A 57,671-nucleotide genomic window follows, 5' to 3' on the forward strand; every position below is an offset into this window, starting at 1 on the left:
GGCGTCCCCGGTGCGGATTGCTTCGTGAAGAAGTGCAAGTTCGGCCTGAACGTTTTCCAGGCTCTCAAGGAGCGCCCGTCGGTTGGCCAGACAAATATCGCGCCACATTACGGGACTGGAAGCCGCAATGCGCGTGAAGTCTCTGAAGCCAGCGCCCACAAAACGGAATTTTTCATCAGCTTCCGGGGTTTTGGCCATCGCGTCCACGAGCGCATAGGCCAGCACGTGCGGCAGGTGACTTACCGCCGCAAAAATCCGGTCGTGCGTTTCAGGCGTCATCCGGAATAGTTTCGCCCCCACGGCTTCCCAGGCTTTTTCCCAGAATGCCACGGCCTCTAGATTCATGTCATCCGTGGGCGTTGAAATCACCTTGGTCCCCGAAAAGAGCGCGCTGTCGGCGTATTCAACACCGGGCATTTCGCCCCCAGCAATCGGATGCACCGGCGCGTAGCGCGAGAACCGTTCTCCCAAGGCTTTCCGGGCCGCGGCAATCACACCGCACCGGGTGGAGCCGACATCGGTCACCCAGGCCTCCTGCCGCATGGCTTCGGTAATCTCAGCAAACACCCCTTCCATCGCGAGAACCGGAACGGCAACCAAAATGCAGTCGGCATCAGACACAGCGTCGGCCACTTTTGCCGTTGCTCGGTCAGCAATTCCGAGGCTCACCGCTTTTTCTGCGGCACCCATGGAAATATCACAGGCCGTGACGGCGTCAACGACACCGGCCTTTTGAAAAGCCCAGGCGGCCGATCCCCCGATTAGGCCCGTTCCGATTAACGCAAGACGCATCGCCCGTCTCCGCCTTAACTAAGCCCGAGCGCTTTGCGCGCGGCCTGAAAGGCTTCAATAAAGCGCGCGTTTTCCCGGGCGGTTCCCACGGACACCCTGAGCCAGTCAGGAAGCCCATAGCTTTTCACCGGCCGCACGATCACACCGCGCTTTAAAAGTTCGGTATTAAGTTCCGCGGTTTTGGGACCGGTCTGCGCAAGCACAAAGTTGGCGGTTGTCGGCAGGTAACGGATCTCCTGCTCCTTAAAGAAGGTTTCAAGCGTTGCGACGCCCGCGCGGTTTTCCTTGTAGACGCGCTCCAAAAACGCGGCGTCGTCAATGCAGGCCGCGGCCGCAGCCTGCGCGGCCGTATTCATGTTAAAGGGCGGCCGGATGCGGTTAAGCATTTCAATGAGCGCGGGCTGCGCAAGTGCAAAGCCGGATCTCAGGCCGGCAAGCCCATAGGCCTTTGAGAACGTCCGCGTCACAACGACGTTTGCATACTCTTTCACCCATTTCAGAGAATCAGTTCTCTCTTCAGGCGCGAGGTAATGGCAGTAGGCTTCGTCCAAAACCACAATGCAGTCGCGCGGGATCTTTGCCAAAAACGCATCAATCGCGCTTTCGGTTAAGGCAAGCCCCGTGGGATTGTTGGGATTGGTGATAAACACGAGCCGCGTTGTCGCGTCAACGGCTGCGGCAATGGCGTCTAAATCCACTGCAAAGTCTTTGGCAGGCACGCACACGCAGCGTGCACCGTTTTCCTGTGCGGAAAGCTCATAAACGGAAAAAGAGTACTGCGAGTAGACGCAGCTTGTTTCAGGCGTGAGCACCAGACGGGCAATGAGGCCCAGGATCTCGTCTGATCCGTTACCGCCGATCACCCAGTCGGGCGTGAGGCCAAAGTGCTTTGCCACCGCCTCACGAAACACACGGGCGTTCCCATCGGGGTAGCGGGAGACTGACGTCATCACCGCTTCCACGGCTTTTCGCGCGCTCTCGGGCATCCCCAGGGGATTTTCGTTACTCGCAAGCTTCACAATTTCGTTGAGTTTGAGACCGTATTCCTTGGCGGTCTCTTCGATGGGTTTGCCCGCCACATACGGGGAAATCGCGGCAATGTGGGGCTTTACTTTCAATGCGTCATTCATGTTCTTTCTCCCTGATTTTTTTCCTGTTGCCGGACTTAATAATCTTTGGCCTGCGGGTAGGAGCCGAGCACCTTAAAGAAACTCGAAACTTCCTTCATTTCCGCCAGAGCCTGCGCGACCTTGGCGTCTGTAGCGTGTCCTTCCACATCCACAAAGAAGTTGTAGTCCCAGGCGCCGTTTCTTGCCGGGCGGCTCTCAAGCCGCATCATCGATACGCCGTTTTTCTCCAGGGGCTCGAGCGCATGAAAGAGTTGCCCCGCGCGGTTGGGAACCGAAAAGACGACACTCGTTTTGTCGCTCCCGGCACTTCCCTTAGCCGCCACCGCGTGCCCGAGCACCAGAAACCGCGTGCGGTTGCGGGGATCGTCCTGAATACCGGCCGAAACAATCTGTAGCCCATAGAGTTCCGCGGCGCGCGTTGCGGCAATCGCCGCCATCTTCGGATTTTTGGAGGCCTCAAGCGCGGCCTCCGCATTACTTGCAGCCGGAATGGTTTTAACGCCCGGCAGGTGCGTGCCGAGCCACGCGCGGCACTGCGCCAAAGCCTGCGGGTGCGCCGAGACCACTTCAATGTCTTCTTTTTTCCCTGTGAAATTCATGAGGTTGTGCGCAATCGGAATGTGCACTTCCCCGATAATGGATAAGGGTGAGGAAAACAGAAGGTCCATCGTGCGCGTCACGGTCCCCTGGGAGCTGTTTTCCACGGGGACGACGGCGTAAAGCGTACGGCCGGATTCGGCCGAATGAAAGACTTCGTCAATACTTTCGCAGGGGCGCGCCTCGATGTTGCTTCCGAACTGCTTTAACACCGCCATTTCGGTGAAGGTCCCCTGGGGGCCCAGATAAGCAACCGACGGCCGGGCTTCGAGCGCCCGGCACGCCGACACAATCTCAAGGTAAAGCGTTGAGAGAACGGAGTCCGGCAAAAGGCCGCCCAGCCGGCGGTTTTCCGCGAGAGCCCGCTCCACCACCTCACGCTCACGTTCGGGGCGGTAGACGGGGGCCGTTCCCTTGGCTTTACCGACGGATTGCGCCAACTGCGAGCGCCGCACGATGCAGCCGACGATTTCGCGGTCCACGGCGTCGATTTCTTTTCTCAGGCGCTCAATTTCCTGTGTGTTTTCTGCTGTCATCGGCTGCTGTCCCTTGGTCTTGGATTATCCGTGCCGCGCGGCAAAGACGGTCATGAAATTGGCAAGAGCCTGCGCTGCCTCCTTGGGCTGCGCGTTGTAGAGCGACGCGCGGATGCCGCCCGCAAGGCGGTGGCCCTTAAGGTTGGTGAGCCCGGCGTCCGCTGCCTCTTTCACAAAAAGCTCCGTGAGCGCTTCTTCCGCGAGCGTAAAGACCACATTCATGCGGCTTCTTGCCTGCGGGGCAATGGTGTTGATATAAAAGCCGTCACTCTTGTCGATCACGTCATAAATGAGGCCTGAGCGCTCTTTGGCGCGGCGGTCCATTTCGGCAATGCCGCCTTCTTTTTTGAGCCACCGCGTCACAAGACACGCCATGTAAACCGCAAAGACGGGCGGCGTGTTGTAGAGGGAATCGGCCTTGGCGTGCACGGCGTAGTTGAGCATCGTGGGGCAGGATTCCGGGGCGAGGCCCAGAAGGTTTTTGCGGACAATGACAACGGTAAGGCCCGCCGGACCGAAGTTTTTCTGGGCGCCCGCAAAGACCAGAGCGTGCTTGGCAAAATCAATCGGGCGCGACAGGAAATTGGAACTCACGTCGCTTACCAGAGGCACACAGTCCGGCACCGGCGGAATGTAGTTAAATTCCAGGCCGTTTACGGTCTCGTTCTGGCAGTAGTAGAGGTAGGCCGCGTCGTTGGGGACCTTCACGACGTCCGCGGGCGGCACGCCGTGACCGTAGTCACTCGTGATCACATCCACGTGGCAGAACTTGGCAGCTTCGGTGGCGGCCTTCTTGGACCAGACGCCGTTAACGATATAAGTGGCTTCCGCAGCGGCTCCGAGAAGATTCAGAGGAACCATTGCAAACTGCAGGTGACCGCCCCCCTGCAGAAACAAAATATCGTGCGTTTCAGGGATTGCGAGGAGCTCTCTGAGGTTCGTCCGGGCTTCTTCATGAATCGCCGAATAGGTGGCCCCGCGGTGACTCATTTCGAGAATACTCATCCCCTGCCCGTGAAAGTTCGGCAGTTCACGCGAGGCTTCTTCCAGAACCTCCAGCGGCAGCACCGCCGGGCCCGCTGAGAAGTTATACACACGGTTCATAGAAATTCCGCGAGGAAACCCGCGTCTTCAGACGCGGGAGGAATCGCGGCCCTCCTTTCTCAGTTCAGTTAAAAACATCTTTCGCTTCTCAAGAAGCGAAAGTTTCTTGTAGGAAATACCGGCAGAAATCTTTGTACCGTTCAGACGGCGCACATCGAATGCACCCGAGGAGCGTCTGCCAAAAATAAAGCCGACTTCCCCTTTGCACAGCACCTTGTCAAAGAGCCTGAAGCCGTGCACTAGGTACGGAGCCTGATGGCGCTTGCGCACACCGCCTTTGAGAATCGTCAGCTTGTGGATCTGGCGATTGTGGCGGCGCGTCTGTTTCTGAAACAGGTATTCGCCCCGACGTTTTGCGTCGAGGACGCCAGCAATGCAGAAAGCGTCCGCGCAATGCGTCTTCGGCAAGCCCGCGACGATGCGCTTGTGTTTGGTCAGATACCCGTAGGCATTCGTGACAGGCAATTCGGGATGGCGCTCGCGCAGGCGGTTGAGCACCGTCCAACGCATGATGCCCATGAAAGTCTCTGCCCTGAAAGAAGCGCCGCGCCGGGGACTGAACTGCTTCAACTTGCCTGCGTGATACGCCTTGTGGCACGCCTCGCACAGCGTGATGAGGTTGCCCGGCGCGTCGCCTCCCGTTTTCCGACTCTCAATGTGATGCACGTTGAGAATCAGATCTTTCGATCTGCCTTTGCAGGCTTGGCAAACGTGACCGTCGCGGAACAGCACATATTCGCGCACGTTCCAAAAGCCAAGCTGCTCGCCCTGCTGATAGCCTTCGCCTTCAATCTCCGGGTTTTTGATCTTCTGCATATCGAACGCCGCCGTTTCTACGGTAACGGAGGTGACGGGCAGAAGACGCAAAACAGCCTCGATGCGCGAAAGATGGGCACGGATGCGGTTTTCAACGGACGGCGCAAGCCAACCCTTGTGCTTTGATCGAACGCGATTGTCAAAACGCGGCGCACGGCAGCGGGTCTTGCGGTTGCGTCGGGCGCGGCGAAGTGCCAAGCGATCCGAGAGCAAGCCCGTCACGTCCTGCCGCAGTTCGACCTCGGAAGCCAACAACTCTTCCTTGGCGGTCGTTGCGCTCAGGCCGACGTGCTTGTAGCCCGCATCCACACCCAAGGTGATCGGCTGCTTGGNAGGCTCCGTCTGCTCGACCTTGCGGTCGGTGGTGATCCTTCGCCAATGTTGGAAGGGGTTTGTTGTCTGAAGCACCGCTCCTACCTCTCAGAGCTTTTAACCGCAGACCGCAGAGCGCGGGACTAGGATCGACATCCCGCGGTGCCTGTTTGCGTCCCGTCTTGCGACTGAACGGATTCCCAACCAACGGAGTCCGTCCGAAAACGGACTGAGGCTAGTCAACCAAGACTTGTTGCCAAGCCTCTGACTTCAGTCAGGGGTAGTTGACGAGGTTTCTCCCTTCACGTTTACTCTGACTGCCGCGGGTTAAAGCGTGACGTCCGCCCTGCAGTCGGCAAGCCGGCCTTTCGCCATGAAAGACCGGCTTTGGGGTTTACTTAGTTGTTGTCGGTAGTGTCTGACGGTGTGTCAGGTGCGGTCGTTTCGTTCTCCGCCGTTTCCTGATCCTCAGCACCCGTCTGAGCGGCTCCCGCTTCACCGTCACCCTCGCCGCCTTCGCCCTCGTTATCGAGGTCGTCTTCGGCCACGCGCACGATGTGAATGAGCCGGTCATCGCCCCTCACATCCATGAGCGTCACGCCCTGTGCGGCGCGCCCGGTGACACGCACGTCGGAGACGGGGCTCCTCACGATGTTGCCCGACTCCGACAAGAACATCACGGAGTCATTTTCGTGCACGAGCACTGCCCCGATCACGCGGCCGTTACGTTCCGTCGTGGCAATCGCGATCATGCCCTTGGTGTTTCTGGCGTGACGCGTGTATTCGCTGATCGGCGTGCACTTACCGTAGCCGTTTTCGCAGGCTGTGAGAACCATCTGCGTGTCGTCTTCAGCCACCAAAAGGGCAATCACACGGTCTTCGCCCTCAAGCCTCATGCCGCCCATACCGCGGGCCGTACGGCCGAGGCTTCTCACGCAGGCTTCATCAAAGCGCACGGCTTTGCCGGCGTCCGAAAAGAGCATCACATCGTGCTTACCGTCGGTGATGGCAACCCCAATCAGGCTGTCACCTTCATCGAGACTGATCGCAGCCTTGCCGGCGCGCTTCACCTGCTCGAACTCGGTAAGCGGTGTCTTCTTCACAACGCCCTTGGCGGTTGCCATAAAGACGAAGTGATCAGCCTCAAAGGCGGTCACAGGAAGCGCAATCGTGATCTTTTCTTCGGGCATCAACTGCAGAAGGTTCACGATCGCCTTGCCTTTACTCGCGCGGGCGCCTTCCGGAATGAGGTAGACGTCAAGCGAATAAACGCGGCCGAGGTTACTGAAGCAGAGCACCTTACCGTGGGTGTTGGCGACAAACACCTGTTCAATGACATCGCCTTCCTTCATCTTCGCAGCGCGCTTACCCGTGCCGCCGCGCTTTTGTTCACGGTATTCGGCGAGCGCCAAGCGCTTGATGTAGCCCTCACGCGAGAGCGTCACAACGACGTTTTCGTTGGCGACAAAATCGAGGGGATTGAAGTTCGGGTCGCTTGAATTATCGATTTCAGAGCGGCGCGCGTCGCCCCACTTCGTCTTCAACTCTTCAAGTTCCGCGTCCATGATCGCCATCACGCGCTCGGGGCGCGCGAGGATATCCAGAAGATCCGCAATCTGAGCGTGGCATTCGCGGTATTCGTCGTTTAATTTGTCCTGCTCAAGGCCCGTCAATTTCTGCAGCGCCATCTGCAGAATCTTGTCGGTCTGAACGCCGCTTAAGTGGTAGCGCCCGTCCTTATCAAGCCCGCAACCGGCTTCGGCGTCCTCGGGCATGTAGGCCGACGGGTCACCGACACCGGTGAGAAGCGACGTGACGAGCGCCGATTCCCAGGCGCGCGCCATCAGCTGCTGCTTGGCAATTGCAGGGGTCGGCGCCGTCTTAATGACGTTTAAGAACTCATCGATGTTGGACAAAGCCACCGCCTGGCCTTCCAAAATGTGGCCCCTCATACGGTTTTTGTTGAGCCTGAAGATCGTGCGGCGGTTCACAACCTCGCGGCGGTGTCTCAAAAACGACTCAATGATCTGACGGAGGTTTAATAGGCGCGGCTGGCCGTCCACGAGCGCCACCATGTTCATGCCGAACGAGGTCTGCAGCATCGTGAGCTTATAGAGCTGGTTGAGGATCACCTCGCCAAAAGCGCCCTGCTTAAGTTCCATCACGATGCGCACGTTCTGCGACGACTCGTCACGAAGTTCCGAAATCCCTTCGATCTTCTTGTCGTGCATCAGGCGGGCGATGGTTTCAACGAGCACCTTCTTATTGACCTGATACGGGATGTCGTCAACGACCAGAACCTGGCGCCCTGTCTTCGTTTCTTCGTAGTGCGTGTGCGAGCGGATCACAACGCGCCCGCGCCCGGTGCGGTAGCCCTCGTGCACGCCCTTGAGGCCAAAGATGATGCCCCCCGTGGGAAAGTCTGGAGCGGGCATCTTGGCAATCAGTTCGTCAACACTGGCGTCCGGGTGGTGCAGAAGATGGCGGCACGCGTCCACGGTTTCTCCGAGGTTGTGCGGCGGGATGTTCGTTGCCATACCGACCGCAATACCCGCAGAACCGTTCACCAGCAGGTTCGGAAGTTTCGCAGGGAGCACCACCGGTTCTTTTTCGGAGTTATCAAAGTTCGGGACAAAGTCGACGGTGTCTTCCTCAAGGTCGTCCAGCATGGAGTCCGCAATCTGCGCAAGACGGCACTCCGTGTAACGCATGGCCGCCGCCCCGTCGCCGTCAATGGAACCGAAGTTACCCTGGCCGGAAACGAGCGGATAGCGCATCGAAAAGTCCTGCGCGAGGCGCACCAAGGTCTGGTACGCGGCCTGGTCGCCGTGCGGGTGGTACTTACCGATCACGTCACCCACAACACGCGCGCACTTTTTGGTGGGGTTATTGAAGGTGTTGTTGAGCTGGTGCATCGCGTACAGAACGCGCCGGTGCACGGGCTTAAAGCCGTCACGCACATCAGGAAGAGCACGGCCCACGATCACACTCATGGCGTAATCGAGGTAAGCCTGCTTCATTTCCGTTTCCAGCGTCACGGGAAGCGTTTCAAGGGAATAGGAAATCGGCATGCCGTTGGCTTCGCCGTCGTTGATCGATCCGCTTTCGTCGTGATTCTGATTGTCGTTGGTGTCCTGATCCATACTGAGCTCTGTTTGTGTCTGACAACCCTAAAAATGCCGGAAAAGATTCTTTGCCGGCGGAAAACGATTTATTTTACCGTTTTAGCCCGCGTTTCTCCTCACCCGTTTCCGCGTCCGTAAGGCCCTCAAACAGGGCTTCACCGTTGAAAAGTGAGACACGCAGACTGTGCCGACACACAAATCAGGCCGATTTCTACCACATTGGCCGTTTTTTAGGGCACAATGGCATAAGTCAGAACTATATCTGCCGCAGGCGTAGCACTGCGCCCGCGGCTCATCTTCCCGTTTTTCGGGTCCGGCGGCCGTATTTCCCGCCGGTGTGTGGACGCTGCAAACAGTGCCTATTTTTTGAAGGAAAAGGAAATGAAAACTTCTGTCAAGATCGGCGGTCTGATTGCCGCGACTTTGATTGCGACGACCGGTGTTAGCACGGCTGCTCCCGTGAACCCCTACGTTGTCAATTCCACCAACGCCACCGTCATGAATCCGTTCGGCCTTTGCTGGCGTACCGGTTTCTGGACTCCGGCTCTGGCTGAACAGGCCGGTCCCGAAGGCGCCGGCTGCACCTGCGACAAGGACATCCTCTCGGCGGAAGCCTGCGGCAAGACCGCTGCGGCTCCGGTGACCGCTCCCACAACCGCCAAGGTGACGCTTTCCGCCGATATGCTCTTTGGCTTTGACAGCGTGAACCTCTCCGCTGCCGGTCAGGTTCTTCTTGACCAGCTCGTGAGCCGTATGGCCGGCATGGACCTCGAAGTCGTGCTTGCCACCGGTTACGCTGACCGCCTGGGCTCCGAAGCCTACAACCAGAAGATCTCCCTCGCACGCGCCGAATCCGTGCGTGACTACCTCGGCATGAAGGGCGTTGACACGACCCGCATCCAGACCGAAGGCCGCGGCACCGCTGATCCGGTTGTTGACTGCCCGAATCCCAGCAAGGCCGGCGACATCAAGACGAAGGCTGATCTCATTGACTGCCTCGCCCCGAACCGCCGCGCTGTGATCGAAGTGATCGGTACGCGTACTGTTGAATAAAGATTCAACAGTCTCGGTTGTTTTATTCCGTAAAGCGGCAAGGGTTTTACCTTGCCGCTTTTTTTATGCAATCTCAACAACTGATCGCTTAACAAATTTCAATTATTGGCTTTAACTTTAAAAGATAAAATGTTCTCTTGGTTCAAAAAAAATCTTTGCCTGTATCGGGATACGAATACCTAGCTGAACATGCAGGAACCTATGATCAGCTTTTCACACCTATCGCAGCTGAGCACTGCATAACCAATATCAATCAAAAAATTGTGTGGCAAATGTGGTGGCAAGGGATGCATACACTGCCTCCGATTGCCAGAGTTTGCATAGAAAGCTGCTCCAAAAACTGTCCTCCTGGATACAGACACGTAATCATAACAAAGGATAATATTTCAGATTTTATTGTTATTCCGGACACAATCAAAGAAAAGCTTTCTCGTGGTTATATCTCAATCACACATTTTTCGGATTATGTAAGAGTTTGTCTCTTAAACAAATTTGGAGGAATTTGGGCTGACTCTACAGTCTTTTTCAGGGCACCCCCACCAGAGTTTGTCACATCATCAAACTTATTTTATTTTCAATCACCATCTTGGTTTATTTACAACCAATCCATACCTCAAAACTTAGCCAAAGGTTATTTAAATCTTCCCTCGTCTGTAGGCACAATCCACTCAGGGTCTTCTTGGTTCATTGCAGCTGCCCCGCAAACATACACACTATCCTATACAAAAAAAATACTAGAAAAATATTGGGAGGAACAGAATAAATTGATCGATTACTTTCTTTTTCATGCGGCAATTTCTTGGGCCATCACAAGCAAGAGTGAATGTCGTGCTGAATTTGATTCGATGCCAAAATTATCCAATATCGCTCCGCATCTACTTCAGTTCTCACTACTTGAAAATGAAGAGCTTATTCTTGATATTTTTAAACAAAGTTTTTGCCACAAGCTGACATGGAAACGCAAGATTAGCTCTTGTCAAGAAAAGAAAATACTCGCCTCTCTACAATCACTGGGGAAAATCCTTCAGAGGTAAAAAAAATGAAAAATCCGTTATCCTTCATCTTCAATCTTCTACAAATCAACAAAGAGAAAATTGTATTTTCAAACTTTGATGGCAGAGGATACGGGTGCAACCCAAAATATATAACCGAAGAACTACTAAGGCGAGGAGTTCATTGCAAAATTATTTGGCTAAGCGATGACCCTGCCGAAACATTTCCGGACAACGTATGGGTAAAAAAATGGAATAAAATTTTAAGAATATTCGAATGGAGCACTGCAAAAATAATTGTCAATAATGTCAGAATGGGAAAATATTTCGACAAAGGCTTCCATAAAAAAAATGGCCAAATATATATTCAAACCTGGCACGGATCAATGGGAATTAAGAAAATGGAAGCCGATTGCAAACATCTGACATCAAAATACATAAAAAGATCTCAGTTAGATTCCTCCAAAATTGACTACTTGCTATCAAATTCAACCTGGCTGTCTGAAAAGTACAGAAGCTCTTTTTTCTATTCAGGGGAAATTATAGAGGAAGGAAGTCCGAGAAATGATTTATTTTTTTCTGCTAATCGAAAAGAAACTGCCAACAAGATAAAGCAACTTCTTGGAATTAGCTCCGCATCGAAAGTAGCGCTATATGCGCCAACATTTAGAGATGGCAATGGCAATAGACAGATCACAGTAAATCTCCAAAATCTAAAACATGCTCTAGAAAATAAATTCGGGGGCGATTGGAAGATAGCTTTACGTCCACCCCCGAATCAGCCGCTTAATATAAATGAAGAAAATGAAGCAATAAACGTTGCTCACTATCCAGACCCACAAGAACTTTTATTAATAGCAGATTGCCTAATAACGGATTATTCAAGTGCTGCCTATGATTTTATGTTATTAAGGAGACCCGTTTTTCTCTTCGTCCCCGACTACGACCATTATCTGTGCACAAGAGGGCTCTACTACCCACTAGCAGAAACTCCTTTTTCAATTTCAAAAAATAACGCAGAACTATCCAAAAACATAGAATCATTTAACCAGGCAGATTACACATTAAAAGTCAATAGTTTTCTAAAAGAAAAGGGATCCCGTGACTGTGGTCACGCATCCAAAGCTATTGTAGACATCATAATAAGAAATATCGGGAAATAATAAAATGAAAAACGTAGCAATTATTTTAGCTGGCGGCTCAGGAAAACGGACGGGGCTAAGCAAACCAAAACAATTTATCAAAATTGCCGGCAAAATGGTGATTGAGCACACCATACAAGCCTTTGAGCAACATAAAAACATCGATGAAATTGCAGTTGTGGTTTCTACATCATGCTACGCCGAAATGGAAGACATTATCTGTCGCAATAATTGGCATAAGGTCAAAAAGATTTTAAATGGCGGCTCAGAAAGATTTGAATCCAGTCTTTCGGCCATAAAAGCTTATGAAAAAGAAAAAGATATAAATCTAATTTTTCACGATGCCGTTAGGCCTCTCGTTTCTTCGAGAGTAATCAGTGATGTATGTGACGCGCTAACACAATATTCAGCAGTAGATGTTGTAATCCCTGCTGTTGATACTATTGTTAACGTTAGTAGCGATAAAGATTTTATAAAAAACATCCCTGATCGAGCCTTTCTGTATCGAGGACAAACGCCTCAAGGGTTCTACCTCCCTACAATTAAGAGCGCCTATGATCTCGCTTTGAAAGATAAAAACTTCCAAGCCACAGATGACTGTGGCGTAGTAGTGAAGTACCTACCTAAAACAAAAGTAAAACTGGTCTTAGGCGAGGAGACAAATCTTAAGTTGACTCACCAGGAAGATATTTTCCTTTTAGACAAACTTTTCCAGCTTAAAACCAATACTCCAGAAGAAAGAGATCTCTGCAGTCTCAAAGATCAAGTCATTGTGATTTTTGGCGGCAGTTCTGGCATTGGCAAGGACATTGCTGATATCGCAAAACGTTATTCTGCCAAAGTCTATGTATTTTCAAGATCCTTTGGCAATGTAGATGTTGCAAAGCGAAATGATGTCCGTGATGCTTTAGAAAAGGTTTTCTTACAAGAGGGATGCATTAACTTTGTAGTTAATACTGCTGCAATTCTTCGGAAGGGATGTCTTGTCGGAACGAATTCTCAAGAGATTAAAGACCTGATTGATATCAATTATTTTGGCGCAGTTAATGTCTCGGCAGAAGCTTATAAATACTTAGCCATGTCTCAAGGACAACTTTTGCAATTTACTTCAAGCTCTTACACAAGGGGAAGATCCGGCTACGCCCTATATTCGTCAACAAAAGCTGCTGTCGTTAACCTTGTGCAAGCCCTTGCAGAAGAATGGGCAAGTAAAAACATCCGAGTGAATTGCATTAATCCCCAACGCACCAACACTCCAATGCGACTGGCTAATTTTGGAATTGAAGACCCAAAAACATTGCTGAATTCCAAAGATGTTGCCAAAGCCTCTTTGCAGACTCTTCTGTGCAATACCACAGGCGAAGTTATAGACGTAAAACTGCCAAGTTAATGTAATACAGCCATTGTTATGTAACCTTTACACCAATGGCTGTAAACACTACAAGCAACCGCTATACTGCCGCCTCACCGGTTTCTCCGGTGCGGATACGGATCACCTGCTCCACATCAAACACAAAGATCTTGCCGTCACCGATCTTGCCGGTACGTGCACTCTTTTGGATGGCTTCAAGGCACCGCTCGACGAGGTCATCGGCGACAGCGGCTTCAATCTTTACCTTGGGCAGAAAATCCACCACGTATTCGGCGCCGCGGTAAAGCTCCGTGTGCCCCTTCTGACGGCCAAAGCCCTTCACTTCCGTCACGGTAAGTCCGTTCACACCGATGTCAGCGAGTGCCTCACGCACTTCATCGAGCTTAAAAGGTTTGACGATAGCGACAACGAGTTTCATTTTTTATGTCCTCAAGGAAAATTAAATCTTTGCTGTAATCGGAAAGCGCCAGTCGCGGCCGAAGGCAAGCGCTGAAACTTTGGGGCCCAGCGGGCTCTGGCGCCGTTTGTATTCATTTCTGTGAATCAATGTCACGATGCGGTGCACGAGACTCTCGGGTAACCCTGTTTCTCGGGCAATGGTCTTTTCATCCTCGCGCTTTTCCATGTAGCGCGCAAGAATGGCATCGAGTTCTGCGTAATCCGGAAGCGAATCCTGATCGGTCTGCCCTTCGCGGAGCTCAGCGCTCGGCGCACGCGTAATGATTGTTTCAGGGATGAGTTCAAAACCCGCTTCCCTGTTGATCTCTCGGGCCAGGGCCCAGACGCGGGTTTTAAAGACATCCTTAATGGGCGCAAAGGCCCCCGCCGTGTCGCCGTAAAGCGTGGAATACCCCACGGCCGTTTCGGACTTGTTTCCTGTTGTGAGCACCAGTTGCCCGAACTTGTTGGAATAGGCCATGAGCAAAACGCCGCGGATTCTGGCCTGCAGGTTTTCTTCGGTCACATCGGACTTTCGATCCTTGAAGTCCGCGGAGAGCTCTGAGACAAAGGCAGCAAAAAGCGGTTCAATGGGCCGCACGACGTAGTGGATGCCGAGGTTGGCGGCAAGCTTCTCTGCTTCCGTGACACTTAAATCCGCCGTAAACCGTGTGGGCATCATGACGGCATGAACGTGCTCTCTTCCGAGGGCCTTCACGGCAATTGCGGCCACCACGGCACTGTCGATGCCGCCTGAGAGCCCGAGCACCACGTCGGTAAACCCGCTCTTTCTCACATAGTCTCTGACCGCGAGTGTGAGCGCCTTATAAAGCTCTCCCTCCGGTTCTTCCGCCGAAACAGGGACCGCCTCATAGCTTTCGTCCGTCTCAAAAACCGCAAAGTCCTCATCAAATGCTTTCAGACGAAGACCGATGGTGCCGCGAGCATCCGACGCAAAACTTGCCCCGTCAAAAATGAGTTCGTCCTGGCCGCCGGTGCAATTCACATAAATAAGACCGAGCCCTGCGGCTGCGGCATGTCCTACGACAGTGCGCTCCCTCTGACGTGCCTTACCTGCTTCGTAGGGGCTTGCATTACAGGCAACAAGGATCTCGGCGCCCATGGCTTTGGCTTTTTGAGCGACGTCCGGGTACCAAAGGTCTTCACAGATGCAAAGACCGACTTGCACTCCCCCAACCGTTGCGATCGTTGTGTTGTTGCCTGGCGTAAAGATGCGGGTCTCGTCAAACACACCGTATTCGGGATGATGCTGCTTGCGGCAAAGGGCCTCGATGCGGCCTGCTTTGAGGACCGCAATACTGTTAAAGCGATGACCCTCTGCGACTTCCGGCACGCCGACCAGGACGGCCAGATCCGGGAAGTCTGCGAGTTTTTCCGCCAGCCGCTGAAGTTCCGCCCGGGCCTTCGCGCAGAAGTCGTCTCTTAAAAGCCAGTCCTCCGCGGGGTAGCCCACAAGGCTCATTTCGGGCGTCACAAGAAGCGAGCAACCCACATCGGCCGCCTTTCGGGCCGCCGACAAAATTTTCTCAGCGTTTCCCCTAAAGTCACCGACTTTTGGGTTCATCTGATAGAGCGCGCACCTTATCGGTTCTTTGGTCTGCATGGCGTTTTGTGAAAGAAGTCTCAAAGCAAACAACGGCACAGATGACACAATAGCGAAAAGCCCGCCACAAACAAAGAAAACGAGAATTCTCTGTTCGCCGCGGGCTTTACCGGGAGCTCAAAACCGAAAATTAAGCGGTCTTGGGCTTCACGTCCATTTCTTCGTAGGCTTTGGCACCGGCCATGATGAGTTCTTCGGCATCCTTGGCAGTCTTCCAACCCTTCACCTTCACCCACTTACCCGGTTCGAGATCCTTGTAGTGCTCGAAGAAGTGACGGATCTGATCGAGTTCGTCTGCGGGAACGTCGTCAGCGGACTTCCAGGTGGAATAACGCATACAGACCTTGTTGACGGGCACTGCAAGGATCTTCCAGTCAATACCGCCTTCGTCTTCCATCACGAGAACGGCGATCGGACGACAGCGGATCACGGTGCCGGCGGTAAGCGCAAAAGGCGTCAGAACACACACGTCAACCGGGTCACCGTCATCGGCAATCGTCTGCGGAATGTAGCCGTAGTTGCAGGGATAGCGCATTGCGGTACCGACGAAGCGGTCCACGAAAAGGGCGCCGGACTCCTTGTCCACTTCATACTTGATGGGATCGGAATTCGCCGGAATTTCAACGATCACGTTAAAGTCATGCGGCACATCACGGCCGGCAGTCACTCGGGCAAGACCCATTTTTATGACACTCTGCTAAAAAATTCTGTGAAAGAAACGCATCCGGCCCGTCAAACAAGGCCCCATAAAAGATGATGCATTCCGAAAGGGGGCGTATTTTAGTGCAAAAGGCGCCGCAACGGAAAAAAGGAACCTGTAATTACAGGCAATTTTGCAAATTTCCGTTGCACCGCCTTACGCGTAAAGGTTTGCGCAGATGTGGCCTCTCACGCGCTCATCGTCCGTCCCGGTGATTTCGATGTGCTCGAACCCAGCTTCTTTTAAGCGCTCAGCACAGCGGGGATGAATCGTGACCGCGGCGCCCTTTAAGAACCACTCGCGCGCGCCGGGCACAACCTTTACGGCATGAAGCATCGTTGCAACTGAGTCGGAACTCGTGAGGTACACAATGGGAGAGGGGCCGTTGACGGCCTTCTCCAGATCCCGGATCTGCCGGGGATTCAATTCAATCGGCACACGCACGTAGCAGGCGAGCTTTTCAACGTCTGCGCCCAAAGCAATCAGCTGGTCGCTTAACCACTCACGCCCGGTCTGCCCGCGCGCAATCAAAACGCGCATCGGAACGCCCGTCTTTTTAACGAGCGCAAAAAGTGCTTCGCTGCCGGAGTGCTCAGCGTCACCCTTGGGGAAGAGAACCTTGACGTCATCCCCCCAGGCTGCCTTAATGACTTTAGCCGTACCTTCACCGACTGTGGCAAGCGTAATGTGCTCGGGCCAGCGGCGCACCCAATGAGCGACCGCAGCGACTGCGGCAGGAGAGGCCATCACCACCATCTGGACGTCATCGAGATGCGCAAAGCGGTCCGAAACGATGTCCTGATCCTCGGGCAGCGTGATCGTGAAAGCGGGCCAGCGCCAGACTTTCTCAACGCCGTCGGATTCCAAAAGATCGGCCAGCCGGTCGTTTGCCGCGCCGGGGCGCGTCAGAATCACCGGCCGCTGCTTGTTTTCAACAGAACTCCCTGACATTCTTCTCTGTGTTTGGATTGTTAACGAGCTTCTGACTCAGGCGGCCGTTTCTCTGAGAACTTTCTCAAGAAGCGCACGCGCACCCTGCTTTTCGAGTAATGCCACAACTGTGGCGGCAAGGCCCTCGGGATCGGCAAAAGCGCCTCGGGCCTCGGTCCGGATGCATTCCCCGGTGCGGTGGTCGCCCACGTGCGCTCTGAGCCACAACTCGCCCTTATCAACAATGCAGTAAGCCGCCAAAGGCACCTGGCAGGAGCCGCCCAGCGCGCGAGAGACAGCGCGCTCGGCCATCGTACAGGCACGGGTTTCGGTGTCGTTTAAAAACTGAAGGGCTTCAAGGATTGCCTTGTTGTCAGCCCTCACTTCAATACCCAGGGCGCCCTGCCCCGGCGAAGGAAGACTCTCAGCCGGTTCAATGAAATGGCGGATACGATCCGATAAGCCCAGACGCTTTAAGCCGGCACCTGCCATCACGAGCGCATCAAAATCACCCCGATCGAGCTTCGAGAGGCGCGTACCGACGTTACCGCGGATCGAAGCCACGTTTAACTTCGGAAAGCGCGAACGGATCATGAGTTCACGGCGAAGGCTCGCGGTTCCGACCTTGGCGCCGTCCGGCAGGTCTTCAAGACGCTCGTACCTAGGGCTTACAAAGGCGTCACGCGGATCTTCGCGCGTACAGACTGCGGCAAGCACGAAGCCTTCGGGGAGCTCCATCGGCACGTCCTTTAAGGAATGCACGGCAAGGTCTGCTTCACCCGCAAGCATCGCGGCTTCGAGTTCCTTCACAAAAAGGCCCTTGCCGCCCACCTTGGAGAGGGTCTTGTCAAGGATCTGATCGCCGCGGGTGGTCATACCGAGAATATCCACCTGCGCCTTCGGATAGTGCTTTCTGAGCCTGTCCTGAATATGAAGTGCCTGCCACATCGCCAGCGGACTTTCACGCGTGGCGATAACGCAATGCTGCAGATCAGCCATGAACCTTTTCTCCTTTGCTCTTTCTTTTTGCGCCGGACCTTTCTGTACTCCGGACGCAGACAATTTAGGAATTGTATCAAGCCGTCATTGCGCAAACCTTACTGCCCGCGGCCCTGCGGAAAAGCACCCGCAGAATCTTCCCGTGATACGGTCAGAAGCACAAAATTCCACAGCTGATCAGGCAATTACACCTAGTTTTGATCGGGTGCTTTTTGCTAGAATGCGCGTTTTTCCACGGATTTTGACCGGATTACCCCGGCCGCACAATCCCTTACCGCGGCAATTAGCCGCACACTGCCGGACTCTCCGCTATGACTCAAGAGCACAACAACTCCGCCGATCCCCTGCACGCCAAGAAAGAAGCTTGGTCAGGCCGCTTCTCTGAACCCGTTTCCGAGTTCGTGCTCCGATACACGCAGTCGGTGAGTTTCGATAAGCGCATGGCGATGGCCGACATTCAGGGGTCGCTCGCGCACGCGGCAATGCTCGCAAAGTGCGGCGTCATCAGCGAACAGGATCTTGCCGACATCCGCCGCGGCATGGCCACGATCACCGATGAAATCAAGACCGGCAAGTTTCTCTGGCAGCTTGAGCTCGAAGACGTGCACCTCAACATTGAAGCGCGCCTTACGGCCCTGATCGGTGACGCCGGCAAACGCCTTCACACGGGCCGCAGCCGCAACGACCAGGTGGCTACCGACATTCGTCTCTATCTGAGGGGCGAAATCGATGAGATCATTCGGCTGCTCGATCACCTTCAGGAAGTACTCGTTGCGCAGGCCCACAAGGAATACAACACGATCATGCCGGGCTTTACGCACATGCAGGTGGCGCAGCCCGTCACGTTCGGGCACCACATGCTTGCCTACGTCGAAATGTTTGAACGCGACCGCGAGCGTATGTCTGACCTCCGTCACCGTGTGAACCGCTCGCCCTTAGGCGCCGCGGCTTTAGCCGGCACCACCTACCCCATTGACCGCGAGTACAGTGCAAAGCTCCTCGGGTTTGAAGCTGTTGCGCAGAATTCGCTGGACGCCGTAAGCGACCGCGACTTCGGCATTGAATTTACTTCGGCCGCGAGCCTCATCATGGTGCACATCTCGCGCCTGTCCGAAGAGCTCGTCTACTGGATCAGCCAGCCCTTCTCCTTTGTGAAGCTCCCCGACCGCTTTACGACGGGGTCTTCGATCATGCCGCAGAAGAAAAATCCGGACGTCCCCGAAACCGCACGCGGCAAGTGCGCGCGTGTGGTGGGCGACCTCATCTCCATGGCCATGCTCATGAAGGGGCTGCCTCTTGCCTACAACAAGGATCTGCAGGAAGACAAGGAACCGGTCTTTGACGCAATTGACACCGTCAAAGACACGCTGCGCGCCTTCATCGAAATGATGGCGGGCGTTGTCCCCAACCGCGAACAGATGCGTAAGGCTGCTGCGGCCGGTTACCCCACCGCCACAGACCTTGCCGACTACCTCACCCGCCGCGGCGTACCGTTCCGTACCGCGCACGACATCGTGGGGCGCGTCGTGCGTCACGCCTCCGAAGCGGGCTGCGACATTGCGGAACTCTCGCTTGACGATCTCAGAAGCTACAGCGACGTGATCACCGATGACGTCTATAAGGTTCTCACGCTTGAAGGGTCTGTTGCCGCACGCAACCACGTGGGCGGCACGGCCCCCAACCAGGTCTTAAAGCAGGTGGAGCGCTGGGAAGCGATCTTTAAGGACCGCCACGCCAAAGACGAAGCGTAAGAAACGTTTCGGCTGAAAACGCGAAAGCCCGGTTTTGACGCCGGGCTTTTTCATGGCTCCAACCTCTAGCGTCCGCCCTTTAAAATACCCCGTTAATTCGAACTCTGACTGCCGCCTGCGGCCGATACCGATGCCCCGCCCCTTCAATGCGCCGACGCTCTTTTCCTTTTTCATAAAACCTGTCGTCTTTTTCCTCGGTTTTCTTCTGATCCTGACAGGGATCCGCTGCTTTTTTTTCACGGAATTCGGTTCAGGCACCCTGACGTGGGATGATTTTTCGCCTGCCTTCTGGATGGGACTGAGAATTGACGCACGATGGCTTTCCATGCTGATGCTTCCGGCCTGGGTACTGTGGCTTTTCAGTGCACGCTTTAAAGCCTGCCGTACGGCATCCGTTCTTTTGGGGCTCTTGGGCGGCGGTGTAATGCTCCTTTTGGGATTCGTCAACGTTGAGTTTTTCCGCTTTTACGGCACCCCCATCTCCACCGTCATCTTCGGACTTTTTCAGGACGACACCAACGCCATTATTGCTACCCTGGTTTCCGATTGGCCCATCCTGCAGTACAGCCTCTTCTTTTTAATCTGCACGCTGCTGCCGCTTGTCTTGGCGTGGTACCCCGGCGTCCGGTACACCCCCGGCGGATGGATCCGCTTTTTTTCCGCAGCTGCTTTACTTTCCGTAATTCTTGGGGTGATGCTCAGAGGAAGTCTCAGTACCTTTCCGCTTCGCTATGAAAATCTCGCTGTCTCAACGCACCCTTTCATCAATCAATGTGTTCCCAACGGTGCCATCGGGCTATATGAAGCATGGAAAGGGCAAAAGGCACTGTCGTTTAATGACGGCCCGGAAGGAGGCCTGAAAAAACTGGGCTTCCCCGACATCAATGCCGTCAATAAGGTACTCGGCACCCCTGAGTCCCGGTCGGTTTCTCCTGCTCCGGCGGTCAAGCCCCACGTTGTGCTCGCTGTAATGGAATCCATGGGCCGAGACGAATTTGAAGCGCATGTCCCCGGAAAAAACAACTTGCTCGGAAGGCTGAGCGGTGAACTCGATGACGCCTGGGTTTTCCGAAACGGACTCACAATCGGCAGCGGAACATTTCCGGCACTGGAAGGCATCTTGTTTGATACGCCCTATACACCGCTTTCGCAGAGCCGTTACGGACACAAACCTTTCCCGTTTGCCAAAGTCATGGCCTTTAAAAATGCCGGTTACAAAGTCGTTTTCCTGAGTGCGGGCTTTGCCAACTGGCGCGGCCTTAATGAAACACTGCCGCTGCACGGCTTTGACAAGGTGTTCGGCGCCTCCGACATCATGGCGGCGTTTCCTGAAGCCCAAACCGGTACTTGGGGTGTCGGTGACGAATGGATGTTTAAGTACGCCCGGAAACTGCTCGCTCAGTCAGACGCAGTAAAACAACCTTTACTTTTGGTTTTATTGTCCACGACCAATCACCCGCCGCACAAAGTACCGGACGGGCGTGCGTCACTGCCCGTGGATCCGGATCTGCTCCCTGCGGTTATTGTCCGGGACAAAACCAAAGACGAGTTTGTTCAGGAACTCAGAACCTATCAATATGCAACCGACTGGCTGGGCTGGTTTATCGGTGATACCCGCAAATCAGGGCTTCTTTCAAAAACGATCATTGCTGCAACGGGCGACCATAATGCCCGCTTTACCTATCCTGCAGCCGGGGCGTGGCATCATCACCTCGGGGTCCCTGTGCTTTTTTGGGTTCCCGAAGCGGTCAGAACCCCCTTAGGAGATGTTGACCAAAACCGCTGGGTCACACAACGGGACATCTTTCCGACTTTGATCGGATTATCACTCGGGCAAACTCCGGCCGCTGAAGACGGCCAGAACCTCGCCCGGCCGACAAGAAAATTCACCTACGGCTTTTTCGGTATCGGCAAATACGGCTTTTCCATCGGACCAGCCGGCATTGCCACCGTTGAAGAAGCAGGAAAAACAAATTGCTTCCGGTTCAGCAGCGACGTACTCAAACCCGCCGTGTGCACAGATACACTCCGGGCGCAGGCAAGATTCAGTGCTGCTCAGCGCGCCAAAGTGGATTGGAATATCCGGTCGGCCCTGCTGAAATAAAAAGGAATCTTTCAGAACGAGCTCTGTTGTCTCAACACCAGAGCTCTTCCTGCCAGTCTGTACTCAGAAATCGGCAAGTCCTGCAGCACACAGCGCAAGAACCACGATACCGAAGACAATACGGTACCAGCCGAACACGCGGAAGTCGTTCGTACTCACAAAGCGCAGCAGCCACCGCACCACAAGGATGGCGGAGAAAAAGCTCACCACAAAGCCTATGGCAACGGACGGCAGCACATCAACAGAGAGCACCTCACGGCTTTTATAGAGGTCGTAGACCGTTGCGCCGAAAATCGTCGGGATCGCAAGAAAAAACGAGAATTCCGTTGCAGCCTTGCGCGAGAGACCCAATACAAGTCCCCCGATAATCGTTGCGCCCGAGCGGCTGGTGCCGGGAATAAGGGCAAAACACTGCATCAGCCCCACGCCCACCGCGTCCTTCCAGGTCATGTCGTCCATGGAAGCCACGCGCGGCGCCTTGCCGCTTTTTTCATGAGCACGTTCAATCCAGAGAATCAGAATGCCGCCTACGATAAGGGCCGCTGCTACCGCCGCAGGATTAAAGAGGTAGGCTTTAATCGTTGAGGAAAGGAGTACCCCGAGGAAAGCCGCCGGAATAAAGGCGATCACGGTGTTCACGGCGAGCCGCTGTTCTTTCCCGGGCACAAAGAGGTTTCTTAAAATCGCGAAAATCCTCTCCCGGTAGTGCCAGCACACGGCAACAATGGCGCCCGCCTGAATTGCAATGTAAAAGGTGTCCGCGGAGGACCCCGTGTGAAACCCGATGAGGTCACCCGCGATGATGAGGTGCCCGGTGGAACTCACCGGCAGAAACTCCGTGAGCCCCTCGACAACTCCTAAAAAAGCCGCCTGAAGCGCTTCAATCCACTGCATTCTCTATCCTCAGACCGTTTTGTTGGCGGGTTTAGCTTTGGCTTCACCGACAGCAGCCTGAGCGGCAACAGCGGTTGTTCCGGTACGCACGGCAGAAACGTCAGTCGGCTTGATATCGGCGCGGATCGGCGTTGCGAGCACCTTGTCAATACGGCGCCCGTCCATGTCGGCAACTTCAAACTTCCAGCCGGCCCAGCGCACAACGTCGCCGGTCTTCGGAAGCCGCGCGAGAAGCACCATCATCATGCCGGACAATGTGTTGTAACGCCCCTGCTCTTCTTCGGGCACCGCCTTAATCTGCAGGCAGTCCTTTAATTCGGGGACGGGAATGATGCCGTCCAAAAACCACGAGCCGTCGTTGCGGGGCACCGCCCAGGCGTCATCCGTCGTTGCGGGCTTAAATTCACCGACAATCGCTTCCAGAAGGTCGCGCGGCGTAACCAACCCCACCACGCCGCCGTACTCGTCCACAACGAGCGCAAGTTGCGTATCCGTCACTTTGAACTGCTCCAGCAATTCCATCCCGGAAAGGGATTCCGGCACATAAGTGGCCGGCGTGAGGTTACTCATGAAGTCGGGTTTTCCGCCCTCAAGCATCTGCTGCAGCAGGGAGCGCGTCGTACAGTAGCCCTTGATGTCATCGAGGCTGCCGCTTGCGACAATCAGGCGCGAACTCATCGAAGTCTGCACCTTGCGGACGTTTTCTTCCTGGCTGTCTTCAAGATCGATCCATTCAATGTCCGCGCGCGGCGTCATCAGCGACCCCACCTGACGGTCGTCTAAACGGAAGACGTTACGCACCATATCGCGCTCAGACATGTCGATGACGCCTGATTCACTGCCTTCTTCAATCATCGCGTGAATTTCTTCTTCCGTGACGCTTGCCTGGTCTTTCCCGGACTGACCAAAAAGCTTGAGCATGCCTTCGGTGGAAACGGAAAGAAGCTTCACAAAGGGGCTCATCACGACGGAAAGGAGCTTCAAAGAACCCGAGACACGGCAGGCAACGGTTTCGGGATTGACCTGTCCCAGGCGCTTGGGAACCAGTTCACCGAACACAATGGAGAAGTAAGTGACAAGCACCACCACCGTCACGATGCCGATGAGTTTTGAAGTTTCCGGCGAAATGCCGAAGCCCATCAGAAAATCCGCAAGGGGTTTTGCAAGTGCCGACTCGCCCACAATACCGGAGAGAATGCCGATGGAGGTGATCCCCACCTGAATGGTGGAAAGCGCCCAGGTCGGGTCACTCTGGAGTTTCAACGCTGTATCGGCCCTCTTGTCTCCGTCCTCAGACATCACCTGCAGACGCGCACGGCGGCTCGTGACGAGCGCAATTTCGCTCATCGCGAAAACACCGTTCATAAAAAAGAGAAAGGCCAAAACCAGGACATCAACCCAGCTGCTCATACGACGATGATCTCAAAGGAATAAATCAGAAAAAGCGAATGATAAAAAATCCCGGCGCCAAATGGCTGACAGAAGCGCCATCCGCACCGGGTTTTCTTGTTTCTTAATGCAATCAGAAGGGGAGCTTGAACCCGGGGGGCAGCGGCAACCCCGCCGTGGCTTCCTTCATCTTCTGCTGCGAAAGGGCCTCGGCCTTGTGCGCTGCATCATTAATGGCAGCTGCCACGAGGTCTTCGAGCATTTCCTTGTCATCAGGATCGCCCGAAAGAAGCTTCGGATCGATTTCAACGCGCCGGGCTTCGTGCTTGCAGGTGATCGTGATTTTCACGGCGCCCGCACCGGCTTCACCGGTCACTTCAATGTTGCCGAGCTCAGCCTGAAGGCGCTCAACGTTTTTTTGCATTTTCTGGGCCTGCGCCAGCAGTCCCTGAATGTTTCCACGCATAAGTCTCTGTTTCCTTAATTTCAGCGTCCGTCATATCCCTCACCGAGGCATCAATGACTTTCGCCTGTAGTAGCTGCACGCATTTTTGCACAAAAGGATCACTTTTGAAGGCCGTGATCATCGCAAGACGCGCCTTTCGCCGTTCCGTTTCCACTAAAAGTGAGACGCTTGGCTCATCCTGAGATCTTTCCCGCGGCGCAAAATGCACGGCAAAGGGGTGTCCGAGCGCTTTCTCGAGGGCCTCACGGATTTCCTGCTGAATGGCTTCGTTGACCAACGTCTGTGAGGCAACCGCCAGGAGCACGTGATGGTCATCGAGCTCATCCACGGCGCTTGAAGCGGCCACTTCTTTTGCCAGTCCCTTAAGACTGGTTCTGCACAGCAGTTCGCGCCAGTTAAGCAAAAGCGCCGAAGGGTGGACTTCCTGCGGAAGCGGTATCACCTCAGGGCTTTTGGTGTGCAGTGACTTAACCGGCGCCGTGCTCTCCCCCGTCGTCCTCCCAGGGCGGCGGCATATCCGAAATGTTGGGTTCGACAATGTCGGGTTCATGCACCGCCGGTGGTTCAGCGATTTCAGGAGCAACCTGCGGTTTAGGTTCTGCCGGCGGAACCGGCGCCGCGGCCGCAGTAGCCGTTGCCGCAGGAGTCGTTGCCGTTTCCTTCTTTTCCGGTACCTTAAGGCCGAGGCGCGTTCCCGCCGGCCTAAACGCCATCATCCGGAGAATGGCCATCGTAAAGCCGGCATATTCGTCCGGCGCGAGCGGCATATCGTTGCGTGCCTGCAGTGCAATCTGGTAATCGAGCTGCACTTCTTCCGGGGTCATGGCTTTTGCCAGAGCCCTGATGCCGGCAGACGTCGTGTCTTCATCGTCCAGAAGTTCCGGCACACGCTGTACCAAAGCCACGCGGTGCAAAAGCCCCGCCATCGCCCGCACGGCTTCCGTGTAGGAGAGCCCTTCGGAACCCAACTTTTCGGCTTCAGCAAGCGCCGCCTGCGTGTTGCCGGAAGCCACATGCATCATGAGGTCAACAAGGGCCTCGTCCCCGATGACACCCAGCATTTCACGCACAGATTTAAGTGTCACGGGGCCCGCTGCATAAGCAATTGCCTGATCCAGAAGGCTCAACCCATCGCGCATGGAACCGCGCGCGCATTTACCGAGCAACAAAAGGGCTGATCGTTCGGCTTCGATTCCCTCTTGCTTGAGAATATTTTCCATGTGATCGGCCACGGCCTGCGGCGACATATTGCGCAAGTTAAATTGCAGGCAGCGGGAAAGCACCGTCATCGGCACTTTCTGAGGATCGGTTGTAGCGAGAATGAACTTCACATACTCCGGCGGCTCTTCCAGGGTCTTTAACATGGCGTTAAAGGCATGCGTTGTGAGCATATGCACTTCGTCGATCATGTAGACCTTGTAGCGGCCCTGCGTGGGAGCGTACATCGCGCGCTCCAAAAGCGCGGTCATCTCTTCAACGGAGCGGTTGGAGGCCGCGTCGATTTCGATGTAATCAACGAAACGCCCTTCGTCAATCGCCCGACAGGCTTCGCACTTGCCGCAGGGGTGCGAGGTCACGCCCCCTTTGCCGTCTTCTCCCGTGCAGTTAAGGCACTTCGCAAGAATACGGGAGAGCGTTGTCTTACCCACGCCGCGCGTGCCGGTAAAAAGGTAGGCATGATGCAGACGGTTTTCGTCCAGTGCATGCTTAAGTGCCGCAACAACGGCATCCTGACCGACCATACTGTCAAAGTCATGCGGACGCCATTTGCGGGCAAGTACCTGGTAGCTCATGAAAACGATCCTGAAAAGGTGACCTCAGCAATACCCGGCTGGCTTTACGCCGAGCATCGGTTGCAGCGGAGAGTTTAAGGCACGCAACGGCCGATCGGCAGATTTTTGAAGATACAAAAACGGCGAGCCTTATCCTCGGCACTAAAAGACTTCCGCTGTGGCTGCTTCGTTCCCGACCTGACCAGGTTCACAGAGCTTTCATGCGAGGGGACCCGCCGAGCGAGCATTATATGTGAAAACTATTATTTCAACAATGGCTGAGCTGTACAAAAATAGCCAAACACTAGTGTTTTTCATTCATGCTATTGCTTGTCTCATTATTCAAAGAAAGCATTATCGAAACTTACTGATAGCCAATAAAAGCATTGAAAACAGAGCACCCTAGCCAAAACTAGAGATCAAACCATCCAAAACAATCCAAATTATTTTTACTTAAAACTATCTGTCGTTTTTTTCAAAATATCTCCTCCAAAAGTTTTCGGTAGTCAACTTCTCAAGTTGGGTTTCGTATTTCTTATTACAGCATCTGAATTTCATAAAAATTCTCAACCCCATACAAAAGTTCCGAAAAAATGACTTGATAATTTCTATTTTATTATGACGAAAGCATGTCATCACGCCCGCATCATTGTTATAACAATAGCAATCACGATAAAAACATGTTAACTTCCAAGTTAATGGCTGCCATTTTTTTACAAAAGCTCTGCTCCCTAAAAGAAAACGAGGCAACAATGCACAATTTAAAGATATCTTTCTCATTGGACTCATCCAAAAACGCTTCTTCAACATCTTCTGAGGAAACTCTGTAAAGGGAATAACATGATCAAATGCAGGGATATCCTGCAACTCCCCTCTAAACTTCTCCCCCGTCATGTCTTCAGCAAATAAGTTAGTTTTACACAATATATCCTGATACGCTTTATAGGTTGCATAGGACAAAGCATAGTTATAAGAACCTACGCACCCTCTGTTTTGAGATACAAAAAGTCTGAACCAGGATCTCGCAGATGCTCTTTTGGCGTAAATTGAAATAATCAACTGAGAGCGAGCAGACAAATATTGCGTAAACACTGATTCCTTATTTGAAAAACTGTCAACCCATGTAGACACTCCGAGGAGCGTAATAATTTTTAAATTATTTTGCAGAGAAAAAAGAATATCATCACCACGGACAAAAAACGGAAAGGGATAGTGACTAATGGATTTCACAGAAAACGAAAAAAAACACCAGGCCCCATAATTAGCCGAGTACCCAAGGCTATCCATTACTGTTAAATCGTCAATAGAACCAGCATTTTTCTTTTGAAAAACACCAAACCATCCTCGCTCGCTCCAACGCCCACCTGCTTCCAATACCGTGACAGGAAAATTCTCATCAAATAAAATTCCGCTTATGCCCATTGATCGATCATCAACAACATAAGACCAGTAAGCATAAGTTCTTTTAATACTTTCCTCATGGCAACTAGCATCATCATCCATAAAAAGACAATGGCTAAAACCATTATCTTTCAGATATAGCAAACCTCGAGCAAAGCCCCCCCGAACCTCCAACATTTGTATTAGGTATCAAATAGACTTTGTCATTACTTTCCAGTTCATGCCTAGTCAAGTTTTTAGAATTATCAACTACCACCAAATAAATATTTGAATATCTCGTATCGTTTAAAACATCTTGGCAAATACGATGGACCGCAGGTATCACGTATTTTTTTCGATTGAAGTGTGTTATCACCAACCCCAACTTAATGTCTCTTCTAGTTGGTTCGTTTGTAAAAAAACCACCACCAGATATCTCACCATCACTGATAGCTGTAACACTGACAAAAACCAGTCCTTGCTCCAGGCCTTCCCAAAACGGCATGTCAATGCAAGCCTCATCTGCTTCCAATGATACCTGGTGATCTCCCAACCAAAGAATCGGCTTATACGCCTTTTGCAAACCAAATCTGACGATAAACTTACCGCTACCTCTTATCTTCATAAAAACATGATTAATTCCACATTCTTTTTTCCATGTTTTTACGGATAAAGAATTGAAAAACGTATTAAATAATTCTTCCTGCCCCTTTCTAAAATACAGTGTTTTATTCCTTTTATCACAAACTGCATTGCCGCGGTAGAAAAGATCATGTGCTTCTATGCCTTGATCTTGTTCAAAAGTTATATTTTGGAGAATCATTTATTTAAATTTACTCAAAAAAGGCAGGACAAAGAGCTTTTAATCTTTAGCTTGCAAAAAAGGAGAAGACGTATCCCGCCCTCTCCTATTTTGTACCACTGAATTATACCAAGGCTCTGTTTTGATTATTGAGCACCGAACCACTTCTGATAGAGCTTCTGATAGGTTCCGTCCGACTTCATCGAGCGCAACGCATCATTGACTTTCGTTGCCACAGCTTTATTACCCTTCTTAACGGCAAAACCGAAGTATTCGGCATCAAGACGCGTCTTCTGAAGCGTCAGGCCCTTGGCGGCCTTCGGGTTCTTCACCATGAAGTAGCCGATCACCGGACGGTCCGTGATGACGGCTTCACTGCCTCTCATCTTCAGATCCATGAAGGCTTCGGCGCCCGTATTAAAGGCCTTGATTTCAGCGCCCTTAATGGTTTTGGCAAGATCCGCGCCGGTCGTTCCGATCTGAACGGCAACAACCTTACCTTCGAGGCTCTTTAAGTCCTTGTAGGTACCGGACGATTCCGTGCGGACCAAAAGGCCCTGACCTGCCTGATAGTAAGGATCACAGAAGTCAACCTTCTTCTTGCGCTCTTCCGTGATGGTGATGCCGGATGCCGCGATATCAATCGTGCCGGAAAAAAGCGCCGGGATCAGACCGTCAAAGCCCATGTTGACGATTTTGACGTCGTAGCCCGCGCGCTTGCCGATTTCACGGATGAGGTCCATGTCAAACCCGACATACTCACGGGTGTGCGTATCCATGAATTCAAACGGCGCAAACGTCGGATGCGTCCCGACACGCAGTTCTTCGGCCGCCTGAGCAGCAAAAGACGTTACGGCTGCAGTCAACACAGCGGCCACAGCAAAAAGTTTGTTTTTCATTGCAAGAAATCTCCTGCACAGTATGAGAAAGGAACAATCATCTTTGTCGCCTGCCCTGCAGTTATTCCCGCCTGCAGCACATCGGGATTCGTGAAGGAAATATCCATGCACGACCAAACTCTAATTTTGCCTTGAGTCTTCCCTCTTCTCCAATAGGCCTTTATCCCTACTTCAGCCTCACTGTGTCTACCGATGCTATAGGCTATCAATCTTGTCTGAGCCGCAGTTTTTTTGTATAGTGCATCTCACATTTAACGCATCGGGCCCGCATGCTTAAGAGCAGTTCCGTGAGCCCCTTGATTCGAGAGGTTCTGTCTGTCCCTGCTTATTCCCATACCTAGCGAAGAGCCGCAGCATTCATGGATTTCTGCGGAAATGCGCGATCAGGGCGCAGAAACGTCTCCCCAAATTCCATCTTTTTTACAGGACATCAAAAATGAGCGAAAACATCCGTGTCGTAAACGACTCCAACTTCGACGCCGAAGTCAAGCAGGTTGCCGACAAGCCCGTGTTTGTTGACTTCTGGGCTCCGTGGTGCGCCCCCTGCCGTATGCTCGGCCCGCTTCTTGAGGAAGCTGCCGACACCTACGCCGGTAAGGTTGTCGTTGCCAAGTACAACGTTGATGAAAGCAACCAGGTTGCCACCGAAAACGGCATCCGCGGCATCCCGACCATCCTCGTTTACAAGAACGGCGAAATCATCGGCCAGCACACCGGTGCCCTGGGCCGTGCCCAGCTCACCGCCTTTATCGAGCAGTACTGCTGATAAAATGTCACGGCGCCGTGCGATGCGGCGCCGTTTTCTTCCCGCCTTCCGGGAAGTTCCCTGCGTTAAAAATCCGCTTCCTCACACAGTGGCCGTATACGGCTTCTGAATCCGGATACGGCGGATTCACTCTTCCCTATTATCAAAAATGCATCTTTCAGAGCTCAAAACTCTGCACATCAGCCAGTTGCTTGACATGGCGATGGAGCTTGAGATCGACAATGCCCAGCGCATGCGCAAACAGGAACTCATGTTTGCGATTCTCAAAAAACGCGCCAAAGCCGGTGAACAGATTTTCGGCGACGGTACCCTTGAAGTCCTTCCCGACGGCTTCGGTTTTCTGAGAAGTCCCGATACGAGCTATCTCGCCTCCACGGACGACATCTACATTTCGCCCTCCCAGATCCGCCGCTTTAATCTGCACACGGGCGACTCCATTGAAGGCGAAGTGCGTACGCCTAAGGATAACGAACGCTACTTTGCGCTTGTAAAGGTTGACACCGTCAACGGTCAGGCTCCGGAAGCCGTCAAGCACAGGATGCTTTTTGAAAACCTGACGCCGCTTTTCCCCAACGTCCCGCTGCAGCTTGAACGCAACATGCGCGGTGAGGAAAACCTCACGGGGCGTCTGATCGACATCATTGCCCCGATCGGCAAAGGCCAGCGCGGCCTCATCGTTGCAAGCCCCAAGTCCGGTAAGACGGTTCTGATGCAGCACATCGCGCACGCCATTACCGCAAACCACCCCGACTGCGTTCTGATCGTTCTTCTGATCGACGAACGTCCGGAAGAAGTGACGGAAATGCAGCGCTCCGTCAAAGGCGAAGTTGTGGCTTCCACCTTTGATGAACCCGCCACGCGCCACGTCCAGGTAGCCGAGATGGTCATTGAAAAAGCCAAGCGCCTTGCTGAAAGCAAGAAGGACGTCATCATTCTTCTTGACTCCATTACGCGTCTTGCGCGCGCCTACAACACCGTGATCCCGAGCTCCGGCAAGGTCCTTACGGGCGGCGTTGACGCCAATGCCCTGCAGCGTCCTAAGCGCTTCTTCGGTGCGGCCCGCAACATTGAAGAAGGCGGCTCGCTCACGATCCTTGCAACGGCCCTGATCGACACGGGCTCGCGTATGGATGATGTCATCTACGAAGAATTCAAAGGCACCGGCAACATGGAAATCCATCTGGAACGCCGTCTTGCCGAAAAGCGTGTGTACCCGGCCATCAATGTGAACCGCTCCGGTACGCGCCGTGAAGAGCTACTCCTGAAACCCGACGTTCTTCAGAAAGTTTGGGTTCTCAGAAAACTTCTTTACGACATGGATGAAATTGAGGCAATGGAATTCCTTCTCGATAAAATCCGCAGCACGAAGAGCAACAACGAGTTCTTCGACATGATGCGTAAGGGAGGTTAGTTCCATGTCCAGTGTTTCCGCCGCGGCCCCAAATTCTCATTGGCCTTATCCGCGGTTTATAGCGCACCGCGGCGGCGGAACACTGGCCCCCGAAAACACGCTGGCCGGATTCCGGGAAGCCCGGCACTTCTGCTTTCAAGGCATCGAAACCGATGTCATGCTCACCGCGGACGGCGCTGCCGTCCTCTCCCACGACCCGGTTCTCGGGCGTGTCGTTAAGTCCGCATCCCCTGTTGCAAGTCTCTCGCTCAAAGAAATCAAAACGCTTGACGCGGGCTCACTGACCGCACAAAAATGGGCCGGAGAACGGATTCCGACCCTGGAAGAAGCGATTGAAACATGCGAAGCCAACGGGCTTTTCATGAACATTGAAATTAAGCCCGCGAGCGAAAGCGCAACCCAGGCAACAGCTCAGGAAACCGTGCGGATTGTGAGGAAACTCTTTGCAGGAAAAAGCCTTCCCCTGCTTTCTTCGTTTTCAAGAAACGCCTTGGCAGCGGCTGCCGTTGAGGCGCCGGAAATTCCGAGAGGCCTTCTTCTTGAAGGAATCCCAACTGACTGGAAAGAGGTCTGCACGAAACTTGCCGTTAAGACCGTGCATCCTGACTGGCAGTCCGTTACTCCTGACTTTGTGGAAGAAGCGCATGCCATGGGGCTTGGGGTTATGTGCTACACAGTGGACTCACCGGACACGGCTGACGCGCTCTTTACTCTCGGCGTTGATGCGGTCTGCACCAACCGCCTCGACCTCTTTGCCAACTGCCGTTAACCCGCCTCAGAGCCGCTGAGGATTTCCCGATTCAATGAAGAAGAAGGATCCGGGATAAAAGCGCCGCACAATGAAACGCTCGTCGGTTCTCGGACGCTTGATGATGTCTTTGGCACGGTCTTTCAGAAGCGGCTGATACTTCTTGTCATCCACGTCAAAACGCAGCAGCTCAAAGCGACAGACCATCGATTTTCCGGCGGTTACAGGCATGTGCCCGTAATAGGAAATAAGGGACGCCACACCCTGAGAAGCTCCGACCGTCTTTAAGCAGTCATCGGGCTGAAATCCCAGCTTATCAAGCTGAGCACGCACGGCCTGTCCCACCGGTTCATAGCTGCGGTTTTCGTTTACGGCCTGCGTGAAAAGGTTCACGACAACAATCCAGAGCACCACCATACCGACGGCCGAAAGCCAGGGGCCATTCCAAAGAACGGGCGAGCGACGCTGCAGACGCTTGTATCCGACCCAGCACCAGGCAACCGTTGCGGTTAAAGCCAAAAGAATTCCGAGGAATCCGGCTTCCGATGCCTGCGCGGTCGGCGCAAGATTAATGATGGACTTAGCCATCTTGGGCGGAAAGCCCATCAGCCAGGCAAACCAGTAAGCCCATACACCGAGCAGTCCGAGCGTCGTGATCGTAAGAGCAAAGCCGTCGAGCATGCTCTGAAAAGAGCGTTTGGCGGAGATAAGCCCAAAGGCCGCCACCGTGCAAAGCGGGGCAATAATAAGGTTTAAGAGATCTTCCGCACTGAGGCTTCCCGACACCAAAAAGCCCACAAACCACACCGAGAGAAAAACAGCCGGTAAGGCCATGAAGGGCGCCGTCTTGTGCTTTCGCCACTTCACGAAGCCGAGAATGGCAAACGGCCACACTGGGCACAGGTACCACAGCACATGACGGACAAACCAGTCCAGTTCCTCAAAACTGAGAAACCCGAAATATTCCACCTGCTTCTGGGCCCAAAGAAGGAAGTAGTCGCTGATCACTTCCGACGAAGTCACCCAGGCAGCCAGCGGCCAAAGCGAAAACAAAAGAACAGTGACCGCCAGCGTGATGATCAGTTTCTTATCGGTCTTTCCCCGCGTAGGGAGCATCAGAAAACTGAAAAGGCAGGCTAAAAGCGCCGCAATCCCCAAGATGAGACTTGCCGTAAGCATCAGACCGGCACAGGCAACACCTGCCAATGCCGCCCCAAAATAGGGCCTTGTAAGTGCCCAGGCGCAGGAGAAGAAAGCCAGAGAGCAGAACGCGAGTTCTGCGGAATCGTATGTCGGCTCTCGCAAGCGGATCACGAGCCCGAACAAAGCAATGAAAAAGAGTGTGGCGGCATCAGCGACCATGCGTCCGTAATCCCGGTAAGTCGCTTGGTCTGCAAAGATTGTACCCAAGGGCTGTGCTTCTTTACGACGCGCCAGATACCAGGTTCCGTACCAAATCGAAGCGGTTGTGATGGCAAACCACAGGCAGGCCGTAATTCTCGCTGCCACCACGGGGGTAAATTCATTCCCCAGTAGCCGCATCAGGATAGCCCCCGCCCAAATGGAAAGCGGGCCGTGATCCGTGATCACAAGACCGGAAGCCATAGGGAAAAGCCAGGAGACGAAGTCACCGTGCGCCATCTCCCAAAACTGTCCGAAAGCGGCCCCTTCTCTCACGGTCCAGACAGCTCGGTCAAAGAGCCCCGGAACAATGAAGAGAATCAGAATCGCCAGCAACAGAAAACGCGGTAGCTTGGCAGCAGCCGTTGAGCTGACGTTGGCGGGAATCGGGCGAAGGTCAAGCATGAACTTTCCAATAATCGGGGAAAAGCAGGGCCGGAACAGCACAGGGCAATAATAAGGTGCTCAACGCCATGAAAAAAGGGCAGCCGGACTCAAAAATTATGATTTTGCGTCCTTCTGCCCCTTTTTCCGAGAATTTGCGTCGGTCAGACGCAAACCTCAAAGAGCCCGAAATTACTTGGCCTTTGCCTTGGCAGCAGCGGCGTTGAGTTCCTGGTTCTTCGCAGCGAACTTGGCGCGGAACTTTTCAACACGGCCGGCTTCAACGATACGGGTCTGAGCACCGGTGTAGAACGGATGGCTTTCAGAAGAGGTATCGAGCTTGAAGAGCGGATAGGTCTTGCCGTCGATTTCGATGGTCTCTTTCGTCTGAACAGAGCTCGAAATGATGAAGGTCTTGTTGATCGAGAGGTCAACGAAGGCAACCTCACGGTACTCGGGGTGAATATTGGGTTTCATTTGATAAAAATTCCGATTAATTAGTCGGTCGCCCTGGCTGCCTTGCGCGCCTGCCGCTATATATCAAGCCGTCTGCTGACGGAGCGGTCTTACGACGGGCATGCGCCCACGTGCCAAACCGGGAAGGGGCGTATTATCAGCAATTTCCAGCATAAAATCAAGGAAGACAACCCTGTTTTTTCAGCTTTATGTCCTGGGGAGAGTAACACCAACCTGCCCCTGATACTTTCCGCCTCTGTCCCGATAACTCGTTTCACACTCCTCATCCCCTTCAAAGAAAAGGACCTGTGCACAGCCTTCATTCGCGTAGATCTTAGCCGGCAAAGGCGTAGTGTTTGAAAACTCCAAAGTTACGTACCCTTCCCATTCCGGTTCAAACGGCGTCACGTTCACGATGATGCCGCAGCGGGCATATGTGGACTTACCCAAACAAATCGTCAGTACGTTGCGGGGAATTCGGAAATATTCAACGGTACGGGCCAGCGCAAAGGAATTGGGAGGAATGATGCAGACATCACTTACAACATCCACAAATGAGGCCGGATCGAAATCCTTCGGATCAACGATGGTCGAATTGATGTTGGTAAAGACCTTGAACTCGTTGGCACAGCGGATGTCATAGCCGTAAGACGATGTCCCGTAGCTGACAATCTTTCGGTTGTCGACATAGCGCACCTGATTAGGTTCAAAAGGCTCAATCATGCCCTGAGCCGCCATCTTGCGAATCCATCTGTCTGACTTAATACTCATTTTTTCAAATCCGATCAAAATAAACTGTCCTACCGGACATCAGGCTGACTGAATCTTGTCTTCTGTGGGTTTTTGCACAAACTGAATGTTGTAGAGGTGAGCGTAAGCCCCCTTCTTTGCGAGAAGTTCTTCATGCCGCCCCATCTCGCAGATTCTGCCCTCTTTAATAACGACAATTTTGTCTGCACCCATAATAGTTGACAGACGATGCGCGACGACAAAAGTCGTTCTACCCTTCATCAAACGGTCCAACGAAAGCTGGATATATTTCTCACTTTCAGTGTCCAGCGCACTTGTGGCTTCATCCAGCAGAAGAATTGGAGCATTCTTCAATAAAGCTCTGGCAATGGAAATTCTCTGCTTCTGTCCACCTGAGAGTTTTTGGCCCGCAGGACCAACCGGGCTGTTTAAGCCTTCGGGAAGTTCGCGGATAAAAGGCGTGAGATATGCAGCATCCGCAGCTTTTCTTATGTCCTCTTCTGACACGTTTTCCATGCCATAGGCAATGTTTGCTGCAATCGTGTCATCAAAGAGCACAACATCCTGACTGACCAACGCTATCTGCTGTCTCAAGCTCTTTAAAGTAACAGTGCTTTGCGGAATGCCGTCAAAATAAATTTCGCCTTCCGTCGGTTGCCAAAATCGCGGAACAAGATTAATCAGTGTTGTTTTTCCAGCACCAGATGCACCTACAAAAGCGATCGTCTCCCCGGGCTTAACGTCGAAAGAGACATCCGTAAGGGCCTGTCGTCCTGCTCCCGCATATCGATAGCCTACATGTTCAAACCTCACACCGCCCAAAAGACGAGGCAATTCCATATTGCCTGGATCTTTTTCTGTCGCCTCATCCATCGTTGTGAACAGGCTTTCTGCGGCAGCCGATATTCTCGCAACAGAACCATTGAGTGCAGAAAGCTTCTTAACGGGATTCATTAATAAAAGCAGGGCAGACAAAAAAGTAATGAAATCGCCGAGTGTCAAATGTCCTGCCTGCGCCTGCAACAGTGCCACGATGACAACGATGGAAACACCGGCCATTGTGACAAACTGGGTTAGTGGCGTTCCTGCTGCAGTCACTGCCTGCATACGCATGGACAATTTATACAAGAGTTCATTAACACCGCGAAACCGCGTCTGCTCCTTTTCGTAAGCATCGTAAATTTTGATGATTCGCTGTCCTTGATATGCCTCAAGAACCGTGTTCATCATGTTCCCCAGCGCCGTCTGTGTCTGCAGACCATATTTCTTGGTCTTTTTATTAACCCACCGAAGAATGACTGCAATCAGCGGTGCCACCACAAGCGTCACCAAAGTTAACTTCCAGTCATGCCATATCAGCAAGCCCAACAACGCCACCAGTTGCAACGAGTCTCTAACAATTGTCGTCAGAAGCTGTGCTGCTCCCCCTAAAGCTGTGCTTGCTTCGTTGATGTACTTAGACATCACAATGCCCGAAGTGTATTTTTGATAATTAGCTGCCGGCCAACGGATCTCCTTCTCAAACATTTCACAGCGGATCTTGAGCAGCACCTGCTGAGAGACTTTTTGCAGAAGATAGGAGCTTCCAAAAGTCGAGCCTCCCTGCAAAAGAGCCACTGCAATCAAAGCTGCCGGCGCCCACCAAAGAGCATTGACATCCTTGGCATAAAAACCCTGGTCAGTCAGTTTTCCCATCAAAACAGCAATCATCGAAGACGTCAGTGCTGTTATCACCATAAAAAACATGGCTGCAATGACTGTCTTGGCATAGGGAACCAAGTAATTAAGCAACCTCGCATAGATCCCCGGGATGCGTTTAAGCCATCCTTTCTGCCAGGAATAATGTCCGCCTTGGAGCACCGATATGGTTTGCTCAGCGGTTGCTTTTGCCTCAGCGGAAGCGTTCAAAGGCATTTCGCTCGCCCAAAGTGATAGTGTCGGAACGCATTGTACATTGCACTTTATCAGAACCTTTCTGAGGGACTCTGAGGGACTCTTATAATCGACCCGTTGGCTTTTACCTCTTCTACCTCTGAAAGCACCTCATTATGTCTACTGTTCTTTGCAGAATTCCCAATCATGTCGGAGATTGCTGTATGTGTCTGCCGGCCCTGAGGCTACTGGAAGCAAGCGGTTTTACGCCGGCACTAGTTGGGAAACGCTGGGCAGAAGATTTGATGTCAGGGATGGGCTGGCGCTTTGACCCCATTGAAGGGCACGTCACAGAAGACATCAGTCGCATTCGTTATTTAGCAGATAATGCTCAAGCCACCTGCGGTCTGCTTTTTCCAAATTCTTTCGGCTCAGCACTCCTCTTTAAGTTCGCTCCAATCCAAACTGCGGGCCTCAAAACCGACTGCCGCAGTTTTCTTCTTGACACAAAAATCCCAGAACCTCCGAAGATGCATGAGGTAGAGCGCTTCTTCTATGTTGCGCACGAAGCGATCAAGGCATGGGGCGGAAAACCCGCTTGGGATAAAGCGCCGAAAAGCCTCGGCCTGATGCTTTTAAAGCGTCATGAAGCAGCCGCCAGAAACCTTATGGAGAAGTTCCACATTCCGGAACGCTACGCCATACTCGCCCCTGTTGCTCGCGGTCTGCAGGACGGCAAAGTCAAACAGTGGCCTCACTTCAATGCCTTAGTGTCACCACTGAAGTCTATGGGTATTGAGCCGATCATTTTTCCATCTCTGCGGGAAGAGGAAGCCGCAAAACAGGCGTGTCCCGATGCCACGATCTTGCCCCCGACTTCATTAGGAAATTTTGCAGCCCTTGTCAAACATGCTCAGATCGTTGTTGCCAACGACTCAGGAGTCAGCCATATCGCTGCGGCTCTAGGGGTCAAACAAATTACGCTGGTTGGAGTAACTGATTCCTCAAGAACTGGTCCCTGGAATCCGTTAGCTAAAGTACTTGGCTCGTATGGCTCTTGGCCAACTGTTGATGCAGTCATTCAAGCCATGGTAGCCATAGTTAGCTCAAAGTAGCCTTACAACCTTAGTGGAACTTAAATTCAAAAGGCTGCCCCATTTTCTGTTGTTTTTTAATTCGCCTGTCCAGCAAAAAACGAGTTAATCCATGTCTAATCCAAAATGGAGCTTTTTGGACTGATTTTTTACTCCGACTACCTATGGCTGATGCAATATTCTGGTTTTGTGTCACGAGAACAGGATCTGTTCTCCAAACCTGAAATTCATTTGCCAAATCAAACCACAGCGAAAACAAAAAATTGTCAACAGGCGCCGGCAATCTCTCAGAAAGCTCTAAAGCCCTCTTTGCTGCCCTTTTGGAGATAAGATAACACTGAGTGCCAAGTGGCATAGGGTATAACGGCTGTACCAGCCGCATCAAATCATCTATGTAAATAATCTTTTGACCAATGCGTCCTTTTTGGCATGACTCCAAGCAAGACAATTGACAAACGTCAATGGAACTTGGCAACCAATCATCTGTTTTCATATATTTTGCGGCCAAATCAGAAACAACAATATCATCCTCCATGCACATTGCCCATAACTGATCGGATTCCACTAAACGTCTCCAGCACTTTCTGTGACTCAGAAAACAACCAACTTCACCTCTAGTTATATTTCTTGTAAAACGAACTTTTGTCGCAAAGTGATCCAAAGGATATGTCCAGCTTTGGATTTCATCATCTGTCAATACACTTCCATCTACAGCAGGCATCCTCTCAAACTCAATGTCAAGTTGCTCAAGACGATTAGCCGTTTCCTTGAGTCTTTCTTTTGATCTATCTAAATTAATTACAAATCGAAGCATCTCCCACTTCCTCTCAAAACTTTAAAAAATTCGACTCTTTGCGCAGAAGTGCTTCTCAGTCTTTCCCTGCCAATCCTTTTAACGGATTTACTAATCGATCTTTAATAACCTTTGAAAAACGAGAAGAATTAAAACTATCTTTTACCAGCGAACCTTCTCGATGATATAAATGGAAAACTCCTGTTGAAAATCTTCCACTTTTAATCCTAACACCAGAGTTAATCATACGAACAGCAAAATCTGAATCATCCAATCCCCACCCATGAAAAGATTCATCAAATCCATTTACTCGATAGGCATCTTCACGAAAAAAAGCCATATTACAACCCCGAAAAATTTTCCAGTTATAAGGATTTTTATATCTGAAGCTCCAATCAGGAGGGAAAACAAACAAGGTTGAGAGACGATTAATTTCACCTGTCAATCTAGCCTTTAAATAATCAATCATATGCCAGCCAAGCAAATCTTCTTCTCCCTCCTCAACTTTATTAGTCAAGTCCGGCGATAACAGGCACCGATTTCCCGCAACTGCCCACCCCCTTTCCATTAACTCTCGATGCTGGGCCACAAAATTCCGCCTAGGTATACAGTCACCATCTAAAACAACTATATACTCCCCACTGCTTTTCTTAATCCCATTATTACGGCTTTGATTCAATCTAAAACCATCATCATTCTGCCAAGCATGAATAAGCCGCAAAGGACTCCGTGACTTCCACTTCTCAATTATTTTACGAGTCTCAAAACCACTACCATCATCCGCAACCACAACTTCAAAATTGTGATCAGTTTGCTTAGACAGCCCCATCAAAACCAAATCGAGCGCCTTTGGTCGGTTATAAGTCGTTACAATAACCGATATTAAAACATCAAAGCTTTCCATCATTCTTATCCAAGTAATACAAACGCACGTACTTTGTCATTGTATAAAAATAATGATTCACGGAAAAAATAAAACCAAGCCTCCCATCCAAGAAGCCCATATTTAAAAAATAAACTTTAAAAAAAGCCCACGCCGGCCTAAGAACAATATCCAAGAAAAAATGCGCCCTCTTCCCCTCAGAATAATTTTGTTTTGCCATCAGTCGCGTATAGCGATCAAATTTACCGAAATACGAATCCCAGTTATCGTAAGTAAAATGCAACAAAACACCATCGTTAATTTTCTCTTTAGAATATGATGTTTCCAATTTTTCATGGACAAGACCAATATACTCAGAGTTATCTTTAGGGAAAAGTCTTACTACCCAATCGGGCCTAAGAATTCCATGAGTAGCTTTATTAAAACGGAAGCAGTTATTCCGCCTTACTTCATAAGCTTTTTTTTCTCCTTTATTGATCTTCTCAAGCACAGAATCAGCTAACTCTTGCGTAACTCTCTCATCAGCATCAACAACTAAAACCCAGTCTCCATTGCATCGATTTATTCCAAAATTCCGTTGACTAGACCAATCACCGTTCATTGACCGGACAAAAACTTTTGCTCCGCAAGAACGAGCTTTAGAAACCGTCTCATCTGTGGAATGATCATCTATAACCACTACTTCATCGGCAAATGCAAGTGTCTGAATACAAGCCTCAATATTGTTTATTTCATTCTTCGCACATATCAAAGCAGAGAGCATTTCACTATACTCCTTGAACTTTCTCACTCAATACACATATCCCGCGCCGATCACGCCGTCCTGGGCTTTAAGCATCTGCACAAGATCGTCTGTCGGTCTCACGTAAAACTCGGGCCGGATTTCACCGGAATACCCCTGGGTGAGCACATCAATGCGGCAAGCCACGCCCTCTTCGCTTCCGGTCTTATCTGTAGAAAGGACCTTCGCAACATCCTTAAGGTCCTTGGTAGCCGAAAGCGTGATGTTAAGCACCGCGCCCTTCCTCGCCCGCATCTCTTCCATCGTCTGCACTTCGCTCGCGGTAAAGGAAAGTTTCCCGGTAACGCCGTTTTCATCACGCCTTGCACGGCAACGCCCCGTAAAGACGAGCACTTCATCGGTCTTTAAAAGCTTCTTGTAACGGTCAAGGGCCTCAGCGTAAATAAAGACGTCCTGGCTTTCTTTGCCGTTACTGATCGTGAGAATCCCGATCTTGCCGCGCTGCCCCATCAGCACGCGCATGTCGGTTACAAGCCCAGCGATCGTAAAGTTCTGCCGGCTGTCTGCGAGCTTTTTATAGGGCGTCGCAAAATGTTCCGTTTCCTTTTTGTACTGGGCAAAAAGGTCACCGGTGAGACAGAAACCAAACGCTTCAATTTCCTGTAAGAGCTTTTTGCGTTCACCCCAGGGAATCGCCTTTTTCCAGCTCACAATACGCTCGGCTTCCCCGTTTTCATCGGCAAAGAGACTCCCCTGCCCGACAGAAGCCGCAACGGTCTGCGCTGCCTGCAGTGCCTGACTTACATTCTCAAAGTAAAGTCCGCGGTCAGTGGAAATGGAATCAAAAGCACCGGCACGCACAAGCTGCTCCAGGATCTTACGGTTCACAGTGGGCACGCGCGCCGCAAGGTCAAAGATGTCCAGGTAAAGCCCGTTCATCTTCCGTTCGTTAATGATGTCTTCAACGATGTTTTGCCCCAGCCCCTTAATTGCTCCGAGGCCGATACGGATGGTTTTGGCGTCAGGGACCGTAAAGAACCAGTCGCTCACGTTCACGTCCGGCGGCAAAAAAGTCACGCCGCAGTTACGGGCATCGTCAATCAGCGTGCGCATCTTGTCGCCCTGATCCATCACAAGGCACAAGTTCCCCGCGAAAAAGCACGCCGTATGGTGGACCTTCAAATAAGCCGTCTGCCATGCGACATACGAATAGGCTGCCGCGTGCGACTTATTAAAGCCGTACCCTGCGAACTTTTCCATGAGGTTAAAGATTTCGGTCGCGGTCTCTTCGCTCACATTACGCTCTGCGGCACCCTTAATAAAGACGGCACGCTGCCGCTTCATTTCCTCGACGTTTTTCTTACCCATGGCGCGGCGCAGAAGGTCAGCGCCGCCCAGGGAGTAGCCGCCGATAGCACGCGCGACCAGCATCACCTGTTCCTGATACACCATGATGCCGTAGGTTTCACGCAGAATCGGTTCCATGCGCTGATCCAGATACTCCACCTTCTCGCGCCCGAACTTACGGTCAATAAAGTGCGGAATCTGATCCATCGGGCCCGGACGGTAAAGAGCATTCAGAGCAACGAGATCTTCAAGGCAGTCCGGTTTTGCCTGCCGCAGCTGTTCGCGCATGCCGTCGGATTCAAACTGAAAGACGGCGCCGGTGTTGCCGGTCTGAAAAAGTTTCAGGGTTTCCTTATCGTCAACCGGAATTCGCTCGAGTTCGAAGTGTTCGCCCGGATGGAGCCTGTCAATGTACTCAACGGCTTTTCCGAGAATCGTCAATGTCGTAAGCCCCAGGAAGTCGAACTTCACGAGGCCCACGTTTTCGACGTCTTTTTTGTCGTACTGACTCACCGTGTTTTCAGGACGGCCGTCTGCGTTATAAAGCGGACAGAAGTCCGTGAGTTTTCCGGGAGCGATCAGGACGCCCCCCGCATGCATGCCGAGGTTGCGCGTGATGCCTTCGAGTTCCTTGGCGTAACTCATGAGCTCCTTGTACTCGGGCTGCGCTGCAAGCGCCGCAAAGTCCGGTTCCATCTCCGCGGCTTTCTCAAGCGTCACATCAAGCCCCGGCTTTTGCGGAATGAGTTTGGCGAGGCGGTCCACCTCGTTATAACCCATGTTCAAAACGCGGCCTACGTCACGCACAACAGCCTTGGCGCCCATAGCGCCGAAAGTGACGATCTGGCTTACGGCGTCCGCCCCGTAGACGCGCTTCACGTACTCAATCGTGCGGTCACGGTTATGCTGACAGAAGTCCACGTCAAAGTCAGGCATCGAGACGCGCTCCGGATTCAGGAAGCGTTCGAACAGCAGCCCGTAGTGCAGGGGATCGAGGTCCGTAATACCGAGGCAATACGCGACAAGCGATCCTGCGCCCGAACCACGGCCCGGCCCCACCGGCACACCGTTACGTTTGGACCAGTTGATGAAGTCCTGCACGATGAGGAAGTACCCGGGGAACTTCATCGTGATGATGGTCTTAAGTTCGTAATCCAGACGCTCCATGTATTCAGGGCGTTTGGCGTCACGGATCTTCTCGTCCGGATAGAGAAACGCGAGGCGCTTTTCCAACCCTTCCTTGGAGAGCTTGACCATGTAGTCATCAAGACTCATGCCGTCAGGCGTCGGAAAGACGGGGAGCTGGGGTTTCTGCAGCACACCGTCCAAGTTACAGCGCTGCGCAATCACCACGGTGTTTTCAAGGGCCTGAGGGATGTCGGAAAAGAGTTCCCGCATCTCCTCTTCGGTCTTGAAATACTGTTGCGGGGTGTACTCCCGCGGCCGTTTGGGGTCTGCCAAAACGTAGCCCTGCGCAATACACACACGCACTTCGTGCGCGGTGAAGTCCTCTTTTTTCAGAAACTGAACCGGATGAGTGGCTACAAGCGGCAGCTTCTGCGCGACCGAGTGGCCTGCCATCTTCGCAACGAGCGCATCGTCGCCTTTGCGGCCCGCTCGCTGCACTTCCAAGTAAAGCCGCCCGGGGAAAGCCTTCTTTAACTGCTCCGTGACGGCGTCCGCCTCCTCAGGTGTCTTCCCCATGAGAAGCCGCTCGATGATTCCTAAGGGGCCGCCCGAAAGGCAGATGAGGCCCTTACAGTTTTCGGGCGTGAGCCACTCGAGTTTCAGTTCCCCGCGTCCCAGATACTGGTTTTCCATCCAGGCCTTGGAGAGCAAGAGGCAGAGCGACAGGTAGCCTGTGTGGTTCTGGCAGTAAACCGTGAGCCTGTAGGGTTCGTTGCGTTTGCCGGCAATGCTGTTCGTGATCCATAGATCGCACCCGACAATGGGCTTTATGCCGTCGGCGATCGCGTGCGTGTAAAAGCGCAGCCCCCCGAAGACATTCATGTTGTCCGTGATCCCGAGCGCCACCTGGCCGCGTTCGGCCGCGGTTTCCAAAATCGGATCAAGCCTGACAATGCCGTCGGTGATCGAATATTCAGAGTGAAACCGCAGGTGGACAAACTGGTTGGACATAGTCGCTGACGGAAAACTAAAAAAGGAAGCGAAAGGAAGCGGACAGTCAGATGCACTCTCTGTCCGCCAAGGAAAATGAAACGGTGCAGAGGGGTCAATCTACACCGTTTTATCTTAACGTTAGTGCTTCAGAGGCTTAAAGCGCAGGCGGTGCGGACGCGCGGCTTCTTCGCCCAAGCGCTTACGCTTGTCGGCTTCGTACTCGTTGTAGTTGCCGTTAAAGAACACCACCTTACTGTCGCCTTCAAAGGCAAGAATGTGCGTGGCAATACGGTCAAGGAACCAGCGGTCATGAGAGGTCACCATCGCGCAGCCCGCAAATTCAAGAAGCGCTTCTTCGAGAGCACGCAGCGTTTCAACGTCCAGGTCGTTTGAGGGTTCGTCAAGGAGGAGAACGTTTCCGCCCTTTAAAAGCGTTGCGGCAAGGTGTAGGCGCCCTCGTTCACCGCCTGAGAGCACACCCACGAGCTTTTGCTGGTCGCCGCCCTTAAAGTTAAAGCGGCCGAGATAGGCGCGCGCGGGCATCGAAAACTTTCCGACCTGAAGGATGTCCTGGCCGTCGGCGATCGCGTCAAACACGGTCTTATCGTTCGGGAGCGAATCGCGAAGCTGCGCAACGGCCGCCAACTGCACGGTGTCGCCGAGCACGATTTCACCAGAGTCCGGTTTTTCCTTGCCGTCGATCATCTTAAAGAGCGTCGACTTACCGGCGCCGTTGGGACCAATCACACCCACAATGGCGCCCGGGGGCACCGTGAAGGAAAGGTCGTCAATTAGCAACCGGTCGCCGAACCCTTTGGAGACGTGATGAAACTCAATGACTTTGTTCCCGAGGCGCTCTGCGACCGGAATAAAGATTTCATTCGTTTCATTGCGGCTCTGATATTCGTAGCTTGACAGCTCTTCAAAGCGGGCAAGACGGGCTTTGGCCTTCGCCTGCCGGCCCTTGGGGTTCTGGCGGACCCATTCGAGTTCGTGGGCAATCGCCTTGGAGCGCGACTCCTGCTGGCGCTTTTCGATTTCCAGACGCTTTTCCTTCTGCTCGAGCCAGGAGGAATAGTTCCCCTTCCAGGGAATGCCCTCGCCGCGGTCAAGTTCAAGAATCCATTCGGCCGCGTTATCAAGAAAATAGCGGTCATGCGTTACGGCAACGACGGTCCCAGGGAAGCGGTGCAGGAACTGCTCAAGCCACTCCACGCTTTCAGCATCGAGGTGGTTTGTCGGTTCGTCAAGAAGCAGCATGTCGGGCTGCGACAAAAGCAATCGGCACAATGCCACACGGCGCTTTTCGCCGCCCGAGAGGTGCTTGATCACCGCGTCCCACGGGGGCAGACGCAAGGCGTCCGCGGCAATTTCCATTTGTGTTGATGCGTCCGTTCCAGCCGCCGAAATAATGGCTTCAAGTTTGGCCTGTTCGGCCGCAAGCGCGTCAAAGTCCGCATCGGGCTCGGCGTAAGCCGCATAGACTTCTTCAAGGCGCTTTTGCGCGGACATCACTTCGCCCATGCCCTCTTCGACGCAGGCTCTCACCGTCGCTTCGGGATCAAGCTGCGGCTCCTGCGGCAGATACCCGATCTTTAAGCCGGAAAGCCACGTGATTTCCCCGTCGATATCCTTATCGACCCCTGCCATGATTTTGAGCAGGGTTGATTTTCCGGCGCCGTTTAAGCCCAGAACGCCGATCTTGGCGCCCGGGAAAAACGAGAGAGAAATATCCTTAAGAATCTGACGCTTCGGGGGAACGATCTTGCTCACCCGATTCATAGTCATGACATACTGGGCCATGCGGAGAAATCCTGAAGAAAACTGAATTAAGAAGATCACGGGCGCCTGCCCGTGACGAGACTGACAACATTGTAAACGAGACGCCCTCGGGTTCAGCCGCCCGCGATACACAAAAACAGCGGCTCATGCCTTGTAAATTCAGGGGCTTTTAAGTTTTCATACGTCAAACGCACGGTAGAATGCACGCATCTTTTTTCGTGCATGACACCCGGTTTCTTTGTATGCAGTCCTTGTTTCGTCTGATTTTCTGCCTTGCAGCGGGCATTGTCAGCCTATCCGCTGCAGCTCAGGACGAGCTCAGTTTTGAAGGTACCGTGATCAATGCAACGGAAGACACGCGGGCCGCGGAAGACCTTCCCGCCACCGAGCGGGAAGTGGCCCCGCCCGCGGATATCTGGGACCGCATCCGCCGCGGCTTTCAGATGCCGGCCATGAACACCCGGCGCGCCAAGCAGGCCTTAAAACTCTATGCCCGCGATCCGGAATATATCCGCCGCGTCACGGAGCGCGCCGGCAAATACCTCTACCACATCGTTGAAGAAGTCGAACTCCGGGGGATGCCCACGGAACTCGCGCTCCTGCCCTTCGTTGAAAGCGCTTTCCAGCCTGAAGCCCTTTCTTACGCCAAGGCCTCGGGCCTGTGGCAGTTCATGCCTACCACGGGAAGCATCTATTCCCTGCAGCAAAACCTCTGGAAGGATGAGCGGCGCGACGTACTGGAAAGCACCCGGGCCGCCTTGGACTACTTAAACCGCCTGCACACGCTTTTCGGTGACTGGCAGCTTGCACTGGCTGCCTACAACTGGGGCGAAGGCAGTGTCTCTCGGGCCATCCGCCGCGCCAAAGCCCGCGGGCAGAAAACGGACTACGTGCATCTCCGGATGCCCCGGGAAACCGCCTGGTATGTGCCCAAACTCATGGCGGTACGTGAAATCATCGAGCACCCCGAGCAGTACGGCGTGACGCTACCTGACATCGAAAATTCGCCTTACTTTGTGCGCATCACCAAAAGCCGCGACATTGACCTTGATACCGCGGCGCGTCTGGCGGAAATGGAGCCCGAGGACTTTAAGCTCTTAAACCCGGGGTTTAACCTTCCGGTGATTGTGGCAAGCCACAACTCCTACATTCTGCTGCCCATTGACCGCGTGGCGGTCTTTATGGATAACCTCGCAAGCTGGGTCGATACCGGAAAACCGCTTTCTTCCTGGGCGCTTTATCACACGCAGGCAGGTGAAACGCTTTTGGACGTCGCGAACAAAACCGGCATGACAGAGGACGACCTGCGGCGCATCAACCGTATTCCCCGGGGGCGCCGGATTTTGGCGGGCTCAGCACTGTTGGTGGACGCGGGAGGCCAGGATGCCCCAGCCATTTCTGAAGACGAATTAAACGCGAGCCTCAAACTCTCGGAACCTGAAGTGCGCCGCATCGTCTACCGTGTCCGCAGAGGCGACACGCTCTACGAGATTGCCGCGCGGTTCGGTGTGACGCAGAAGTCACTTCGTACCGCAAACCGCCTGCGCACCTCACAGCTTCGCATCGGGCAGCGCCTCATCATTGTGGTGAGCCCCAAAGCCAAGCGCTCGCGCTCGGCCCTCTCGCGGGCGGCGTGCAACCGCAAGGGGAAGGTAACGTATTCCGTGCGCCGGGGTGACACGCTCTCTTCGATTGCCCGCCGCTACGGCACAAGCATTGCCCGCATTAAAAACATCAATTCTCTGGCAAGTTCCCGGCTTCGCGTTGGCCAATGCCTCGTGATCCGCCGATAATGCCGGAACCGCCGACTTTTTAGAAAAAGGAAAACTGCTATGGGTTTCTTATCCGGTAAGCGCCTTCTGATCACAGGCGTCCTCTCCAACCGTTCGATTGCCTACGGTATTGCCAAAGCCTGTCACCGTGAAGGTGCGGAACTTGCCTTCAGTTATGTGGGCGAGCGCTTTAAGGACCGCGTTGCCGGTTTTGCCGCCGAATTCGGCAGTGACCTCGTGCTCGAGATGGATGTGAGTAACGATGAGCAGATTCAGGCAGTGACTGAGAGCCTGAGAAGCGCCTGGGGCGGTCTCGACGGCTTTGTGCACTCGATCGGCTTTGCGCCGCGTGAAGCGATTGCCGGGGACTTTTTGGGCGGCCTTTCCCGCTCGGGCTTTCACACCGCGATGGACATTTCCGCCTACTCGTGGCCGGCTCTTGCGAAGGCCCTTTTGCCGCTCATGCAGGGCCGTCAGGCGTCGATTCTGACGCTTACGTATCTCGGAAGTGAACGCACCGTTCCCAACTACAACACGATGGGACTTTGCAAGGCTGCCCTTGAAGCCGCAACGCGCTACCTTGCGGGGTCGCTGGGGCCTCAGGGAATCCGCGCCAACGCCATCTCCTCGGGCCCCATTAAGACCCTGGCTGCTTCCGGCATCAAGGACTTCTCCAAGATCCTTGACTACATGGAAAAGACCTCGCCCCTGCACCGCACCGTGACGATTGATGAAGTGGGCAACACCGCAGCGTTCCTTCTGTCGGATCTCGCAAGCGGCATCACCGGCGACACGATCTACGTGGATGCAGGCTTCCACACGGTGGCCGTAAGCCCAGATTGCGCCGGCTAGAATCAGCAAAGGGTTGCCGCCGCGTGCGACAACCCTTTTCATTAATCAACTGCTCTGATGATCTCTCTGTGGGCTGTCAGCCGATTTAGCCAAACCTTGGCCTTCACATAAGTGCGATAGGGGTGATGACGAATCCACCAAGGGGATCGCGAAAGCTCACTAACCCTGTTTCCTATTGTAGATACGATAGTTACTTCATCGGTTGTAACCAAGGCTGGAATTACCCGATATGCGAAAACTCTGTTAGTAAACGGACTCAAAGGGCTAAACAGAAAATCGTCAACCGGAGCGACTATTGTTTTTGAAAGATCCAATGCCTTAGCTGCCGCTGGCGAGGATATGAGATAAGCGAAAGCTCCCGATAAAAACGGTTTAATCTGCCTGATTAATTCGTATTTTCTTCCCTCTATCATTCGCTCACATTGGGAGGTTGCGTCTACCATTTCACTCTCATGGCAAAGACCAAAGTGCAACAACTGAGCTTCTTCCGGTATCCAATTTTCGCTAGCGGCAAAAGCCAGGAACTTCGGAGATAGCGTTACGTCATCTTCAAAAATCAATCCCCAACGCTCACCGGAATCAACCAACCTCTGCCAACACTTTCTGTGACTTAAGAAACAAGCCACTTCTCCGGGTTTCAACTCTCGGGGATAAACCACCTTTGAAGGATCATCAACCGCAGGGACATGGGATGCAATTTCTTCCGGAGCCATGGCTTGAGCATCAACAGCGGTCACTCGTTCAACGCTTAAACCGATTGCCTTGACCTGCTACTGCATTCGGCTCCACCGATCTTGCGCCCGGTCCAAATTAATTACCATTCCCAGCATCTGACAACATCCTTAAACAGTTACAGGCCCGCTGTCACAACCCCGCCTTCTTCTTAGCCTTCTCTTCTTCCTTTGCCTTACATTCGGCGCAGATCCCGTACATCGAAAGCGAATGGCTTTCCATCGTAAAGCCCATCTTCTCTGCAACCTGTCTCTGACGCCGCTCGATCTCGCGGTCCACAAACTCTTCCACACGGCCGCAACGCGTGCAGACAATGTGATCGTGATGATCACCATCATCCATCTCGTAAGTCGCCCGGTCTGAGCCGAAATGGTGACGCACGAGAATGCCCGCCGCCTCAAACTGCGTTAAGACGCGGTAGACGGTCGCAAGGCCCACATCCAGGTTTTCCTTGAGAAGCTGCTTGTAGACGTCTTCCGCACTCAAATGCCGCTCTTCGGGGTTTTGCTGCGCTCTCTGAAAGATTTCCAGGATCTTCATGCGGGGAGCCGTTGCCTTCAGTCCCGCTGTTTTCAGTTCTTCTTCCGGCTCTCTGATACCGTAAGTCATTGCCATAGCTCTTAATCTCTCCAGACTGCGCGGGGATCTGAACAAAAATCACACACACCGGAAAAACAGGGAACACTTTCTCCGGAGAATACAAATAATCACGTACCCGCTCCTGATACCCGCTATCATACAATGTTGCCGTGTCTCGCCGACACACTCTTTTTGACTAATCCTGACCTCCCGGAATTAAACCGAATGTCTCTGCGCACAACCCTTGTTGTCCTTACGGCTGCCGCTGCCGCATTTACCGCCGGCTGTAACTTCAACAGCTATGTTTACCGGCCCGACGTGCACCAGGGTAACCTCATCACGAGCGAAATGATTGAGCAGCTTGAGCCCGGCATGTCCCAGGCGCAGGTGCAGTTTCTCCTCGGAGAGCCTTTGATTCAAAGCCCTCTGCATAAAGACCGCTGGGACTACACCTACTATTTGAACCCCCGCCGCGGCGACATTCAGGTGCGCCGCGTCACGATTTATTTTGATGACGCGGGCCGCATGACAAAGGCCGAACACAAGGCGCTTCCCACCGAAAGGCAGGCCGACGAAATGATCCTCGGGCGTGAAACCGACTTTAATCCGGCCCCCTAAGGAAACAACACAAAAACTATGACACCGATTTCCATTACCGTCACGGGTGCCGACGGCCGCATGGGGAAAATGATCCTTGAGGCGGCAGCGGCCGCTTCTGACATCACGGTTGCCGCGGCGCTTGTCCCTTCTGAAAGCGCTTCTCTGGGGCAGCCCGTTCCCGGCACAAAGCTCACCTACACCGATGACGCCGAAAAAGCGTTTTCCGTGAGTGACGTGGTGATTGACTTCACGCGTCCGGCGGGCACGATGGCCTACCTTGCGCTTTGCCGGAAACTTAAAAAACCCATTGTGATCGGAACCACGGGTTTCAGCCCCGAGGAAAAAGCCGCAATCGGCGCTGCAGGCGAAGAGATTGCCGTTGTCTTTGCCCCGAACATGAGTAAGGGTGTGAACGCCGTCTTTAAGCTTGTTGCCGAAGCCGCCCGTGTCCTTGCCGACTACGACTGCGAAATCGTTGAGATGCATCACGCCAAAAAAGTCGATGCCCCTTCGGGCACCGCGCTTGAAATGGGGCGCGTTGCCGCCAAAGCGCGCGGCGTTAAGTTTGAGGACGTTGCGGTTTTGTCGCGCGAAGGCCACACGGGCGAGCGCAAAACCGGATCGATCGGGTTTGCCGCGCTCAGGGGCGGCGACGTTGTGGGAGACCACACCGTGATCTTTGCCGGGCCCGGTGAGCGCATTGAAATCACGCACCGCTCAGGTTCCCGCGCGGGTTACGCCGCAGGAGCTCTGGAGGCAGCACGCTTTGTTACAGAAAAACGCACGGGACTTTTCAGCATGGCTGATGTCCTCGGCATTACGCTTTGATACCATTACGCCCGACGGAAAAAGCCGGCGCTTTTTCCAAGGGAACTTTTTACCAGCAGGAAAAAATCAGTCATGAAAGAACAACTTGATCAGTTGGAAAACTCCGTTCTTCAGCTTCTTACGGCCTACGCGGACGCCAAGAAGGAACTTGAAACGCTGCGCGAGGAACTCGCGCGCAAGGACGCCGAGATCGCGCAGCTCAAAGCCGACGGCAGCGCTGTCGAAGACCGCATCAGCAAACTCGTTGCCGGTCTTGAATCCGAACTGCCCCGCGCCTAAACCCAATTTCGGGAGTTGATCCATGCCCCGCATGACGCTAAAAATTCTCGGCCGCGACTACCTCTTCAATGTGTCCGAAGATGACAGCGCAACACTGCAGGCGGCCGCTGATCTGATCAATTCCAGAGCTCAGCGGCTGCACACCGCCGACACGACGCTCACGGCTGAGCGCCTTGCCGTGACGGCGGCTCTGGAAATCGCCTTTGATTCGATTTCCGGACGCCTCGGCGAAAATCCCGAGGACGCAGCCTGCGCCGAACGGATGCTCGGACTGCGCTCGCGCTGCGAAGCCGCTCTGAAAAAAGACTGACAGCCTTCTGAAGGCTGTCCCAAAGAACACCCGCGAGAAGGTTTTGTCTTCTGTGCGGGTGTTTTCCTTTCCACGCCCGGCATTCTCCGTCCAAACAGCACTTTTCCCCTGAGAAACCACAGTCGGGACTCGGAGCCGTCACTCTCCAGTGCCGCACGCCTAAGCCCTTCCGGTCAGGTCCTTTTTTGCCACGATTCGCGTTTCTCCCTCCGCTCTCCCCCGCTCTTTTTTCGAACGGCATCACGTTGGGATAAGCCACATTTGCCTATAATGACCTTACCCTGCGGGTGTTTCAATAAGGGCTCCAATGTTCCTAACCTATGCACTGTGTGCAAGGCCGCTTAAGCCAGAGAGCCGATAGTGCACCGGGCACGCGTTGCCTGGTCCGATTTCCGCTCCGACCGCGGCCACCTGGACTTTCGGTCTAGGCGACGTAGCCCGAAACACTGTGCGGGGTTTTTCTTTTTTCAAATTCCGACATGGGTTAAGCGTCATGTACTGGCTGATGAAAAGCGAACCGGGGGAATGCAGTTTTGAGTATGTCTGCGGCCTGCCCGAGCACAAAGTCTCCTGGTGGGGCATCCGCAACTACCAGGCCCGCAACTTCATGCGCGACAAAATGACGGTGGGGGACGGCGTGCTTTTCTACCACTCAAGCTGTGCCGAACCCGGTATCGCAGGCATTGCCGAAATTGCCTCGGAAACCTACCCCGACAGCCTGCAGTTTGATCCCGCCAGCGAATACTTTGATGCCAAAAGCACGCACGAAAAGCCGCGGTGGCTCGCGCTGGACGTGAAAGCCGTCACGCGTATCGACCCGATTCCGCTCTCCGTCTTAAGAGCCACCCCGGAACTTGAGGGCATGCTCGTGCTTTCCCGCGGCAACCGCCTCTCCATAACGCCCGTTGAGGAACATCACTGGCGCTACATCATGGATCACCTCGTTAAAAACGCCCGCAATGTCGCTTGAACTCATTGCCGCCCTTTTGGTGCTCGGGGCCTGCACGGGGTACCTCGCGGGCCTGCTCGGAATCGGCGGGGGCATGGTCCTCACCCCCTTTCTGACGCTTATTTTGTCGATGGCGGGCGTGCCTGACACAGTCGTCGTGCACGCCGCGATTGCCACCTCCCTTTCCACGATTCTTTTTACGTCGCTTTCTTCAGTGAGAGCGCACAACAGCCGCGGCGCGGTGCTCTGGAAGGTGGTTCTGTGGCTTGCGCCCGGGATTTTGGTGGGCGCGGCGTTAGGCGCCAAGATTTCGAGCCTTTTGCCCACCTTCTGGATTTCGATTGTCTTTGCGGCGTTTGTGGGCTTTTCAGCACTCAAAATGTTTCTTAACGCCAAACCCAAGCCCACCCGGCAGCTTCCGGCTGCGCCGGGGCTTTTCGGCGCGGGCACCGGGATCGGCGCCGTATCGTCTCTGGTCGGCGCCGGCGGGGGCTTTATTTCCGTACCCTTTATGGTCTGGTGCAACGTCCCGATGCATAAAGCCGTGGGGACCTCTGCTGCGCTCGGTTTCCCCATCGCGTTTGCAGGAACCCTTTCCTACATCTGGGCGGGCTGGGGCAATCCTGAACTTGCCGGAACCGAGCACATGCTGGGCTACATTCACTGGCCGGCACTTCTTTCTGTTGCCGCCATGAGCGTTCTCACCGCCCCTTTAGGTGCCAAAACCGCCCACAGTATTGACACCAAGCCCTTAAAGCGGATTTTTGCGTGCCTGCTTTTGTGCCTGGCAACCTACATGCTCGTACGGGCCTTTATTTAAACGATTCTCTCCGGAGACCATACTGTGTCCACAAACCCCCTTCCTCCCAAGCGCCTTGATCCGGAAACAACGGCTGCGCACCTTTTTCACCTGCGTCAGACAGTGCCCCTGGTGCACTGTCTCACCAATCAGGTCGTGCAGGAAATTACCGCCAACGTCCTTCTTAGCGCGGGCGCATCTCCCGCGATGATCATTGCCAAGGAAGAAGTGAGTTCCTTCGTGCGTATTGCCTCAGCGCTCCTTGTGAACGTCGGCACCTTAACGCTTGAGCAGGCTGAAGTGATGCACTTGGCCGTTGACGCCGCCAACCGCGCGGGCGTTCCCTGGGTTTTAGACCCCGTGGCCGCCGGCCTTATCCCATGGCGCGACCGCATGATTAACGGCCTTTTGGAACTCAAACCCACGGTAATCCGCGGCAACGCCTCTGAAATCATGGCCTTGGCGGGCGCCGGTAAGGGCGGCAAGGGTGTGGACTCCACGGATTCCAGCGACGCGGCGCTTTCGGCCGCCCAAAATCTGGCCGCAGCGCGCGCGTGCATCGTCTGCGTCACCGGCGAAACCGACTACATCACCGACGGCCGCACCACGCTTTACGTCACGGGCGGCAACCGTCAGGCAACGCTTGTGGTGGGCACGGGCTGCTCGCTCTCGGCGCTTGTCGCAGCCTTTATTGCCAAAACCGAGCATCCCCTTGAGGCCGCGGCCGCTGCCTGTGCTTTAGCCAAACGCGCCGCCGAGCAGGCCGCGGGCGTCTCCTCGGGACCGGGAAGCTTTAGGACCGCCTACATCGACGCACTGCAGCTTCTGCAGGCCAAGGACTTCTATTAATCGTTCGCAAAGGGCATGCTTTTCCGGCACGCCCTTTTTTAAAACGCCGCCCCCTATGCCTTCCACACACCCCATCGATCTTTCGCTTTACCTTGTGCTCGACCCCGTGCTCTGCGGCGGGGAAGACGGCATGATTGAAACGGCGCGCGCCGCGTGCGCGGGCGGCGCCACCGTCGTACAGTTACGGGCCCCGGGCTGGAAAAAGCGGCAGCTCGTTGAGTGCGGCAGGGCGCTGAAAACAGTGCTTGCTCCGTATCACGTCCCCCTGATTGTGGACGACGATGCAGACGTCTGCCTTGCTGTAAATGCCGACGGTCTTCACGTGGGCCAAAGGGATCTGACGCCCGAAGACGCACGCGCGATTATCGGAGGTGACCGCATTCTGGGGCTTTCCGTCACCACCCTTGCGGAACTGACGGCCGCCGACACGACGCCCATCGACTACTTCGGCGTGGGCCCGGTCTTTGCGACCCCCACCAAGACGGATGCCGAACCCGCCTGCGGGTTGGATGGACTTCAGGCGATCACCCGTGCGGCAGGGCTGCCGACGGTGGCAATCGGCGGCATCAAGGCCTTTAATGCAGCCGACATCGTCGCCTCGGGCACGGACGGCATTGCGGTCGTGTCCGCCGTCTGCGGGCAACCCGATCCCAAGGCGGCAGCCGAAAAGCTCCTTGCGATCGTCAAAGCCGCGCAGACAACCCCGTAAAACGCACACTCTGTTACCGCACAAAGGGTGTTTCTGAGAGCCCCTTTGCCCGCCGCCTTTGTACAATGCTTTGCATCGAGATCAACCCCGGCGGCCCGGCAATGGCAGAGAAAAAGAAAATTCCGACGGCAAAAATGCCGATTGAAGACGCCAAGTGCGTGCTTCTCGTGCGCTCGCTTGAAGAAAGCGCCACCCGGGAGGGCGTCAAGGGCCTTTCCTCCGCTGACTTTGCCGAAGCGGGCCTGAAGGCCGCGCACGCGCTCGGAGAAAAAGCCACCGCCGCAGAGCTTTTAGCAGAGCGCGCCCGGCGGGTGCTTGCGGCCGCCAAAGACAAGGGCCTTAAAACCAACGTGGCAACGCGCGCGCTTTTAGCGAGAACGCTTGGCGTACTTTTCGTCATCGCCGCCTTTTTCGCCGGCGCCCTGTTTGACCGAATCGCCAGTCCCGCGCGCATCGTCAATCTCCTCTCGCCCCCGTACTGGACGGTGATTGTCTGGAACCTTCTGATTTACGTCCTGTTGCTTTTGGGGGTCGTGGGACTTTTAGGACGCAAGATTGACGGGCAGGTAAACCTCCCGTTGCGCACAACGCTTGTGCGTCTTGCTTCCGGCTTTTCCTTTGCCGGGCTTCACCGCGGCTGGAAAGGAGCGTTTCTCAAGATGTGGCTCTCCGTCACGGCGCCCCTGGTGCGTTACACGGTCTCGGAACTTCTGCACGCCGCGGCGCTCTTTTTTGCGCTCGGCCTTACCGTAAGCCTTTTGGTAAGAGGCTTCGGCACGGCCTACTGGGCGGGCTGGGAAAGCACGTGGCTCGCAGATAACCCCGCTGCCGTCAAAGCCTTTCTTGATCACACCTTCGGACTTATTCCGGCCGTCGGAGGCCTTCCCGCGATCCCCGACGTTGACATGGTCGAAGCCATGCGCTCAGACCGCCTTGCTTACCTTAAGGAACCCGCAACAGCCGCTCCGTGGCTCATCCGCCTCATGGTGATCACGGCGGTCGTGATCGTCATTCCGCGCCTTTTCTTGGCGTTTCTTGCACGGCACCGCATTAAAAAATTCCGCGCCGCGGTACCGGTCACGCTCAACGACACCTACTATGAAACGGTCTTAAGTCAGTGCCGGCAGGATGCGGCGCTCGGTCGCACCGTGATTCTTGCGCCGCAACCCCTGATTGACCGGCAGGGTACGGCACTCAAAGCCTTTGAAGCCGCCTGGCCGGATAAAAAAGGCATTGTCCTTGTGCCCGTGGACTTTGATAACGAAGCGCTCCTGATTCCCGAAACGGCGGCTGACGCCGCTGACGGGCGCAAAACGATTGTGCTTGTGTGGCTTGATGCCGCACACACCCCCGAAGACGACGTGCACGGACAGGGCCTTGAGATTCTCAAAGCCCAGTGCCCTGAGGATAAAACCGCCTTTGTGGTCATCATTGATGCCGCCGAATTTTCGCTCACGTTTGCGCGCTATCCGGAACGCGTCCGGGAGCGTGAAAAAGCCTGGCAGACCTTCTGCGAAGCGCATCAGGTGCGCGCCTATACGCTCACGGGGGCCGATGCCGCTGCCGGCATCGTTCAGAAGCTTCGCACCCAGGCCGCCGGCCGGGCGCTGATTACATCCAAGGCATAAAGCCATGACCACTGAGATTCATGACGCCACGATCAACCTCAGCATCGTGAGCCACACCAACATCGGCAAGACGACGCTGGCGCGCACCCTCTTAAACCGCGATATCGGCGAGATTGCCGACCGCGCGCACGTGACGGTGACCGCAGACCCCTACCCCTTAATTGACGTTCCTTCCGGCGCACGGCTCATTCTCTGGGATACTCCGGGGTTCGGTAATTCCGTGAATCTTGCCAAGCGCCTTGAGGCGCGCAGCAACCCCCTAGGCTGGTTTTTGGGTGAAGTCTGGGACCGTGTTGCCAACAAGTCGCAGTGGCTCAACCAAAAGGCACTTTTACACGTCAGAGACATCACCGACGTCGTTCTCTACCTCGTCAACGCCGCACAGCTGCCCGAGGCCGCTCCCTACGTCGCCGCGGAAATGAAGATTCTGAAGTGGATCGGCAAGCCCGTCATCGTGCTTTTAAACCAGATGGGCGAACCAAAGCCCTCTCGCGAAGAAAGGCTTGAAGTGCAGCGCTGGAAGGATGCGTTAAAAGGCTGCGATATCGTCAAAGATGTTCTTGCCATGGACGCCTTTGCCCGCTGCTGGGTGCAGGAGTTTGCCCTTTTTGAAAGTATCGGCAAAGCACTTCCTCCCGTGTATGAAAAGCCCTACGCGGAACTTAAGGCCGCCTGGCGCGAGCACCGCAAAAAGGCCTTTTACCAAAGTGCGGAAGCCGTGAGCGCCTTCATCAATGCCCGCGTGAGCGATGAAGCGCAGGTCGAGGACATTTCGCTTCTGGACCGCGTGCGACTTTTCGGCAAATCCGTGGGGCTTTTTAAAAACGCCGATATGACGGGAGACCCCGCCAAAAAAGCGCAGACCGAACTCGTGCACCGCGCAGAAGACGACTTTAATACCCTCGCGCGAGAACTTTTGGCTGTAAACGGCCTCACCGGTCAGGTCGAACCCAAAGAGCTTTTCGGGAGACTCAAAGCCTCCTGGCATCAGGCTTCGGCCGGTAAAGAAGCAAAGGCGGGGCTTGCGGGTGCCATCGGCGCGGGGGCCGCGGGCGGCCTCTCCGCAGATCTCATGACCGGGGGGCTCACGCTCGGCACGGGCGCACTGATCGGCGC

The 57,671-nt window shown here is 53.8% G+C and carries 53 protein-coding genes and 1 other RNA gene (2 of these 54 running past the window's edge); 22 read left to right on the plus strand and 32 right to left on the minus strand.

Translation table 11 applies throughout. The annotated features are described in order from the left end of the window. The 6 genes from BQ7486_RS04745 to gyrA all read right to left on the minus strand — a co-directional run. Positions 1-792 carry the 5' portion of a prephenate dehydrogenase gene (locus BQ7486_RS04745; protein ID WP_074009133.1) on the minus strand. It extends 72 nt beyond the left edge of the window, so only the first 792 of its 864 coding nucleotides appear in the window; the start codon lies at positions 790-792; the stop codon falls past the left edge of the window. Positions 793-806: 14 nt separating this feature from the next. After that, positions 807-1,922, minus strand: coding sequence for a histidinol-phosphate transaminase (hisC, locus tag BQ7486_RS04750; RefSeq protein WP_074009134.1), 1,116 nt, complete (start codon positions 1,920-1,922; stop codon positions 807-809). Positions 1,923-1,957: 35 nt separating this feature from the next. Next, a complete protein-coding gene (pheA, locus tag BQ7486_RS04755; RefSeq protein ID WP_074009135.1) occupies positions 1,958-3,055 on the minus strand; it encodes a prephenate dehydratase in 1,098 nt (365 codons plus the stop codon). 24 nt (positions 3,056-3,079) lie between these two features. Next, complete coding sequence (serC, locus tag BQ7486_RS04760; protein WP_022374044.1) at positions 3,080-4,159, minus strand: 3-phosphoserine/phosphohydroxythreonine transaminase; 1,080 nt, start codon at positions 4,157-4,159, stop codon at positions 3,080-3,082. A 27-nt stretch (positions 4,160-4,186) separates the two neighbouring features. Beyond that, positions 4,187-5,383 carry an RNA-guided endonuclease IscB gene (gene iscB, locus BQ7486_RS04765; RefSeq protein ID WP_084765674.1) on the minus strand — a complete coding sequence of 399 codons (1,197 nt, stop codon included), beginning with the start codon at positions 5,381-5,383 and terminating at the stop codon, positions 4,187-4,189. Between the two features lie 302 nt (positions 5,384-5,685). Then, entirely contained in the window at positions 5,686-8,358 is a 2,673-nt protein-coding gene (gyrA, locus tag BQ7486_RS04770) for a DNA gyrase subunit A (RefSeq protein ID WP_074009260.1), read from the minus strand. Between the two features lie 435 nt (positions 8,359-8,793). Here gyrA and BQ7486_RS04775 point away from each other — a divergent pair, with 435 nt between their 5' ends. The 4 genes from BQ7486_RS04775 to BQ7486_RS04790 all read left to right on the plus strand — a co-directional run bounded on the left by BQ7486_RS04775 (position 8,794) and on the right by BQ7486_RS04790 (position 12,989). Next, positions 8,794-9,465 carry an OmpA family protein gene (locus BQ7486_RS04775; protein ID WP_074009261.1) on the plus strand — a complete coding sequence of 224 codons (672 nt, stop codon included), beginning with the start codon at positions 8,794-8,796 and terminating at the stop codon, positions 9,463-9,465. Positions 9,466-9,602: 137 nt separating this feature from the next. Beyond that, positions 9,603-10,499, plus strand: a complete 897-nt coding sequence (locus BQ7486_RS04780) for a capsular polysaccharide synthesis protein (protein WP_074009136.1) — start codon at positions 9,603-9,605, stop codon at positions 10,497-10,499. Beyond that, positions 10,439-11,620 (plus strand): CDP-glycerol glycerophosphotransferase family protein, encoded by a 1,182-nt coding sequence (locus tag BQ7486_RS04785; RefSeq protein ID WP_143183050.1) that lies wholly within the window; start codon positions 10,439-10,441, stop codon positions 11,618-11,620. Before BQ7486_RS04780 ends, BQ7486_RS04785 begins: the two co-directional genes overlap by 61 nt. A 4-nt stretch (positions 11,621-11,624) precedes the next feature. After that, a complete protein-coding gene (locus BQ7486_RS04790) occupies positions 11,625-12,989 on the plus strand; it encodes a bifunctional cytidylyltransferase/SDR family oxidoreductase (protein WP_074009138.1) in 1,365 nt (454 codons plus the stop codon). 61 nt (positions 12,990-13,050) lie between these two features. On the opposite strand, the gene glnK is transcribed toward BQ7486_RS04790, so the two are convergent. The 5 genes from glnK to hemC form a co-directional block, all read right to left on the minus strand. Continuing rightward, positions 13,051-13,389 (minus strand): P-II family nitrogen regulator, encoded by a 339-nt coding sequence (gene glnK, locus BQ7486_RS04795; RefSeq protein WP_022374040.1) that lies wholly within the window; start codon positions 13,387-13,389, stop codon positions 13,051-13,053. Between the two features lie 21 nt (positions 13,390-13,410). Further along, positions 13,411-15,033, minus strand: coding sequence for an NAD+ synthase (locus BQ7486_RS04800; protein ID WP_074009262.1), 1,623 nt, complete (start codon positions 15,031-15,033; stop codon positions 13,411-13,413). A 130-nt stretch (positions 15,034-15,163) separates the two neighbouring features. Then, positions 15,164-15,715, minus strand: a complete 552-nt coding sequence (gene ppa, locus BQ7486_RS04805) for an inorganic diphosphatase (RefSeq protein ID WP_074009139.1) — start codon at positions 15,713-15,715, stop codon at positions 15,164-15,166. A gap of 174 nt (positions 15,716-15,889) precedes the next feature. Next, a complete protein-coding gene (locus tag BQ7486_RS04810) occupies positions 15,890-16,684 on the minus strand; it encodes a uroporphyrinogen-III synthase (protein WP_022374037.1) in 795 nt (264 codons plus the stop codon). A gap of 36 nt (positions 16,685-16,720) precedes the next feature. Next, positions 16,721-17,662 carry a hydroxymethylbilane synthase gene (gene hemC / locus BQ7486_RS04815; protein WP_074009263.1) on the minus strand — a complete coding sequence of 314 codons (942 nt, stop codon included), beginning with the start codon at positions 17,660-17,662 and terminating at the stop codon, positions 16,721-16,723. Positions 17,663-17,973: 311 nt separating this feature from the next. Here hemC and argH point away from each other — a divergent pair, with 311 nt between their 5' ends. Next, positions 17,974-19,413 carry an argininosuccinate lyase gene (gene argH, locus BQ7486_RS04820; RefSeq protein ID WP_074009140.1) on the plus strand — a complete coding sequence of 480 codons (1,440 nt, stop codon included), beginning with the start codon at positions 17,974-17,976 and terminating at the stop codon, positions 19,411-19,413. On the opposite strand, the gene BQ7486_RS12045 is transcribed toward argH, so the two are convergent. Then, positions 19,351-19,740: a hypothetical protein gene (locus tag BQ7486_RS12045; RefSeq protein ID WP_162272235.1), complete on the minus strand. Its 390-nt coding sequence runs from the start codon at positions 19,738-19,740 to the stop codon at positions 19,351-19,353. The genes argH and BQ7486_RS12045 overlap by 63 nt on opposite strands. Here BQ7486_RS12045 and BQ7486_RS04825 point away from each other — a divergent pair. Continuing rightward, positions 19,739-21,517 (plus strand): LTA synthase family protein, encoded by a 1,779-nt coding sequence (locus BQ7486_RS04825; RefSeq protein WP_162272236.1) that lies wholly within the window; start codon positions 19,739-19,741, stop codon positions 21,515-21,517. The two genes, BQ7486_RS12045 and BQ7486_RS04825, sit on opposite strands and share 2 nt — an antisense overlap. A gap of 63 nt (positions 21,518-21,580) precedes the next feature. On the opposite strand, the gene BQ7486_RS04830 is transcribed toward BQ7486_RS04825, so the two are convergent. The 9 genes from BQ7486_RS04830 to BQ7486_RS04870 form a co-directional block, all read right to left on the minus strand. Beyond that, on the minus strand, positions 21,581-22,411 hold the full coding sequence (locus BQ7486_RS04830; protein ID WP_074009142.1) for an undecaprenyl-diphosphate phosphatase: 831 nt from the start codon (positions 22,409-22,411) through the stop codon (positions 21,581-21,583). 9 nt (positions 22,412-22,420) lie between these two features. Then, positions 22,421-23,821, minus strand: a complete 1,401-nt coding sequence (locus BQ7486_RS04835; protein WP_074009143.1) for a hemolysin family protein — start codon at positions 23,819-23,821, stop codon at positions 22,421-22,423. A gap of 112 nt (positions 23,822-23,933) precedes the next feature. Further along, positions 23,934-24,266 (minus strand): YbaB/EbfC family nucleoid-associated protein, encoded by a 333-nt coding sequence (locus BQ7486_RS04840; RefSeq protein WP_022374031.1) that lies wholly within the window; start codon positions 24,264-24,266, stop codon positions 23,934-23,936. Next, entirely contained in the window at positions 24,208-24,708 is a 501-nt protein-coding gene (locus BQ7486_RS04845) for a hypothetical protein (RefSeq protein WP_162272237.1), read from the minus strand. The genes BQ7486_RS04840 and BQ7486_RS04845 overlap by 59 nt, the downstream gene beginning before the upstream one ends. Positions 24,709-24,733: 25 nt before the next feature. Beyond that, the gene (dnaX, locus tag BQ7486_RS04850; protein ID WP_074009145.1) at positions 24,734-26,059 is read right to left on the minus strand and encodes a DNA polymerase III subunit gamma/tau; all 1,326 of its coding nucleotides are present in this window, start codon (positions 26,057-26,059) and stop codon (positions 24,734-24,736) included. 118 nt (positions 26,060-26,177) lie between these two features. Then, positions 26,178-26,276, minus strand: an RNA gene (gene ffs / locus BQ7486_RS04855) — signal recognition particle sRNA small type. Positions 26,277-26,497: 221 nt separating this feature from the next. Beyond that, positions 26,498-27,541 carry a hypothetical protein gene (locus BQ7486_RS04860; protein WP_143183052.1) on the minus strand — a complete coding sequence of 348 codons (1,044 nt, stop codon included), beginning with the start codon at positions 27,539-27,541 and terminating at the stop codon, positions 26,498-26,500. Between the two features lie 22 nt (positions 27,542-27,563). Beyond that, the gene (locus BQ7486_RS04865; protein ID WP_074009147.1) at positions 27,564-28,241 is read right to left on the minus strand and encodes a glycosyltransferase family protein; all 678 of its coding nucleotides are present in this window, start codon (positions 28,239-28,241) and stop codon (positions 27,564-27,566) included. A 125-nt stretch (positions 28,242-28,366) separates the two neighbouring features. After that, positions 28,367-29,119 (minus strand): basic amino acid ABC transporter substrate-binding protein, encoded by a 753-nt coding sequence (locus tag BQ7486_RS04870; RefSeq protein WP_084765679.1) that lies wholly within the window; start codon positions 29,117-29,119, stop codon positions 28,367-28,369. A gap of 436 nt (positions 29,120-29,555) precedes the next feature. Here BQ7486_RS04870 and trxA point away from each other — a divergent pair, with 436 nt between their 5' ends. The 3 genes from trxA (at position 29,556) to BQ7486_RS04885 (ending at position 32,065) form a co-directional block, all read left to right on the plus strand. After that, positions 29,556-29,885, plus strand: a complete 330-nt coding sequence (trxA, locus tag BQ7486_RS04875; RefSeq protein ID WP_022374026.1) for a thioredoxin — start codon at positions 29,556-29,558, stop codon at positions 29,883-29,885. 148 nt (positions 29,886-30,033) lie between these two features. Beyond that, positions 30,034-31,296, plus strand: coding sequence for a transcription termination factor Rho (gene rho / locus BQ7486_RS04880; RefSeq protein WP_022374025.1), 1,263 nt, complete (start codon positions 30,034-30,036; stop codon positions 31,294-31,296). Between the two features lie 4 nt (positions 31,297-31,300). After that, positions 31,301-32,065, plus strand: coding sequence for a glycerophosphodiester phosphodiesterase family protein (locus tag BQ7486_RS04885; RefSeq protein WP_074009148.1), 765 nt, complete (start codon positions 31,301-31,303; stop codon positions 32,063-32,065). 6 nt (positions 32,066-32,071) lie between these two features. Here BQ7486_RS04885 and BQ7486_RS04890 read toward each other — a convergent pair whose 3' ends face one another. The 4 genes from BQ7486_RS04890 to msbA all read right to left on the minus strand — a co-directional run bounded on the left by BQ7486_RS04890 (position 32,072) and on the right by msbA (position 36,949). After that, complete coding sequence (locus BQ7486_RS04890) at positions 32,072-33,850, minus strand: ArnT family glycosyltransferase (RefSeq protein ID WP_074009149.1); 1,779 nt, start codon at positions 33,848-33,850, stop codon at positions 32,072-32,074. Positions 33,851-34,021: 171 nt separating this feature from the next. After that, a complete protein-coding gene (locus tag BQ7486_RS04895; protein ID WP_022374022.1) occupies positions 34,022-34,306 on the minus strand; it encodes a type B 50S ribosomal protein L31 in 285 nt (94 codons plus the stop codon). Between the two features lie 186 nt (positions 34,307-34,492). Further along, positions 34,493-35,056: a dCTP deaminase gene (gene dcd, locus BQ7486_RS04900; protein WP_074009150.1), complete on the minus strand. Its 564-nt coding sequence runs from the start codon at positions 35,054-35,056 to the stop codon at positions 34,493-34,495. 39 nt (positions 35,057-35,095) lie between these two features. Continuing rightward, the gene (msbA, locus tag BQ7486_RS04905) at positions 35,096-36,949 is read right to left on the minus strand and encodes a lipid A export permease/ATP-binding protein MsbA (protein WP_084765682.1); all 1,854 of its coding nucleotides are present in this window, start codon (positions 36,947-36,949) and stop codon (positions 35,096-35,098) included. Between the two features lie 134 nt (positions 36,950-37,083). Between msbA and BQ7486_RS04910 the strand changes: the two genes are divergently transcribed. Next, positions 37,084-38,022 carry a glycosyltransferase family 9 protein gene (locus BQ7486_RS04910; RefSeq protein WP_074009151.1) on the plus strand — a complete coding sequence of 313 codons (939 nt, stop codon included), beginning with the start codon at positions 37,084-37,086 and terminating at the stop codon, positions 38,020-38,022. A 10-nt stretch (positions 38,023-38,032) separates the two neighbouring features. On the opposite strand, the gene BQ7486_RS04915 is transcribed toward BQ7486_RS04910, so the two are convergent. The 5 genes from BQ7486_RS04915 to ettA form a co-directional block, all read right to left on the minus strand. Continuing rightward, a complete protein-coding gene (locus tag BQ7486_RS04915) occupies positions 38,033-38,815 on the minus strand; it encodes a glycosyltransferase family 25 protein (protein ID WP_074009152.1) in 783 nt (260 codons plus the stop codon). Positions 38,816-38,870: 55 nt separating this feature from the next. Beyond that, the gene (locus BQ7486_RS04920; protein WP_084765684.1) at positions 38,871-39,701 is read right to left on the minus strand and encodes a glycosyltransferase family 2 protein; all 831 of its coding nucleotides are present in this window, start codon (positions 39,699-39,701) and stop codon (positions 38,871-38,873) included. Further along, on the minus strand, positions 39,685-40,440 hold the full coding sequence (locus BQ7486_RS04925) for a glycosyltransferase family 2 protein (protein WP_074009267.1): 756 nt from the start codon (positions 40,438-40,440) through the stop codon (positions 39,685-39,687). Before BQ7486_RS04925 ends, BQ7486_RS04920 begins: the two co-directional genes overlap by 17 nt. A gap of 27 nt (positions 40,441-40,467) precedes the next feature. After that, positions 40,468-43,905, minus strand: a complete 3,438-nt coding sequence (gene dnaE, locus BQ7486_RS04930; RefSeq protein WP_074009153.1) for a DNA polymerase III subunit alpha — start codon at positions 43,903-43,905, stop codon at positions 40,468-40,470. Positions 43,906-44,025: 120 nt separating this feature from the next. After that, on the minus strand, positions 44,026-45,690 hold the full coding sequence (ettA, locus tag BQ7486_RS04935; RefSeq protein WP_022374014.1) for an energy-dependent translational throttle protein EttA: 1,665 nt from the start codon (positions 45,688-45,690) through the stop codon (positions 44,026-44,028). Positions 45,691-45,911: 221 nt separating this feature from the next. On the opposite strand from ettA, the gene BQ7486_RS04940 reads away from it, so the two are divergent. After that, positions 45,912-47,462 carry a lytic transglycosylase gene (locus BQ7486_RS04940; RefSeq protein WP_162272238.1) on the plus strand — a complete coding sequence of 517 codons (1,551 nt, stop codon included), beginning with the start codon at positions 45,912-45,914 and terminating at the stop codon, positions 47,460-47,462. Between the two features lie 39 nt (positions 47,463-47,501). Beyond that, positions 47,502-48,293, plus strand: a complete 792-nt coding sequence (gene fabI, locus BQ7486_RS04945) for an enoyl-ACP reductase FabI (protein WP_074009155.1) — start codon at positions 47,502-47,504, stop codon at positions 48,291-48,293. Between the two features lie 41 nt (positions 48,294-48,334). Here fabI and BQ7486_RS04950 read toward each other — a convergent pair whose 3' ends face one another. Together BQ7486_RS04950 and fur are read right to left on the minus strand one after the other, a co-directional pair. After that, positions 48,335-49,051, minus strand: a complete 717-nt coding sequence (locus BQ7486_RS04950; protein WP_268874078.1) for a glycosyltransferase family 25 protein — start codon at positions 49,049-49,051, stop codon at positions 48,335-48,337. Positions 49,052-49,157: 106 nt separating this feature from the next. Continuing rightward, positions 49,158-49,640, minus strand: coding sequence for a ferric iron uptake transcriptional regulator (fur, locus tag BQ7486_RS04955; protein ID WP_022374010.1), 483 nt, complete (start codon positions 49,638-49,640; stop codon positions 49,158-49,160). 189 nt (positions 49,641-49,829) lie between these two features. On the opposite strand from fur, the gene BQ7486_RS04960 reads away from it, so the two are divergent. The 10 genes from BQ7486_RS04960 to BQ7486_RS05005 form a co-directional block, all read left to right on the plus strand. Beyond that, complete coding sequence (locus BQ7486_RS04960) at positions 49,830-50,222, plus strand: outer membrane protein assembly factor BamE (RefSeq protein WP_074009157.1); 393 nt, start codon at positions 49,830-49,832, stop codon at positions 50,220-50,222. An 18-nt stretch (positions 50,223-50,240) separates the two neighbouring features. Beyond that, positions 50,241-51,032, plus strand: coding sequence for a 4-hydroxy-tetrahydrodipicolinate reductase (dapB, locus tag BQ7486_RS04965; RefSeq protein ID WP_022374008.1), 792 nt, complete (start codon positions 50,241-50,243; stop codon positions 51,030-51,032). Positions 51,033-51,104: 72 nt separating this feature from the next. Continuing rightward, positions 51,105-51,311 carry a hypothetical protein gene (locus BQ7486_RS04970; protein ID WP_022374007.1) on the plus strand — a complete coding sequence of 69 codons (207 nt, stop codon included), beginning with the start codon at positions 51,105-51,107 and terminating at the stop codon, positions 51,309-51,311. Positions 51,312-51,333: 22 nt separating this feature from the next. Beyond that, positions 51,334-51,621, plus strand: coding sequence for a cell division protein ZapA (locus BQ7486_RS04975; RefSeq protein ID WP_022374006.1), 288 nt, complete (start codon positions 51,334-51,336; stop codon positions 51,619-51,621). A 493-nt stretch (positions 51,622-52,114) separates the two neighbouring features. Next, positions 52,115-52,591 (plus strand): EVE domain-containing protein, encoded by a 477-nt coding sequence (locus BQ7486_RS04980; protein ID WP_074009158.1) that lies wholly within the window; start codon positions 52,115-52,117, stop codon positions 52,589-52,591. Further along, the gene (locus BQ7486_RS04985; protein WP_074009159.1) at positions 52,581-53,390 is read left to right on the plus strand and encodes a sulfite exporter TauE/SafE family protein; all 810 of its coding nucleotides are present in this window, start codon (positions 52,581-52,583) and stop codon (positions 53,388-53,390) included. Before BQ7486_RS04980 ends, BQ7486_RS04985 begins: the two co-directional genes overlap by 11 nt. A 24-nt stretch (positions 53,391-53,414) precedes the next feature. Continuing rightward, positions 53,415-54,218, plus strand: coding sequence for a hydroxyethylthiazole kinase (gene thiM, locus BQ7486_RS04990; protein WP_022374003.1), 804 nt, complete (start codon positions 53,415-53,417; stop codon positions 54,216-54,218). A 55-nt stretch (positions 54,219-54,273) separates the two neighbouring features. Further along, positions 54,274-54,927: a thiamine phosphate synthase gene (gene thiE, locus BQ7486_RS04995; protein ID WP_074009160.1), complete on the plus strand. Its 654-nt coding sequence runs from the start codon at positions 54,274-54,276 to the stop codon at positions 54,925-54,927. 101 nt (positions 54,928-55,028) lie between these two features. Next, the gene (locus tag BQ7486_RS05000; protein ID WP_162272239.1) at positions 55,029-56,555 is read left to right on the plus strand and encodes a DUF2868 domain-containing protein; all 1,527 of its coding nucleotides are present in this window, start codon (positions 55,029-55,031) and stop codon (positions 56,553-56,555) included. Between the two features lie 4 nt (positions 56,556-56,559). Then, positions 56,560-57,671, plus strand: the 5' portion of a protein-coding gene (locus BQ7486_RS05005; protein ID WP_074009162.1) for a DUF3482 domain-containing protein. Its footprint extends 316 nt past the window's final position; 1,112 of the gene's 1,428 nt are visible here — the first part of the coding sequence; its start codon is at positions 56,560-56,562; its stop codon lies beyond the right edge, outside the window.

This window comes from Duodenibacillus massiliensis (assembly GCF_900128485.1).
Classification (GTDB): Bacteria; Pseudomonadota; Gammaproteobacteria; order Burkholderiales; family Burkholderiaceae_F; genus Duodenibacillus; species Duodenibacillus massiliensis.

Coding starts and splice junctions, on each gene's coding strand:
- hisC (WP_074009134.1), bottom strand. CDS start 1,922: ATGAATGACGCATTGAAAGTAAAGCCCCACATTGCCGCGATTTCCCCG.
- pheA (WP_074009135.1), bottom strand. CDS start 3,055: ATGACAGCAGAAAACACACAGGAAATTGAGCGCCTGAGAAAAGAAATC.
- serC (WP_022374044.1), bottom strand. CDS start 4,159: ATGAACCGTGTGTATAACTTCTCAGCGGGCCCGGCGGTGCTGCCGCTG.
- gyrA (WP_074009260.1), bottom strand. CDS start 8,358: ATGCCGATTTCCTATTCCCTTGAAACGCTTCCCGTGACGCTGGAAACG.
- BQ7486_RS04775 (WP_074009261.1), top strand. CDS start 8,794: ATGAAAACTTCTGTCAAGATCGGCGGTCTGATTGCCGCGACTTTGATT.
- BQ7486_RS04790 (WP_074009138.1), top strand. CDS start 11,625: ATGAAAAACGTAGCAATTATTTTAGCTGGCGGCTCAGGAAAACGGACG.
- glnK (WP_022374040.1), bottom strand. CDS start 13,389: ATGAAACTCGTTGTCGCTATCGTCAAACCTTTTAAGCTCGATGAAGTG.
- BQ7486_RS04800 (WP_074009262.1), bottom strand. CDS start 15,033: ATGCAGACCAAAGAACCGATAAGGTGCGCGCTCTATCAGATGAACCCA.
- ppa (WP_074009139.1), bottom strand. CDS start 15,715: ATGGGTCTTGCCCGAGTGACTGCCGGCCGTGATGTGCCGCATGACTTT.
- BQ7486_RS04810 (WP_022374037.1), bottom strand. CDS start 16,684: ATGTCAGGGAGTTCTGTTGAAAACAAGCAGCGGCCGGTGATTCTGACG.
- hemC (WP_074009263.1), bottom strand. CDS start 17,662: ATGGCTGATCTGCAGCATTGCGTTATCGCCACGCGTGAAAGTCCGCTG.
- argH (WP_074009140.1), top strand. CDS start 17,974: ATGACTCAAGAGCACAACAACTCCGCCGATCCCCTGCACGCCAAGAAA.
- BQ7486_RS04825 (WP_162272236.1), top strand. CDS start 19,739: ATGCTGATGCTTCCGGCCTGGGTACTGTGGCTTTTCAGTGCACGCTTT.
- BQ7486_RS12045 (WP_162272235.1), bottom strand. CDS start 19,740: ATGGAAAGCCATCGTGCGTCAATTCTCAGTCCCATCCAGAAGGCAGGC.
- BQ7486_RS04830 (WP_074009142.1), bottom strand. CDS start 22,411: ATGCAGTGGATTGAAGCGCTTCAGGCGGCTTTTTTAGGAGTTGTCGAG.
- BQ7486_RS04835 (WP_074009143.1), bottom strand. CDS start 23,821: ATGAGCAGCTGGGTTGATGTCCTGGTTTTGGCCTTTCTCTTTTTTATG.
- BQ7486_RS04840 (WP_022374031.1), bottom strand. CDS start 24,266: ATGCGTGGAAACATTCAGGGACTGCTGGCGCAGGCCCAGAAAATGCAA.
- dnaX (WP_074009145.1), bottom strand. CDS start 26,059: ATGAGCTACCAGGTACTTGCCCGCAAATGGCGTCCGCATGACTTTGAC.
- BQ7486_RS04860 (WP_143183052.1), bottom strand. CDS start 27,541: ATGGATGATGATGCTAGTTGCCATGAGGAAAGTATTAAAAGAACTTAT.
- BQ7486_RS04865 (WP_074009147.1), bottom strand. CDS start 28,241: ATGATTCTCCAAAATATAACTTTTGAACAAGATCAAGGCATAGAAGCA.
- BQ7486_RS04870 (WP_084765679.1), bottom strand. CDS start 29,119: ATGAAAAACAAACTTTTTGCTGTGGCCGCTGTGTTGACTGCAGCCGTA.
- trxA (WP_022374026.1), top strand. CDS start 29,556: ATGAGCGAAAACATCCGTGTCGTAAACGACTCCAACTTCGACGCCGAA.
- rho (WP_022374025.1), top strand. CDS start 30,034: ATGCATCTTTCAGAGCTCAAAACTCTGCACATCAGCCAGTTGCTTGAC.
- BQ7486_RS04885 (WP_074009148.1), top strand. CDS start 31,301: ATGTCCAGTGTTTCCGCCGCGGCCCCAAATTCTCATTGGCCTTATCCG.
- BQ7486_RS04890 (WP_074009149.1), bottom strand. CDS start 33,850: ATGCTTGACCTTCGCCCGATTCCCGCCAACGTCAGCTCAACGGCTGCT.
- BQ7486_RS04895 (WP_022374022.1), bottom strand. CDS start 34,306: ATGAAACCCAATATTCACCCCGAGTACCGTGAGGTTGCCTTCGTTGAC.
- dcd (WP_074009150.1), bottom strand. CDS start 35,056: ATGAGTATTAAGTCAGACAGATGGATTCGCAAGATGGCGGCTCAGGGC.
- msbA (WP_084765682.1), bottom strand. CDS start 36,949: ATGCCTTTGAACGCTTCCGCTGAGGCAAAAGCAACCGCTGAGCAAACC.
- BQ7486_RS04910 (WP_074009151.1), top strand. CDS start 37,084: ATGTCTACTGTTCTTTGCAGAATTCCCAATCATGTCGGAGATTGCTGT.
- BQ7486_RS04915 (WP_074009152.1), bottom strand. CDS start 38,815: ATGCTTCGATTTGTAATTAATTTAGATAGATCAAAAGAAAGACTCAAG.
- BQ7486_RS04920 (WP_084765684.1), bottom strand. CDS start 39,701: ATGATGGAAAGCTTTGATGTTTTAATATCGGTTATTGTAACGACTTAT.
- BQ7486_RS04925 (WP_074009267.1), bottom strand. CDS start 40,440: ATGCTCTCTGCTTTGATATGTGCGAAGAATGAAATAAACAATATTGAG.
- dnaE (WP_074009153.1), bottom strand. CDS start 43,905: ATGTCCAACCAGTTTGTCCACCTGCGGTTTCACTCTGAATATTCGATC.
- ettA (WP_022374014.1), bottom strand. CDS start 45,690: ATGGCCCAGTATGTCATGACTATGAATCGGGTGAGCAAGATCGTTCCC.
- BQ7486_RS04940 (WP_162272238.1), top strand. CDS start 45,912: ATGCAGTCCTTGTTTCGTCTGATTTTCTGCCTTGCAGCGGGCATTGTC.
- fabI (WP_074009155.1), top strand. CDS start 47,502: ATGGGTTTCTTATCCGGTAAGCGCCTTCTGATCACAGGCGTCCTCTCC.
- fur (WP_022374010.1), bottom strand. CDS start 49,640: ATGGCAATGACTTACGGTATCAGAGAGCCGGAAGAAGAACTGAAAACA.
- BQ7486_RS04960 (WP_074009157.1), top strand. CDS start 49,830: ATGTCTCTGCGCACAACCCTTGTTGTCCTTACGGCTGCCGCTGCCGCA.
- dapB (WP_022374008.1), top strand. CDS start 50,241: ATGACACCGATTTCCATTACCGTCACGGGTGCCGACGGCCGCATGGGG.
- BQ7486_RS04970 (WP_022374007.1), top strand. CDS start 51,105: ATGAAAGAACAACTTGATCAGTTGGAAAACTCCGTTCTTCAGCTTCTT.
- BQ7486_RS04975 (WP_022374006.1), top strand. CDS start 51,334: ATGCCCCGCATGACGCTAAAAATTCTCGGCCGCGACTACCTCTTCAAT.
- BQ7486_RS04980 (WP_074009158.1), top strand. CDS start 52,115: ATGTACTGGCTGATGAAAAGCGAACCGGGGGAATGCAGTTTTGAGTAT.
- BQ7486_RS04985 (WP_074009159.1), top strand. CDS start 52,581: ATGTCGCTTGAACTCATTGCCGCCCTTTTGGTGCTCGGGGCCTGCACG.
- thiE (WP_074009160.1), top strand. CDS start 54,274: ATGCCTTCCACACACCCCATCGATCTTTCGCTTTACCTTGTGCTCGAC.
- BQ7486_RS05000 (WP_162272239.1), top strand. CDS start 55,029: ATGGCAGAGAAAAAGAAAATTCCGACGGCAAAAATGCCGATTGAAGAC.